Source organism: Streptomyces sp. NPDC041784, from assembly GCF_055591025.1.
The window spans coordinates 29,034-78,446 of sequence record NZ_JBVJAB010000033.1 but is presented as its reverse complement, the minus strand read 5'-3'; the positions used below and the strand labels follow the sequence as shown (position 1 = coordinate 78,446).

At 69.9% G+C, this 49,413-nt stretch carries 35 protein-coding genes and 8 pseudogenes; 22 read left to right on the top strand and 21 right to left on the bottom strand.

Going from position 1 to position 49,413, the window contains the following annotated elements:
• A pseudogene (locus ACZ6D7_RS40285) lies at positions 1 to 161 on the bottom strand (DNA-directed RNA polymerase subunit alpha); the annotation flags it as partial.
• A gap of 928 nt (positions 162 to 1,089) precedes the next feature.
• On the opposite strand from ACZ6D7_RS40285, the gene ACZ6D7_RS40280 reads away from it, so the two are divergent.
• Positions 1,090 to 1,413 carry a hypothetical protein gene (locus ACZ6D7_RS40280; protein ID WP_469501861.1) on the top strand — a complete coding sequence of 108 codons (324 nt, stop codon included), beginning with the start codon at positions 1,090 to 1,092 and terminating at the stop codon, positions 1,411 to 1,413.
• A gap of 26 nt (positions 1,414 to 1,439) precedes the next feature.
• Here ACZ6D7_RS40280 and ACZ6D7_RS40275 read toward each other — a convergent pair whose 3' ends face one another.
• The 3 genes and pseudogenes from ACZ6D7_RS40275 to ACZ6D7_RS40265 all read right to left on the bottom strand — a co-directional run bounded on the left by ACZ6D7_RS40275 (position 1,440) and on the right by ACZ6D7_RS40265 (position 2,230).
• Positions 1,440 to 1,562 (bottom strand): 50S ribosomal protein L36, encoded by a 123-nt coding sequence (locus ACZ6D7_RS40275; protein WP_469501858.1) that lies wholly within the window; start codon positions 1,560 to 1,562, stop codon positions 1,440 to 1,442.
• Positions 1,563 to 1,698: 136 nt separating this feature from the next.
• A pseudogene (locus tag ACZ6D7_RS40270) lies at positions 1,699 to 2,013 on the bottom strand (aldo/keto reductase); the annotation flags it as partial.
• A gap of 7 nt (positions 2,014 to 2,020) precedes the next feature.
• The gene (locus ACZ6D7_RS40265; RefSeq protein ID WP_469501856.1) at positions 2,021 to 2,230 is read right to left on the bottom strand and encodes a hypothetical protein; all 210 of its coding nucleotides are present in this window, start codon (positions 2,228 to 2,230) and stop codon (positions 2,021 to 2,023) included.
• A 500-nt stretch (positions 2,231 to 2,730) separates the two neighbouring features.
• On the opposite strand from ACZ6D7_RS40265, the gene ACZ6D7_RS40260 reads away from it, so the two are divergent.
• Entirely contained in the window at positions 2,731 to 3,780 is a 1,050-nt protein-coding gene (locus ACZ6D7_RS40260; RefSeq protein ID WP_469501854.1) for a lytic polysaccharide monooxygenase auxiliary activity family 9 protein, read from the top strand.
• A gap of 307 nt (positions 3,781 to 4,087) precedes the next feature.
• Here the strand turns inward: ACZ6D7_RS40260 and ACZ6D7_RS40255 are convergent.
• From ACZ6D7_RS40255 to ACZ6D7_RS40235, 5 genes and pseudogenes are all read right to left on the bottom strand, one after another.
• A pseudogene (locus tag ACZ6D7_RS40255) lies at positions 4,088 to 4,526 on the bottom strand (VOC family protein); the annotation flags it as partial.
• Between the two features lie 330 nt (positions 4,527 to 4,856).
• Entirely contained in the window at positions 4,857 to 5,405 is a 549-nt protein-coding gene (locus tag ACZ6D7_RS40250; RefSeq protein WP_469501850.1) for a hypothetical protein, read from the bottom strand.
• A gap of 803 nt (positions 5,406 to 6,208) precedes the next feature.
• The gene (locus ACZ6D7_RS40245; protein ID WP_469501874.1) at positions 6,209 to 7,267 is read right to left on the bottom strand and encodes a type III polyketide synthase; all 1,059 of its coding nucleotides are present in this window, start codon (positions 7,265 to 7,267) and stop codon (positions 6,209 to 6,211) included.
• Positions 7,268 to 8,018: 751 nt separating this feature from the next.
• Positions 8,019 to 9,224 (bottom strand): cytochrome P450, encoded by a 1,206-nt coding sequence (locus tag ACZ6D7_RS40240; RefSeq protein WP_469501847.1) that lies wholly within the window; start codon positions 9,222 to 9,224, stop codon positions 8,019 to 8,021.
• A gap of 579 nt (positions 9,225 to 9,803) precedes the next feature.
• On the bottom strand, positions 9,804 to 10,709 hold the full coding sequence (locus ACZ6D7_RS40235; RefSeq protein WP_469501845.1) for a LysR family transcriptional regulator: 906 nt from the start codon (positions 10,707 to 10,709) through the stop codon (positions 9,804 to 9,806).
• 137 nt (positions 10,710 to 10,846) lie between these two features.
• Here ACZ6D7_RS40235 and ACZ6D7_RS40230 point away from each other — a divergent pair, with 137 nt between their 5' ends.
• The 3 genes from ACZ6D7_RS40230 to ACZ6D7_RS40220 all read left to right on the top strand — a co-directional run bounded on the left by ACZ6D7_RS40230 (position 10,847) and on the right by ACZ6D7_RS40220 (position 12,896).
• Positions 10,847 to 11,665: a 3'(2'),5'-bisphosphate nucleotidase CysQ gene (locus ACZ6D7_RS40230; RefSeq protein WP_469501841.1), complete on the top strand. Its 819-nt coding sequence runs from the start codon at positions 10,847 to 10,849 to the stop codon at positions 11,663 to 11,665.
• A 41-nt stretch (positions 11,666 to 11,706) separates the two neighbouring features.
• Complete coding sequence (locus ACZ6D7_RS40225; protein ID WP_469501840.1) at positions 11,707 to 12,303, top strand: NADPH-dependent F420 reductase; 597 nt, start codon at positions 11,707 to 11,709, stop codon at positions 12,301 to 12,303.
• A 113-nt stretch (positions 12,304 to 12,416) separates the two neighbouring features.
• Positions 12,417 to 12,896 (top strand): MmyB family transcriptional regulator, encoded by a 480-nt coding sequence (locus ACZ6D7_RS40220; protein ID WP_469501872.1) that lies wholly within the window; start codon positions 12,417 to 12,419, stop codon positions 12,894 to 12,896.
• 651 nt (positions 12,897 to 13,547) lie between these two features.
• On the opposite strand, the gene ACZ6D7_RS40215 is transcribed toward ACZ6D7_RS40220, so the two are convergent.
• Both ACZ6D7_RS40215 and ACZ6D7_RS40210 read right to left on the bottom strand, forming a co-directional pair.
• Complete coding sequence (locus ACZ6D7_RS40215) at positions 13,548 to 16,001, bottom strand: SpoIIE family protein phosphatase (RefSeq protein ID WP_469501838.1); 2,454 nt, start codon at positions 15,999 to 16,001, stop codon at positions 13,548 to 13,550.
• A 307-nt stretch (positions 16,002 to 16,308) separates the two neighbouring features.
• A pseudogene (locus tag ACZ6D7_RS40210) lies at positions 16,309 to 16,537 on the bottom strand (hypothetical protein); the annotation flags it as partial.
• A 341-nt stretch (positions 16,538 to 16,878) separates the two neighbouring features.
• On the opposite strand from ACZ6D7_RS40210, the pseudogene ACZ6D7_RS40205 reads away from it, so the two are divergent.
• Positions 16,879 to 17,400, top strand: a pseudogene (locus tag ACZ6D7_RS40205) (twin-arginine translocation signal domain-containing protein); the annotation flags it as partial.
• A pseudogene (locus ACZ6D7_RS40200) lies at positions 17,397 to 17,802 on the top strand (carbohydrate ABC transporter permease); the annotation flags it as partial. The pseudogenes ACZ6D7_RS40205 and ACZ6D7_RS40200, both read left to right, overlap by 4 nt.
• 127 nt (positions 17,803 to 17,929) lie before the next feature.
• Here the strand turns inward: ACZ6D7_RS40200 and ACZ6D7_RS40195 are convergent.
• From ACZ6D7_RS40195 to ACZ6D7_RS40180, 4 genes and pseudogenes are all read right to left on the bottom strand, one after another.
• Positions 17,930 to 19,084 (bottom strand): glycoside hydrolase family 12 protein, encoded by a 1,155-nt coding sequence (locus ACZ6D7_RS40195; protein WP_469501836.1) that lies wholly within the window; start codon positions 19,082 to 19,084, stop codon positions 17,930 to 17,932.
• A gap of 293 nt (positions 19,085 to 19,377) precedes the next feature.
• Positions 19,378 to 19,623: pseudogene (locus ACZ6D7_RS40190) on the bottom strand (cellulase family glycosylhydrolase); the annotation flags it as partial.
• Between the two features lie 102 nt (positions 19,624 to 19,725).
• Positions 19,726 to 22,260 (bottom strand): family 43 glycosylhydrolase, encoded by a 2,535-nt coding sequence (locus tag ACZ6D7_RS40185; protein WP_469501834.1) that lies wholly within the window; start codon positions 22,258 to 22,260, stop codon positions 19,726 to 19,728.
• A 117-nt stretch (positions 22,261 to 22,377) separates the two neighbouring features.
• Positions 22,378 to 22,686: a LacI family DNA-binding transcriptional regulator gene (locus tag ACZ6D7_RS40180; RefSeq protein ID WP_469501832.1), complete on the bottom strand. Its 309-nt coding sequence runs from the start codon at positions 22,684 to 22,686 to the stop codon at positions 22,378 to 22,380.
• A 1,150-nt stretch (positions 22,687 to 23,836) separates the two neighbouring features.
• On the opposite strand from ACZ6D7_RS40180, the gene ACZ6D7_RS40175 reads away from it, so the two are divergent.
• Both ACZ6D7_RS40175 and ACZ6D7_RS40170 read left to right on the top strand, forming a co-directional pair.
• On the top strand, positions 23,837 to 25,360 hold the full coding sequence (locus ACZ6D7_RS40175; RefSeq protein ID WP_469501829.1) for an ABC transporter substrate-binding protein: 1,524 nt from the start codon (positions 23,837 to 23,839) through the stop codon (positions 25,358 to 25,360).
• Between the two features lie 7 nt (positions 25,361 to 25,367).
• The gene (locus tag ACZ6D7_RS40170) at positions 25,368 to 27,209 is read left to right on the top strand and encodes an ABC transporter permease subunit (protein ID WP_469501827.1); all 1,842 of its coding nucleotides are present in this window, start codon (positions 25,368 to 25,370) and stop codon (positions 27,207 to 27,209) included.
• Between the two features lie 225 nt (positions 27,210 to 27,434).
• On the opposite strand, the gene ACZ6D7_RS40165 is transcribed toward ACZ6D7_RS40170, so the two are convergent.
• Complete coding sequence (locus ACZ6D7_RS40165) at positions 27,435 to 29,252, bottom strand: RICIN domain-containing protein (protein ID WP_469501826.1); 1,818 nt, start codon at positions 29,250 to 29,252, stop codon at positions 27,435 to 27,437.
• A 344-nt stretch (positions 29,253 to 29,596) separates the two neighbouring features.
• A complete protein-coding gene (locus tag ACZ6D7_RS40160) occupies positions 29,597 to 31,828 on the bottom strand; it encodes an alpha-L-fucosidase (protein ID WP_469501824.1) in 2,232 nt (743 codons plus the stop codon).
• 463 nt (positions 31,829 to 32,291) lie between these two features.
• Here ACZ6D7_RS40160 and ACZ6D7_RS40155 point away from each other — a divergent pair, with 463 nt between their 5' ends.
• The 12 genes from ACZ6D7_RS40155 to ACZ6D7_RS40100 all read left to right on the top strand — a co-directional run bounded on the left by ACZ6D7_RS40155 (position 32,292) and on the right by ACZ6D7_RS40100 (position 44,008).
• Entirely contained in the window at positions 32,292 to 33,356 is a 1,065-nt protein-coding gene (locus ACZ6D7_RS40155; protein WP_469501823.1) for a sugar ABC transporter substrate-binding protein, read from the top strand.
• A gap of 63 nt (positions 33,357 to 33,419) precedes the next feature.
• Positions 33,420 to 34,982 (top strand): sugar ABC transporter ATP-binding protein, encoded by a 1,563-nt coding sequence (locus ACZ6D7_RS40150; protein WP_469501822.1) that lies wholly within the window; start codon positions 33,420 to 33,422, stop codon positions 34,980 to 34,982.
• Positions 34,983 to 34,986: 4 nt separating this feature from the next.
• A complete protein-coding gene (locus ACZ6D7_RS40145; protein ID WP_469501867.1) occupies positions 34,987 to 36,030 on the top strand; it encodes an ABC transporter permease in 1,044 nt (347 codons plus the stop codon).
• 97 nt (positions 36,031 to 36,127) lie between these two features.
• Positions 36,128 to 37,462, top strand: a complete 1,335-nt coding sequence (locus tag ACZ6D7_RS40140; protein ID WP_469501820.1) for an L-fuconate dehydratase — start codon at positions 36,128 to 36,130, stop codon at positions 37,460 to 37,462.
• The gene (locus tag ACZ6D7_RS40135; RefSeq protein WP_469501817.1) at positions 37,455 to 38,357 is read left to right on the top strand and encodes an amidohydrolase family protein; all 903 of its coding nucleotides are present in this window, start codon (positions 37,455 to 37,457) and stop codon (positions 38,355 to 38,357) included. Before ACZ6D7_RS40140 ends, ACZ6D7_RS40135 begins: the two co-directional genes overlap by 8 nt.
• Positions 38,348 to 38,785, top strand: a complete 438-nt coding sequence (locus ACZ6D7_RS40130; protein WP_469501816.1) for an RbsD/FucU domain-containing protein — start codon at positions 38,348 to 38,350, stop codon at positions 38,783 to 38,785. Before ACZ6D7_RS40135 ends, ACZ6D7_RS40130 begins: the two co-directional genes overlap by 10 nt.
• On the top strand, positions 38,782 to 39,825 hold the full coding sequence (locus tag ACZ6D7_RS40125) for a zinc-dependent alcohol dehydrogenase (RefSeq protein ID WP_469501813.1): 1,044 nt from the start codon (positions 38,782 to 38,784) through the stop codon (positions 39,823 to 39,825). Before ACZ6D7_RS40130 ends, ACZ6D7_RS40125 begins: the two co-directional genes overlap by 4 nt.
• Complete coding sequence (locus ACZ6D7_RS40120; protein WP_469501811.1) at positions 39,822 to 40,583, top strand: SDR family oxidoreductase; 762 nt, start codon at positions 39,822 to 39,824, stop codon at positions 40,581 to 40,583. The genes ACZ6D7_RS40125 and ACZ6D7_RS40120 overlap by 4 nt, the downstream gene beginning before the upstream one ends.
• The gene (locus ACZ6D7_RS40115) at positions 40,580 to 41,212 is read left to right on the top strand and encodes a bifunctional 4-hydroxy-2-oxoglutarate aldolase/2-dehydro-3-deoxy-phosphogluconate aldolase (RefSeq protein WP_469501808.1); all 633 of its coding nucleotides are present in this window, start codon (positions 40,580 to 40,582) and stop codon (positions 41,210 to 41,212) included. The genes ACZ6D7_RS40120 and ACZ6D7_RS40115 overlap by 4 nt, the downstream gene beginning before the upstream one ends.
• A complete protein-coding gene (locus ACZ6D7_RS40110; RefSeq protein WP_469501805.1) occupies positions 41,209 to 42,246 on the top strand; it encodes a PfkB family carbohydrate kinase in 1,038 nt (345 codons plus the stop codon). The genes ACZ6D7_RS40115 and ACZ6D7_RS40110 overlap by 4 nt, the downstream gene beginning before the upstream one ends.
• A gap of 35 nt (positions 42,247 to 42,281) precedes the next feature.
• A complete protein-coding gene (locus tag ACZ6D7_RS40105) occupies positions 42,282 to 43,295 on the top strand; it encodes an aldo/keto reductase (RefSeq protein WP_469501801.1) in 1,014 nt (337 codons plus the stop codon).
• Positions 43,286 to 44,008, top strand: coding sequence for a FadR/GntR family transcriptional regulator (locus ACZ6D7_RS40100; RefSeq protein WP_469501800.1), 723 nt, complete (start codon positions 43,286 to 43,288; stop codon positions 44,006 to 44,008). Before ACZ6D7_RS40105 ends, ACZ6D7_RS40100 begins: the two co-directional genes overlap by 10 nt.
• Positions 44,009 to 44,069: 61 nt before the next feature.
• On the opposite strand, the gene ACZ6D7_RS40095 is transcribed toward ACZ6D7_RS40100, so the two are convergent.
• Positions 44,070 to 44,468: a DUF6805 domain-containing protein gene (locus ACZ6D7_RS40095; protein WP_469501797.1), complete on the bottom strand. Its 399-nt coding sequence runs from the start codon at positions 44,466 to 44,468 to the stop codon at positions 44,070 to 44,072.
• A gap of 112 nt (positions 44,469 to 44,580) precedes the next feature.
• Positions 44,581 to 44,784: pseudogene (locus ACZ6D7_RS40090) on the bottom strand (glycoside hydrolase family 43 protein); the annotation flags it as partial.
• Positions 44,785 to 44,957: 173 nt separating this feature from the next.
• Here ACZ6D7_RS40090 and ACZ6D7_RS40085 point away from each other — a divergent pair.
• Positions 44,958 to 46,235 (top strand): glycoside hydrolase family 27 protein, encoded by a 1,278-nt coding sequence (locus ACZ6D7_RS40085; RefSeq protein ID WP_469501794.1) that lies wholly within the window; start codon positions 44,958 to 44,960, stop codon positions 46,233 to 46,235.
• A gap of 84 nt (positions 46,236 to 46,319) precedes the next feature.
• On the opposite strand, the gene ACZ6D7_RS40080 is transcribed toward ACZ6D7_RS40085, so the two are convergent.
• The gene (locus ACZ6D7_RS40080; protein ID WP_469501791.1) at positions 46,320 to 47,426 is read right to left on the bottom strand and encodes a ricin-type beta-trefoil lectin domain protein; all 1,107 of its coding nucleotides are present in this window, start codon (positions 47,424 to 47,426) and stop codon (positions 46,320 to 46,322) included.
• A gap of 877 nt (positions 47,427 to 48,303) precedes the next feature.
• Positions 48,304 to 49,269, bottom strand: a complete 966-nt coding sequence (locus ACZ6D7_RS40075) for a glycoside hydrolase family 6 protein (RefSeq protein WP_469501788.1) — start codon at positions 49,267 to 49,269, stop codon at positions 48,304 to 48,306.
• Between the last annotated feature and the right edge of the window lie 144 nt (positions 49,270 to 49,413).

Here is a 49,413-nt window from a genome sequence, read left to right as displayed (position 1 = left end):
ATGGACGTGACCGCCGCACCCGGGATCGAGGAGAGGAGGGTACGGCGGAGGGAGTTGCCGAGGGTGTAGCCGAAGCCCGGCTCCAGCGGCTCGATCACGAACCGGGAGCGGAACTCGTTGACAACCTCTTCGGTCAGGGACGGACGCTGAGCGATCAGCACGTGGTGTTGCCTCCAGTGGTTTGGCGCCCGCTATGGGACGCCGTAGACACCATGAAGGGTACGGGGCGATACGGGCTCATCGGTCTGCGTCCATGACCGGCACCGCGTTGCTGGACCCCGAAGGCCGAACCGGCCGACCAGGTCCTGGCTCCCGCCCCGTCACCGCTGCCTTCCCCACAGGCCCCGCCGCCGATCCCGGCCGAGCTGGAGAGCGACGCGAAGCGCATGCGGTTCCCCTGTCTCCCCAAGGCCGCCCCATCCGTGCCGGCCACCGCCCGCTCTCAGCGCTGGGACCCGGCCGAAGTCGTCCGGATCCTGCTGGAAGAGGAGATCCAAGACCGGGAGGCAGCCACCCTGGGCCTGGGCGTGAGCCCCGCGCGGCTGGCCCAGAACTACCGGCGGCCCTACTCCACGATGGTGAAGTACCTCGACACCCTCGACAACGCCGCCACACCTGTCCCTGCCGACCGCAGGATCCTGGCAGCGCTCGGACCGAAGATGCTGAGCTTCGCCCGCGAACGGGCCGTCGGCGCCCATCCCGCCCCGGTCACCCCGCAATACATCCAGCAAGCCCGAGATGTCCTGGGCGACGGTCCGCTGCTGGCACCCGTGGGCACCGTGGTCCTGGAGAGCGAGCCCGCGAAGGCACACGCGATCGCACGCGGCCACCTCGACCTCTACTTCCAACTGCCCTGCAGCTCATCACCGAACACGAGAGCGAGACCCCGCCGCGCGCCGAGTGGCGCCACCTCGCCGACCTCACCGGCATCACCTCGGTTCGACGACATCAACTTCCATTCCCGCCCGTACGACCCGTGGCTCGCCTACGGGCAGTCGAAGACCGCCAACGTTCTCTTCGCGGTCGCAGCCACCAGCCACTGGGCAGCCGACGGGATCACCGCCAACGCCGTCCACCCCCGGCGTGATCATGAGCACGCATCTGTCTCGCTACATGGACCCGGAGCAAGCCGCGCAGTTGCGCGCAGCGGAGGCGGCCGGGGAGGACGGGTCGATCCTCGGCGCGCCGTTCCGCTTCAAGACGATCCCCCAGGGTGCCGCGACGAGTGTGCTGGTGGCGACCTCCCCGCTGCTGGAGGGCGTCGGCGGTCGCTACTTCGAGGACTGCAACGAGGCGCTGACGCTGACGCCGGAGGCCGTGGGAACCACCTCCGGCGGCGTAGCCCCCTTCGCCCTCGACCCGGACGCCGCCGAGCGCCTCTGGGCGCTGTCGCTCAGCGCGGTGGGAGCGTGAGCGGGTGAGCCGCATGCGGGCGTGGGTCAGCCCTGGCGGGCCTTCATGCGCGGGTCGCGCTTGTTGATCACGACGGTGCGTCCGCGGCGGCGGACGACCTGGGCGCCCGGCTTGGCCTTGAGCGCGCGCAGCGAGTTTCGGACCTTCATAGGGACCCTGCCCTTCTTGGATCGCAGACTGATTGTGGTCACGTCAACAAGGGCAGGGAATGAGCTATTCCGCCGGGGTGCCAGAAGTCGCCGGCGGCGGACGTGGCTGCCTTCGCCGGTGGCGGACGTGGCTGCCTCAGACAGCCCTGGCCAACGCTTCGAACTCCCCGTCCCAGAGCCGCACCGAGGCCGCTGCGACGTTCTCCTCGAGGTGCGCCACCGACGACGTTCCCGGAATGGGCAGGATCACCGGGGACCGGCGCAGGAGCCAGGCGAGTGCGAGCTGGGACGGTGTCGCGCCGTGGCTCTTGCTGATCGTCGCCAACGGGCCCCTGGCTTCGGCGAGCGTGCCGGTCGCGATGGGGAACCAGGGGATGAAGGCGAGGTTCTCGGCTTCGCAGTGGTCGAGGACGTCTTCGGAGGTGCGGTCGGCGAGGTTGCAGAGGTTCTCTCGCGTCCTACGGGCCCGCGGAGTTCCTGGGCGAGATAGGTCTGACCCCCGCGCCGAGGATGAGTACCGACGGCTCCTCGCCGGCCGCCGCGCGTGGTGCGGCGGCGAAGTCCGGCGCGGTGCCTTCGCCGGAGCTCAGCGGGCCGGCGAGGCCGGACATGGCGTGGTAGAGCGACTGTGCGGATTCGGAGGGGGTGGCGGACGTGCGGGTACTCATGGCTCACCTCTCGGGTCGGACGGGACGTGCCGCTCCCGGTTCGTCTGGCTCCTGTGGCTTGTGCGGTGAAGAAGCCCGTGGGACCGGCCGCGGGATGGCCCCGAAGGAGACGAGACCTGGCCATGAAGTGCGCGCGAAGTGCGAGTTCGGCCTGCGCAAGGGGGTCTTCCCGGTCTGTTGAGAGCGGAGGACGACCGTTCGGGTGAGCACACGGAACGGAAGTGGACGCACGTCGGCGTGCGCTCGCGCCCGCCGGCCCCGCGGCGGACAACCTTCAAGAAGCCGTGTGCGGCGGGAGGAAGGTGACTGCGGTGCCGGGCACGGCCAGGAGCAGTTCGGAACCCGGCCTGACGCTTCAGAGAGCCCCTGGATGCCACCTGTGGCTCACCGCACTTGCGGCATATGCCGCCGCCAATAGTCTGATTAGTGGCAATAAGGGTGGTTCGGTGCGTGGTTTCGCGCTGGACCACCCGTTCCGTGCGACTGGAGGAGTTCCCAAGATGCAGCAGCCTCACCCGGCGGACCTGCGCGCGGTGGCGACCTACCGCGATGACGGTGACGTCAAGCTCGAAGGCATCTCACTCATCTGGCGGATCGGCGCAAACGCCCCCGGCCAGGGCACCACGGAGCCGTCCGACTGGAACAACGGACGCCCGGACTACCCGCACCACTACGAGGTGTGGCTGGACGGGCGTCCCGCGCAGACGGTGGACCTGTACTGGGCGACCTGGTATCCGCACTGGCAGTCGGCCAACCGGCACTGGGTGTGCCTCGGAGAGACCCCCGCCCGCGAGTACCGGGTGAAGATCCGGGCCCGGCACGCCGACGGCGCCTGGGGGCCGTTCACGGATGAGGTCACCGTCGACACGTCCACGTCCACGCCCTACAACGTGCACATCCCCATGCGCGCCGAGGACCGGGGGGATGACGGCCGGGAGCGGCACGGGAGTCTGGAGTTCCCGGTCAGCCGGGCGATCCGGGCGATCCGTGACGAGGACAATGCGCCGATCTGCCAGAAGGCGCGCGAGTTGAACACCTCGACCACCTGGCAGGAGGTGGTGCCTCCCGGCACAGCCGCCAACCCGCCGTGGAACGAGGCCCGCGGGTACCTGGAGTACCGCAAGTTCTTCCAGGGCGCCGACGTGGCATCGGCAGCGAATCCCGCCTTCCGGGGCCTGGACCTGGCGGGCGGGGACGGCCTGGGTGACTGGCCGACCAGCACGCTGGAGGCCGTCGACGGCCGGCACACCTTCACCTACAACTACAGGCAGAACCACATGGGCCCGAAGTGGACTCACCAGTGGTTCATCACCACAGAGGACTGGGATCCGGCCCAGGGAATCTCCTGGGACGTGCTGGAGCCGACGCCCTTCATGGTCGAGTACCACGGCGGCGGCACGCACGCCGACCAGGAGCTGCACTATACGACCGAGGCACTGGCATCCCGGCAGGGACGGCACGCCATCGTCAACATCTGGGGCGGCGGCGACGCCGGACACGACTCCAAGGGCGAGTTCTTCGTCAGCGTCTCCGACGTCGAATTCCGCTAGCGGTAGCGATCTTCTTCGTGAATCAACGGCTCTCAAGTCGCCCAACGCCTCCCCGAGGCGAGGCCCGCAGCGGCCCGGTGCTTTGCTGTAGGAGCACCTCGGTAAGTCACCTATCGAAGGGCGATGCGGTCACGACGGCAGTTCGGTCCCGGCCTGCTCACGCGCCATGTACTGGGCGTACCAGTCCGGCCAATTCCGGTCCTCCGCACCGATGCGTGCCTCGTGCTCCCCATGCGCGGCCGCGGCGCGGCGCAGCGCGCTCGCCAGGTCCTCTGCGGAGGCGAACGTCGTGGTCGCGGGATCCGAGGCGTCCCGGGAGTCGGGTGGTGACCTCCTGTAGGAGCCAGCCGTTGCCGTCGGGGTCGCTGAAGGACAGGAACGAGCCGTGGCTCGTGCGCTGTGGATCCGGCCCCGGCACCCGGGTGTCTGTCCCGGCGTGGTCGAAGACGCCGCCGGCGTCGTGGAACACCTCGCTCGGCTCGGCGCCGAGCCGTTTCAGCTCATCGTATGCGGCGTTGATGTCGTTCACGACAAGGTTCAGGTCCTGAGCCGAGCCCGGCTCTGGGACGTGACCGAGGTGCCGAAGATGACCGACGTCGGCGAGCCCGGCGGCGTCACCTGCACCACCCGGAAGTTCTCGTCCGGGGAGATGTCCGCGTCCAGCCTCCAGCCCAATCGCGTGTAAAGCCCTTGGCCCGGTCGACGTCGGACACCGGCACCACCACGACTTCGAGTTTCATATCCATGACTGACACCTCCTGCGCTCGTGCAAGATGTCGACATGACGAGACTCGCATGGCCGGACGCGAGCCGCGCTCGGGATCCGGTGGACGGCGGTCCGACCACGCCGGAGCTAGCTGTCGGGGGGAGTCGGTCGACGGCCAGGATGGCTTGGGCGGCGATTCGGGCCACGCGCTCGGCGGGCTGGCCTGGCCGAACACCTCCTGGGCTCCGCGCCGACAGGCGTGATCGTGGGCTCACGATGCTTGGGCGGCGGTCCAGAAGCAACCGCAACCCATCAGCAGGGACCCGTGGCGCACATGGGCATCGGCCGTGGCCGGCAGGCGGCTTGCGGCTTACGGTCTCTGTCCGAGGGCGCCGATGCCGAGTCGGCTGAGCAGCCAGAAGCTGATTGCGGTGCCGGTGCCGTAGGCGACGTGCGCACCGAAATCCCAGGCCACGATCCTGGTGTCGTACTGCCAGATCGGCTTGTAGAGCCCTGCGATCGGCAAGGTGACGTAGTCACCGGCGAACACTGCGGCACCGAAAGGCACGCCGTACACGGGGGAGGGCCTGGGCAATGATCCGGCCACGATGCCGTAGACCGCGCCCGCCGCTGATCCGTAGGCCCAGTGAGCGACGGTGCTCGTGAACCAGGCGGAACCATCAGGAAGCCGACGCTGGGTGAAGCCCTCGATCACCCGCTTCGCCACCTGCCCCGGATCAGGGGCCTTCTCCCAGCTCTCGACCGGCGCGAATTCCCAGGCGAGCGGACTGTCCGTCCCGCCCGCGCGACGGTACTTCAGGTAATGGACGGCATCCAGGCATACCGTTCCCACCGCCCCGGCCAGCAGGCCGGCCGCCACCGCCGCGAGTGGAGTCAGCGGGTTCCTTCGGGAGTGCATGACGCAATCTCCTTATCGGTCAGGGCCGGGAAGGTTGATGTTCTTCAGCGCCCGGACTGCGGTTGGGAGGCATCGGGCCCCGCATCGAGTATTCGGCGGCCACATCATGCGCGCACGAGGAGAACGTCCCCGGGCGCAGGTGAGGAGGAACCTGCGGCGGGCGGTCCTGACTTGAGCGGTACCGCGGAAGCACCCAACCGCGGGGGGCGCCCATTTGCCGAACCGCATGTCCACCGAGACAACCCACTCGGCGTCGCACATGTCCGAGCCGTACCGGAGCCGGCGATCCGGCCAGACGGCCGCGTTACCGAACCTGTGAGCGAGGCAGTCACACCCAGTCACACCCACGAGTGGACGAACCGGACCCTGCAACCACGACCACGCGACACTGCGACAACAGGGCCTTTCGATTCTCGCTGGACTCGACAACCGCGAGCTGCCAAGAGGCCCTTCCTCCAGGCCCGTGCACCGGCCAACTCACGCGAACCAGGACGCCGTTCGAAGCCCACCGACCACGTGAGCGGATGGAGAACAGCCAGTCAGACAGCGATCCGGTCCTGCCGGACGTGGCTGCCACCGATCCGCAGCTGGTGGGGTGCACGGTCTGGAGATCACCCTCGCGGTCAGCCTGGCTGACGAAGTACGGCGTGAGCCGGTCGGCCAACGCGTCACCGCGGTGATCGCGTTGGCCGACGACTTGGGGCGGAGACATTGCCGGCCGTACTGCCCGGTAGCCTCCCGGCCGCCCGAAGATTCCCGGATCCTGGCTGGTCGCCCCTTGGTTGAGACGGCACGGCGACGCGTCAGGATTCGAACTCCGAAGTCCAGGTGCCCAGGGAGATCTCGGCCGTGATGCCGGGCCCGAAGCCGGCCATCAGGCCGCGGTGGCCCTCAAGGGCTGATGCTTCGGCGAACATGCGGGCCAAGGCGTCGAGTACCACCGCGCTGGCTATGTTTCCGTACTCGGTGAGCGTGGCGCGGCTGAAGCGGAACGCCTCGCGTGGCACGTCGAGGAAGAGGCTCAGGTCGTCCAGGATGCGTGGACCGCCCGCGTGGATGATGTAGAAGTCCATCTTGCTGGCGTTCCATTGGTGCTGTTCCGCGACGGCCTGCAGCGCCGGGGCGAGTGGCTCCATGGTCCCGGGCACGCGCTTGTCGAGCTGGAAGTGGAAGCCTGTGGACCGGACCGCGTAGGAGATCCACTCCTCGGTGTTCGGGATGATGTACGAGCCGTTGCGTTCCAGGCGGACTCCGGTGCCACCGTTGCCCCGGATCACGGCCGCGGCGATTCCGTCGCCGAACAGGCCGTTGGACAGCAGCGACCCCACGCCCAGATCGGTGGGCTGATAACACAGCGAGCAGAACTCGCAGGCGATGACGAGCGCGTTGGCGTCGGGGTACGCCGTGCAGAAGTCGTGTGCCCGGTTGATGGCCGCGCCGCCTGCTGCGCAGCCGAGTTGGGCGATCGGCAGCTGTCGTGTCTCCGGCCGGAAGCCCATCTCGCCAATGAGCCACGCGGTCGGTGGGGGCATCATGAAGCCGGTGCAGGAGACGTAGATGATCATGTCGATCTGCTGCGGCTCCAGTTCCGCGTGGTCGAGCGCCCGGCGCACCACGGCCGGAACGCGGGCCTTGGTGTGCTCCTCGTAGGTGGTGCTGCGGGCGTCGAAGCCCGGGTGCTGCAGCACCTTCTCGATCGGCTGGATCAGATGCCGTTTCTGCACCCCGGTGTGCTCGATCAGCCTGAGGATCAGATCGAGCTGCGGATGGTCGCCGTGCAACCGTTGCGCCAGCTCAAGGGTTTCTTCGTTGGTGATGACGTACTCGGGTACCTGGATTGCAGGCCTACAGAGAACCGCCATGGAATGCCTCCCGCGGACGTGGTCCACATAGCCGGGCCCTGGCCGGATGCGGGCTGTTCGTCTTCCGGCGCCGGCCACCCGGATCCGTCCGCGCGGAAACGATGCGAACAGACCTGTGGTGGGCTCCGGCGCCGGTTTCGATACCCCTGGCACGGGCGCGGTCGGGGCAGATGTCGAAGACTCAAGTTCACCCCGTTGGGGCGGAAGGTGATCCGCCACGGCTTGATCAGCCGTCCGAATCACGCTACGACGGGAGGGTGAGCGTCGCATGTCGAGCGAGAAGCACAACGGGACGGCCCGGATCATTGCAGGCCGGTGGCGCCAGGTACGTCCTGATCGTCCTGCGATCCGGTCCCGGGGACGAGGCCGGTTCGCTCTGCGAGCGGCTCGCGGACCAGTGGACGTAGATCTCGGTGATGTCGACCGCGACGGAAGCTCTCCTCATCCGGGCAGACCGGCGGCCTGCCGACCCGGGCTGAGGGCCGGTCACCGCGAGCTCCGCGATGACCAGGTCCCTCGATCCAGAACTCCGCCCTACCCATCACCGATCAGGAGAATTCGGGATGAGGAACTACGTGACCCTTGAACCACCCTTGATTGCCGACAGGCGGGCGATTCACACCCGGAGCCGAGCACTGCGCCCCGCCGCTGGGCCCGGCGGCGGGGCGCAGTGCTGCGGGCGGCAGCCATCCAAAGGCCTACGAGGGGACCTCGGACACATGGACTCGGCGCGTTGCCGGGGGCGCTGCGGTCACCAGAGGACGGGCAGCGCGAGCGGATAGCGCCAGATCGACGTCTTGTTCCAGCGCACTTCTTCGGCCGGCTTCGCGAGCTGCAGGTCGGGGAAGCGCTCCAGAACGGTTCCGATTGCGACTTGCAGTTCTGTGGTGGCGAGCGGAGCGCCGAGACAGTGATGCCCACCCCAGCCGAAGGTCATGTGAGACGGGCCAGTGCGTTCCAGATCCAGCTCATCAGGACGGTCGAACTTCCGGCCGTCACGGTTGGCCGTCAGATAGGAGACGTGCACGATGTCCCCGGCGTGGATCGTCACCCCGCTCAGTTCCACGTCCTCGGTGGCGACGCGGGGGATACCGACGCCTTTACGGAAGGGGATGAAGCGCAGCAGTTCCTCGATGGCCTGCGGGAGCATCCCAGGATCGGAGCGCAGCATGGCGAGCTCTTTGGGACGGGTGAGCAAGGCGTAGGCGATGTTCCCGATCTGGTAGGTGGTGGTGTCCTGGCCGGTGATGAGCAGGACCATGGCCATGACTGCCAGTTCCTGGTCGTTGAGAATCTCATCTCCGTCACGAGCCGCGGCCAGAGTGCTGATCAGGTCCTCGCCGGGGTTCTCACGCCGGTGTGCCGTCAACCTCTCGAAGTAGGCACGCAGATCGGCCTTGGCATGTACGGCGTTGTCCCGGTTGTCGATGCCGGTGTCCATCATGGTCCGGGCGTGGGACCGCAGTTGGGCGCGATCGGCCTCGGGGATGTCGAGGACCTCGCAGATGGTGGCCAGGGGCAGGGGGTCCGCCAGGTGCTCGGTGAGGTCTGCGGGAGAACCATGCTCCTCCATCCGGTCCAGCAGCTCGTCCACGACATGCTGGGTGCGGACCCGCATGCGTTCCATGTGGTGGGGCGCGAAGCCTTTGGAGATCAGGCTGCGCAGGCGGGTACTGCCCGGTGGGTCCATCACGTTGATCGCCTCGTCCTGAACGATGGGTTCAGGGGTCATGCGCGGAAAATTCCGGCCGATGACGGCGCTTCGGCTGAAACGCCGATCGGTAGTCACCGTGCGCACATCGTCGTAGCCCGTGACAAGCCAGGCTTCGCCGTCGCCGTGGGGCAGCCGGATGCGGGAGACGGGCTCTTCGGTCATCAAGTGCTTGAGCACAGGGTCGAACTCGAGCGCCTCGGCATAGTCGAACGGACAGTTTCTCGAGACAGCGGCTGGTTCCATGCGAGGCTCCCAACGGGGGTCTGATGAGTAGCTCGAAGATGCCCGGGGCCGGACAGGACATGGGTGCCCGATCACCTGCAAAGGCACTCACCCCTCCGGCCAAACGGCCTAAGGGGTCGTTCCCATTCCGAACCTGACGTGCGCTTTCCGCTGGGCCGGCATGAGACGGCGGCTGGCACGGAAGCCTCGGTCCGTTGCTGACCGAGATGTCGTGGGGATGGCGGATGCCGTCGATGCGGGCGGTGCTGCAAGCACGGCAGAAGGCCGCGGCGGTGCGGGGGGAGGATCTCGAAACCGAGCTGGAGCGGGTGCGGGCGGCTCTGGCGGATGCGGAAGATGCGCTCAGGCGCCGGGTGATCGGCCTGGAGCACGATCGTCTACGACCGGAGCAAGACGGTCGTGCGCCGTCATGTCGCCCCGGATGGGGCGGTTCCCCTGCATCCGGAAGTGGTTGCGTTCGCCGGGCCCTACCACTTCGACATCGACGTCCTGGCCGCCTATCGGCCACGGGGCAAGGGGCGGGTCAAGGTGGGCGTGTGGGCGTGCGGGCGTGTGGGTGAAGGGGCCGGACGGCGCCGGCTACGACGCTCCGCAATTGGCCAGTGCGGTTCGGGCCAGTCCGCGCAGCCAGGCGTGGGCGTGGTCGGTGTCGTAGCGCTGATGCCACGACAGGTATATCGGTGCCGACGGCAGTTCGAGCGGGAGGGGGAGCACGACCAGGCCGAGGTCGGCGACCGCTGACCGCGTGGTGGCTTCGGGGACGCTGATCAGGAGATCGGAGCCGCGCGCGAACTCCAGGGCGGCCGCTTCCGTGGGCACGGTCGCCACCACGCGGCGGGTGAGGCCGAGCTGTGCGAGGGCGTCGTCGAGGGCATTGCTGAGGTTTCCCCGTCGCGAGACGGTGATGTGCTCAGCGGCGGCGTACTGCTGTGCGGTGACGGTGCTGACGCGGGTGAGGGGGTGTCCCTGCCTCGCGACGATGACGAGGCGGGTCTCGCCCACGTTCTCGGCACGGATGTCCGGTGCGCTCGGGCGGTTGGCGTTCGCCTCCAGGTCGACCTCGCCGCGCCGCAACTCGGGAGTGTCGATGCTCGATTCCGCGACGAAGCGCAGTCGCACGCCCGGCGCCTGTCCGCGCACGGCCGCGAGCAGTGCGGGGCCGCTCAAAGCGACCAGGGAATCGTGCCAGCGGAGTGTGAAAGTGCGCTCCAGCGTTGCCAGATCGAGTTCACTGCTGGGTGCCAGCACCCCCTGGACCTGGTGCAGCAGCTCGTGCACCTGTGCCCGGACGGCGATCGCATACGGCGTCGGGGTCATCGTGCGGCCGGTGCGCACCAGGATCTGATCCCCGGTCGTGCGCCGGATTCGGCCCAGACTCCGGCTCATCGCGGGGGCGGTGACATGCAGGCGCGCGGCCGCCCCGGCCACGCTTCCCTCCTCCAGCAGCGCGTCGAGCGCAGTGAGCAGGTTCAAATCCAATTGCATGCGAGTAATCCTAGCCGTGCTTGACATGCATTTGAAGTTAATCAAGGGGCTGTATAGCTTCGGGACGAGAGCGCAAGACGGAACGCACAGCGTGGCCCGAGCGGCCTCATCACCCCTCCTCACACGGGAGTACCACCATGTCCGAAACGCTTCAGACCACTGACGTCGCCGCCTCCGACGCCGACCTGCTCGGCCAGAGCGCGATCGCCGTGCGCGCGGCCGGTTCGGCGCTGCGCGAGCGCTTCGGCGAGGTGGTCCGCTACCAGACCCGCGAAGAGCTGATGCGCGCGCTCGCCGCCAACGACGACACGGCCCTCGACATCCTGCGCCCCCGCCTCACGCGCCTGCGCCCGGACGCCGGCTGGGTGGAGGACGAACTGGACGGCGGGGCGCTGCCGCCCGGCGAATGGTGGGTCGTGGATCCGGCCGAAGGCAACGTCAACCACCTGCACGCCCTGCCGGAGTGGGCGGTGACCGCCACCCTCGTGCGGGAGAACCGGCCGGTGCTGACCGCGGTCCACCTGCCGTTGACCGGCGAGACCTACACCGCGCTCACCGGCGCGGGCGCCTACCTCGACGGCCGGCCGCTGCACGCCTCCCGGACCGCGGACCTCGGCCTGAGCATCGTGGCCACCAGCCAGGCCCGGCCGGACGAGGACGAGAAGGTCGTGCGGCGCGTCGGCTCCTCGATCACCGCGATGCTCTTCGACGCGCTCGTCGTCCGCACCGCCGTGCCCGCGACCCTGCACCTGCTGGACGTGGCCGCCGGCCGGATCGACGCCTTCTGGCAGTTCGCCGGCGCCCGCGCGGACCTGCTGCCCGGGGCGCTGCTCGTCACCGAGGCCGGCGGACAGATCTCCGACGCCGAGGGCCGCCCCTGGACCCCGCAGAGCGAGAGTTTCCTGGCCGCCGCGCCCGGCGTCCACGCCGAGGCCGTCGCCACGCTCTCACGCTGACCGCGCACCACAACCTGCACGCACGGAAGGAGCAGATCGTCATGACCACGATCGCAGTTCTCGGAAACGGCCGCGTCGGCGGCAACCTGGCCACAGCCCTCACCCGGGCCGGGCATGAGGTGACCGTGGCGGACCGCGCGCCGGGCGCCGCCGCCGACGCTGCCCGGACAGCCCAGATCGTCATCAACGCCACCCCGGGCGCCGGCTCACTGGACCGGCTCGTCGCCCTGCGCGAGGAGCTGCGCGACAAGATCCTCGTCGACGTCTCCAACGCCACCGTCGACGGACCGGACGGACTGCCCGCCGACCTGATCTACCCCGGCTCAAGCCTCGCCGAGCAACTCCAGGAAGCGCTCCCCGAAACGCGCGTCGTCAAGACACTCAACACCATGCTCTTCCCGGTGATGACCGCGCCGACCACGCTCACCCAGGCGCCCGACGCCTTCCTCTCCGGCGAGGAGCCGCAGGCCAAGCAGACCGTCCGTGAACTGCTCATCAGCCTCGGCTGGCGCAAGGAGTGGATCACTGATCTCGGTGGGATCCAGACCGCCCGCGCCACGGAGGCCGCGATACTGTTCGTACCGCACGTGATGCGGTCCAGCGGATTCGTGCCCTTCGCGATCTCGATCGCCCGCTGATCCGCCCACCGTGCACCGCCCCCGGCGGGCCCCCATGACCTGGTGCTGACTACGCAACGTTGAACTCCGGCCTTTGGGGCTCATCGGGCGATGCTTCGTAGGCCGACCGTTCTATCCGCAACCTCGTCGAACCGAGCCCAACCTGGGGCCTCTATGTCAGCGACCTCCGCTGGGACATTCTCGCCTACAACTCCAAGACCCTCGAAATCTTCCCGTGGATGATGTATGGGCTCAACGCCATGGAATGGGCACTTACCTGGCCCGAAGCCTGTACCCAGCTCATCGACTGGCAGGATGAATGGGCGCTGCCCATGATGGCCCAGTTGCGTGTGCATGCTGAGCAGTACCGCAACGACGAGCGCCTGCAAGAGGTCATCGGCACCGTCCGCCGCGATGCCGTCGCCCGTAAGCGATGGGGCTCTCCTGGCATGCCCAGCATGTCCCACCCGGCTTCGCACCGGCCACGCCGTCTATATCTGGCACGGCAGGGCGGTACAGAATTTGCCATGCAACTACTTGCCTTCACTCCCATGGAACTGTCGTCCTGTCGCCTGATGGCCATTATGTCGGCGGAAAGCGGACCAGGTGCCTGAGGTGATTGATTGTTTCGTGATGGCAGGGTTGACGGTTTGAGAGCGGGTGTTTGGGGCGTCCTTGCTCAAGTCTGGAGGGTGGCGAGCCGCCAGATCCGGGCGAGATCCCTTATAGGGGAGTGAAAGTGACGGATAATCAGTTCCTTGCTTTGAGAGTTGGGATTTGCTGGGGTTTTCAACTTCCGTCTGCAGACTGACAGATATGGTGCTGTGGTCTGCCCCGGATAGGTTTGTCGGACATCCGTAGTCACACGGTTGATCATCGCCGGTCTGCCGACAGGCTGGTGACGGCACCGACCGACCAGGAGCATCACGGATCCGACCAGGGAGATCCGACTCCTGAAACGGTGCGGCTCACCCCGACGGTGGAGCAGGCCGACCCCTGCCACCGGGCTCGGGTCGAGACGCAGAACGGGTGGAGGTCGGATGGGGCCTGTCTGGGCGGAGGCGGGCCCCCTGCTCGTGCCCGCGAGCAGCGGGATGATGGCGACAACGGCTGCCAGGGGGCAAGCGCGGGGCGCCGTACCACGCAGCGACCAGGCCTCGTCGGCCGGATGTGGTGCCGACCTCGCGAGGCGGCGGGCTCCCTTACCGACGTCGTGCCCTTGCCGTGCCCTGCGGGCGGCCGGCGGCGGTCCGCGGGCTCGGACCTCAGTGCGGCTCAGGCTCGGGGAGGGTCTGCGCGCACCAGATCGTCTTGCCGTTGGTGGTGTGCCGGGTGCCCCACCCCTGGGTGAGCTGGGCGACGAGCAACAAACCCCGGCCGCCCTCGTCGAAGGCGCGGGCCCGGCGGAGGTGCGGGGCGGTGTTGCTGGCGTCGGAGACCTCGCAGATCAGGGAGGTGTCGCGAATCAGCCGCAGCCTGATCGGCGGCTCGCCGTATCGGATGGCGTTGGTGACCAGCTCGCTGACCACGAGTTCGGTGACGAAGGCCGCCTCCTCCAAACCCCAGGCGTCCACCTGGTCGACGGCGAACTTCCTGGCGCGCGGCACCTGCGCGTGGTCGGGCTCGACGTCCCAGTCGGCGATGTGGTGGCGCGCCAGCGCGTGAGTGCGAGCGAGCAGCAGGGCGGCGTCGTCGGTGCGGCGATCGGGGAGCATGGCGTCCATCACCGTGTCGCACAGGGCCTCCAGTGAGGTGGCCGAGTGGTTCAGAGTTCGCTGCAGTTCGGTGATCCGCTGGTCGACGTCGCGCTCGCGGCTTTCCACCAGTCCGTCGGTGTACAGGGCGAGCAGGCTGCCCTCGGGCAGTTCGAGCTCGGTGGCCTCGAAGGGCAGCCCACCGATGCCGAGCGGCGGTCCCGGATGGGCGGGTACCGGGGTCCTCGTGCCGTCCGGGGAGATGATCAGCGGCAGGGGGTGGCCGGCGCTCGCCAGCGTGAAGCGCCGGGAGACAGGGTCGTAGACGGTGTAGAGGCAGGTGGCGCCGGACTCGCCGGTCGGCTGGAAGTGGCTGTCGGGCTGGAGGTCGCTGGCGAGGTGGAGGACCAGGTCGTCCAGGTGGGTCAGCAGTTCGTCCGGCGGCAGGTCGACGTCGGCGAGGGTGCGGACCGCCGTGCGCAGCCGGCCCATGCTGGCCGAGGCGTGCAGGCCGTGGCCGACGACATCGCCGACGACCAGGGCGACCCGGGCGCCGGACAGCGGAATGACGTCGAACCAGTCACCGCCCACTTCCGCGCCGGTTCCACCGGGCAGGTAGCGGGATGCCACCTCGACCGCCTCCTGGTTGGGCATCGCCTGCGGCAGGAGGCTGCGTTGCAGGGTCAGCGCGGTCGTGCGCTCGCGCGAGTACCGGCGGGCGTTGTCGATGGCGACGGCTGCCTTGGCGGTCAGCTCTTCGGCGAGGATCAGGTCGTCGGCGGTGAAGGCCTCGGGCCGGTCGAGGCGGGAGAAGGTGACGACCCCGAGCAGCGCGCCGCGGGCCCGGAGCGGCACGGTGATCCGGCCGGTCAGCCCGTCGGTGGCGATGGACCCGTCGATCGACGGGTTGCCCGGTGGCCAGTGGGCCGGGTCGGCGGCGAGCCCGGGCCCGAAGGCCCATTCGCCGCCCTCGCCGGGCTCGGCCGCGAGCTGGACCGTGGACCTGCCGGTGGCCATGCAGCGGGCGGCGACGGAACCGGGAGTGTGGCTGACCGGCGTCGTGGGCCCGGGAGCCCGGTCGGTGTCCTCCTTCGCGCTGTGCTGGGCGGCACGAGTGAGCACGATGGTCTCGCCGGGGGTGAACCCGGACACGGAGGGCGGCTCCTCTCCGCGCAGCACCTCGTCGAAGAGATCCACGGTGACGAGGTCGGTGAATGACGGCACCGGGGTCGTGGCCAGTTCCTGGGCGGTGCCGATCACGTCGAGTGTCCGGCCGATGCCGGCGCTGGCCTTGTTGAGGATGAGCAGGCGCTGCCGGGCCCAGTACTCGGCGCTCATGTCGAATCCCCAGTTGGCGACCGCGCGGACCCTGCCCTCGGCATCTCGGACGGGCCATATGCTGGTGGCCCAGGCGTTGGCGTAGTTACTGCCGAGCGGGCGGAAGACGGTGATGAGACGCGCGGGCTTGCCCGTCCTCGCCACTTCGGAGAGCTGGTCGGTGTAGGGCTTGTCGTCCCTTTCGGGAAACAGTTCGCGGTCGAACTCGGGAAACAGGTCGCGGTACTTCTTACCGAGCACTTGCTCCTCGGAGTGCGCTATCACCCGGCCCGAGGAGGCGTTGATCCACAGGAACCGCAGCTCAGGGTCGTAGACGCCCAGAGCGAAGGGACACTGCTCGAAGGCCCGGTCGGCGATCACCGGGCGGCGTCCCCAACGCTGGACGGTCACCACGTGACCCAGTGCCCGCCCGTCGGGGCCGAACAGCGGGTGAGCCGCCACCACGGCGTCCACCGTGGAGCCGTCCCGGTGGCGCAAGGGGATGAACCCCGTGGGATCGGGGCCGGCGCCGTAGCCCTCGGGGAAGCCGGGTGGCGGGGGCTCGACCAGCAGGTCGGTCACGGGGCGGCCGACGGTGTCCTCCGCCGTCCAGCCCAGCAGCAGCCGGCCTCCCTCGCTCCAGCCGCTCACCATGCCGTCCGGGTCCACCACGGCGACGGCAGTGGGCGCGTCCTGCTTGCCGGCCATCTCCACGCGCCACGCCTCCGTCCGGACAGCCGTGCTCGTCAGGGCTGGTTTCCAGCGGCTGCTTCCAGCCTAGATCGGCTCCTGCTCCACGGCGCTCCGGCCGGAGCGTCCAGGGGTGCCAGAGGTGCCGCAGCGACTGTGACTCAGGCCTCCGCGCCCCCGCTCGAGCCGCAGCGCGTCCACCGAAGTGGGCCCGGCTCCGTGCCGTGCTTCACGGGGCACCGGCCGGGGTCGGCGCGTGTCGAAGGGCGGGCCCGGCCGGACCTCCGCGAGCGGGTGGCGCGCCGCTCGACGAGGTCCAGCCTGCCCGGCCGCCGTCAGGACGGCGGCCGGGCCGCAGTGTCGTCGCCCAGACGTTCAGTCCCACGCGGTCGTCGCGGGCGCGCATCGCGCGGGTCTCCTTGGAGACGGCCTCGCCGAGCGTCGCTGGTGCAGGAATCCGATCTTCTCGCCGAGGGTGAGCCGCGACAGAAGTGGTCGATGTGCTTCGCGAAAGGCAGCTGCGGATCGCGGAAAGGTGGTGGTGTGTGGCGGATACATGGGATCCACCTGAGGTGGCGTGGTCAGTGCTTTCGAAGCGCTTCGATGCTTGGATGCCGGTCAGGCATCGGAGCGAGTGTCAAGAGATCAACACCGTTGCATCAAGCAGGGCATACGGAGAGTCCACTCCAATACCTCGGAGGAACCTTGGAAGCGACCCTTGTGCGCCCATGGGCGTTCACTTAACCTCCCAGCAACATCGAAGCGCTTCGACTATGAAGCGCGTCGCAATGATTGGATGTTCGCTTCAGCTCAGCCAGTTCCAGTCACGACACCGCAGCCGACGGCCTGCCGCCGGGTTTCCAGGTGCGCCACGAAGGGTTGACGCAATGACGCAATGACGCCGAATGCCGTCTCCTCCGGACCGAGCCGGAGAAGCTTCCTCGCCTCCACGGCGGTCGCCACCGCAGCGGTGGCCGGGGGAATGCCGCTGCTCACCGCCTGCGGCGGTTCGGACAGCGAGTCGCGAGAGGGCGCCACCTCGGGCAAGGCCGCCGACAAGCTGCTGCCGACCTACGTCGCCAGCACGGTCGCCGAGCCGGATCTTCCGTCGAAGAACGGTTCGTCGGGCGGCTACACCGGCAAAGTCGACCTCGCGGCCCTCGTCACCTCGGTCCCGGACAAGCTCGGTACCGGCGCTCCCTTGAGGATCATGTCCCCGCTCTGGGGCACCCCGCCGAAGCCCGGGTGCGTGTACTACAAGGCGGTCGACGCGGCGGCGGGCACCAAGGTCACCTGGCAGAACCAGGACGGCACCACCTATGGTCAGAAGCTCGGCGCCGTCCTCGCCTCCAGCTCCCTACCCGACATGGTGGTCGTGCCCAACTGGGAACTGGTCGGCAACAAGATCCCGAACGCGCCTTCTTCATGGGGATCTCCCCCGAACTCACCGAGTCCGCCCGCATCGACGGGGCCAGTGACCTGCGCATCCTGCTGACCATCGTCATGCCGCTGTCGCGTGCGGTGCTGGCCGTCATCTCCCTGTTCTACGCGGTCGGGTACTGGAGCGCCTGGTTCAACGCGTCCATCTACCTCACCGACCAGCAGATGATGCCGTTGCAGAGCGTGCTCATCCAGCTGGTCCAGAAGAACACCGAGGCGCCGACCGGGCCTCCAGCAGGCGGTCCGCACCGGTCAACTCTCGTCGCTGGGACTGCAGATGGCCGTCATGGTCCTCGCGTTGATCCCCGTCGCGGTTGCCTCGCCCTTCGTCCAGCGGCACTTCAAGAAGGGCATGCTCACCGGAGCCATCAAGGGCTGAGACCCCTGCTTCCGAGTCCAGCCGAAGGTCTTGCCGTCTGTCTCTTTGGTGCCATCCGCGGCGAGGCCGTCGCCGCGGATGGCTGTCATGGCGCCGGACGGCATGGAAGCGTCCGGCGCCGGTCACGTCACGTCCTGGTGCAGGCGGTCCCGTTCAGGCCGAAACCGCCCGGCGCGGCGAAGGTGCCGCTGTAGGTGCCCTGGAACCCGAACGTCTGACTGCCGCCGGGGGCGATGCCCGCGTTGTGCGTCAGGCCGCTCGCCGTGACGGATCCCGAGGACGGGGAGACGGAGGCGTTCCAGGCGCTGGTGATGTGCTGGCCGGAGGGCAGGGTGAACGTGAGGCGCCAGCCGTCGACGGGCGCCGAACCGGTGTTGGAGACGGTGACGTTCGCGGTGAAGCCCCCCTGCCACACGTTCGTGGCGTACGACACCTCGCAGGTCGTGGCGCCGCCCGGGCCGCCCGGTCCACCGCCCGCGTCGATGGTCGACGAAAACGAGTTCACGGTCAGCCCCGTGCCGTTCTGCCAGGGTTCGAAGCCGGCTTGAACGCTGGTCAGGTACCAGTTGTTCTGCGCCAGCCCGCGGGCTACGGCCTGCCGTACGAAGTCCATGACGTCGAAGCTCCAGCTGTCGATCGCCGACGGGGCGACGAAGGACAGAACGTCGTTGGAGCCGTTGCTGCCAGACCACACCTGCCAGGTGCGTCCGCCGACCGTGGCCGTGCCGACCTGGGAGCCGATGGGCTGGATCGGGCCCACCCTGTTGAACCAGATCATGATCTCGGTCCGGTTCACGCCGTCGGTGCGGGGCGTCGGGTCCAGCCAGATGTCGTACGAGGCGTTGTACACGGCGTCGCCGACGTAGCCGTACGAGATGCTGCTCGGCGCGCTGGAGATGCCGGCGAGCTGCGCGGGGAGGCTGGTCCCCGGCGAGCAGTTGGTGTAGTGGCAGCCGTTGAAGAGGGACGGGTACGACTTCGGCGCGCCGTTGGTGGGCACGGAACCGTCGGCCCGGGTGAGTCGGAAGCCGGTGTCGGTGGCGGTGACGCACTGGGGCTCGTCGGTGCCCCAGCGGTTGTTCTGGACGACGTATCGCCCCTGGATGACGGTCGAGCCGAACTGTTCACAGACCGTGGTGTCGGCCTGGGCCTGCGGCGCGGCCTGGGCCTGCGGCGTGGCGGCGAAGAGCGCCGCGACGGTGGCGAGCGCGGTGACGATCGCGGTGACGAGCGCGCCCCACGTGCCGCGCGCGGTACGGGGAAGGTGCTGTGACGGTCGCATGCGGGACCTCTTTCGGAGGTACGGCCGGGCGGGGTGTGAGGCGCTCCCGCCCCAGGTATGGGAGCGCTCCCATATGCTGTCTCCGGCGGACTGTAGGGAACCCGCATGGCCCTGACAAGTCTGCGGTCGGAGGCTGTGCCCCGTGCACCGCGTGGCTCCCTCTGCCGGCTGCGAGAATGGTGGCGGCAGCAGGCGAGGGGAGGGGGAAAGGCGACCGTGCCGGACAACCGAGCGGGAAGACCTTCGACGGAGGACCACGGCGAACGCGGCGGGGGACCCGCGTCGGTGACGATCGACGTCTCGTCCGGAATCGCGTCCAGGGTGTTGCCCAGGTTCCAGCTGGGCTGCATCGCGGCGACGGCGTCCATGGCGCGGGCCGGAACCCTGACCGTGGAGCCTGTCTGCCGTGCGGTGCCGCCCGGGGCGGCGAGCGCGGTGCTGCCGACCAGTCCCAGGATGACGAGCAGCGCCATCAGCAGGCCGGCCAGGCGTCCGGGGCCGCGGCTGCGGTGGCGCGCGGGTTGCCGTATGTCCTTCACGTGTCATGGCTTTCGGTCGGTCGTGCCTTGCGGCCGACGGTTCGGGTTGGTTCCATCAGCGGTCGGAGAGGTCCCCGGTTCAGTGGTCAGGAGGAGGCGGGTTCAGTCGTCGAGGGGCTCGTGGTCGAACCAGTCGAAGTGGACGGTGCCTGCCGCGGCGTACATGCCGATGACCCGGCCCGTGAAGCCGCCGGCGACCTCGGTCGACAGGTAGCGGCCGTCGAGGGTCGCGAGCTCGGTGAACGTGCCGTCGGGCTGCTCGATGCCGAGGGAGACGACGTCGGGTCCCGTGCACGGCCCGTGCGGAGACGGCGGTCGCGTGATCGTGACGGCGAGGACCACCGGCCCGGCGGGCACCGACCGTGCGGCCACTACCGTGCGCAGGGAGCCGACGCGCGCGACCACCTTCACCCGCGTGCCGGAAACCTCGATCGCGTAGTGGTGCCGTTCGTCGAGCCGGACGGCGAGGCCGCCGCTTCCCTCCGCGGCATCGACCAGAGTGCGCGCCCGGCATGACAGATGTTGCTGACGCCGGCCGGTGAACACCACGTCGGGCTCGTCCAGGGAGCCGCCCCGCGCGCGGAGCGTCAGCCATCCGGGGCGCTCCTTGGTGGTGCAGTGTTCGGCGGGCCGGTCGCGCAGGGAGATCCAGGACGGTCGCAGTTCGGCGAGCTCGAAGTCGTCCCGTTGCTCCTCGGCAGGGCTGGGGGAGAGCGGCCACGGGAGCTCGGGCAGGTCCAGGGCGACCTCGCCGACGACCGGCCAGCCGTCCACCCAGGACACGGGGGCCAGGAAGGTCTCCCGGCCGAGCACGTGCCAGCCCGGCGTGCCGCCGCCCGGCCGGACGCCGAGCAGCACCATCCACCAGGAACCGTCGGGGCCTTGGACCAGGTCGGCGTGCCCGGTGTTCTGGACGGGGTGGTCGGTGCCCCGGTGGGTGAGGATCGGGTTGGCCGGGCACGGCTCGAACGGGCCGGCGGGCGTACGGCCGCGGGCGATCGAGACACCGTGGCCGCGCTCGGTGCCGCCCTCGGCGATGAGCAGGTACCAGTAGTCGCCGATCCGGTACAGGTGCGGCGCCTCCGGGGCTTTGGCACCGGGCCCGCCGGACCAGAGCCTGTGCGGTGTTCCGTACGTCTGCCCGGTGGACGGGTCGAGACGGACCTGCGACACCCCGGCGACCGTGCACCAGCAGGTGCCGTCTTCGTCCCAGACCAGGTCGGGATCGATGCCGGGGACACCCGGCGCCCAGATGGGGTCCGACCAGGGTCCGGCGGGGTCGGTGGCCGTGACGATCAGGTTGCCGCCGCCCTCGCTGCAGTTGGTGACGATCAGCCAGAAGCGGCCGTCGTGGTGGCGCAGGGTGGGGGCGTAGATGCCGCCCGAGGACGGCATGGAGCTCGGCAGACGCAACTGCTCCGGCCGGTCCAGGACGTTGCCGATCTGCCGCCAGTGCACCAGGTCACGGCTGTGGAAGAGGGGCACCCCGGGGAAGTACTCGAAGCTGGAGCAGGCGAGGTAGTAGTCGTCGCCGACCCGGCAGACGCTGGGGTCGGGGTGGAAGCCGGGGATCACGGGGTTGGTGAAGCGTCCGTCCGGCTGGCGCAGAGGGGGCATCCGATAGGTCCTCTCGTCGGTGCGTGATGCGGGCGTGGGGTGGTTCAGGGAGCGCCGGGGGCCGTGGGGGTGATGCGGAGCAGGACGGCGGACGGCGCGGTGGGCAGGGCCAGGCTCAGCTCGGCCGTGTCGGGCATCCAGGCGGCAACGGCCCGGCTGACCGAGGGGTCGAGCGAGTCGACACGGGCGGCGGTGTCCCGCAGGTGGGGGGGGGTGAAGCGTCGCCGTGGCGTCGGTTCCGGGGCGGCGCCAGGCGGTGAGGCAGGTGGTGGCGGGAGTGCGCAGGGCCAGGGCGATCCAGGGGTCGTCCCAGGCAGGAAGGCCCAGTGGCCAGGACGGCACGGCTTGCGACAGGTCGGCGCGGATGGCCTTGTACGCCGCTACCGCCTCGTGGACGAGGGCGCGGGCCTCCGGCTCGAGTTCGGGAATGCGGCCGGAGAGATGGATCCGGCCGAGGAGCGCGTTGGCCATGGTGAAGGCCACCTCGTCGAGGGAGTCCTCCGGCTGGGGGTAGGCCCAGACGGCACCCTGCTCGGGGGTGACGGCGGTGGGCGCGGAAGCCGCGATGGGCGCGTAGAGGTGGAGGTTCTGCTGATCGCTCGTGGACGGCGGCTGCATCCGGGACAACAGGGCGTGGTCCCAGCGCATGCCGCCCGAGGCGCAGTTCTCCACCACCAGGTGCGAATGACGGTCCAGGATGCCGTCGAGCCAGTCCAGGTGCGCCCGGTTGTGGCCGAGCAGGCCGGCGCCCGGACTCTCGCCGGAGTGGGCGCTGGTGCCGGAGCCGGGGTCGATGTTGTGGTCGAGTTTGAGGTAGCCGACACCCCACTCGCCGACCAGGTGGTCCACGACCCGGTCCAGGTGGGCGCGGGCGGCCGGGTGGCGCAGGTCCAGGTGGTGCCGGCCGGACTCCGTGACGCGGACGCCGTCGCGGCGGAAGAACGCCTCGGCGGGCAGGGACGCGGCCACGGGGCTGCGTACGCCGATCACCTCCGGCTCCAGCCACAGGCCGGGCACCATGCCGCGCTCCCGGATGTGGTCCAGCGCCTCGTGGATCCCGCGCTCCCCGGGGAACCGGGAGGTTGTAGTCGCCGCCGAAGGCGAGGCCGCCCAGGCGGTCGGTGATGCTGCGTGCCGTCATGACGGTTCCTCGGGTGTGGAGAGTCGTCGTCGACTTATCTGACAGAGCGTCAGTGCCCGTGCGGGAAGCGCCTGTTCGTCCGGATGCTCGCCGATCGCCAGGGCGCGAAGCCGACCGTCCAGCCCGACGTCCATGAGGATCACGCCGTCGGCCGGCGTGCCGGCGGCGACACGTCGCCCTCCCTCGGGGCCCCTCGTCGTCGCGATGGAGGTCGATTCCGCCACGGAACGCATGCTGCCGAGAACGTGGCTGACCGTGCTGGGCGAGACCCCCGCGTGCCTCGCCGCGTCGGCGATGGTCAACATGGTCGTGCGGCAACGTCCAGCTGCGCCGCCGTGCCTACGAAGCTTTGGCGGTTCACCTCGTGCGTCATGGGGATGGCCCCTTCCCGCGGGTGAGTGTCGAAGCGCTTCACTTCGTGGAGAAGTTAACGGACTCGTTTCGTGCGAAACAAGGGGCTCTGCACGAAGAAAGTTTCTCTTTCCTGGTCTATTGACAGCTTGTCAGCGGCAATGGCAGCGTCGATGCGCTTCGACAACTCGTCTCAACCCGACATCCGCCCCCGCTTGCCGAGGGATCTGTTTCGTGGCTTCTCCGTCCCGTCCGCCGCCCTTCGCGCCCCGCGCTCCCGATGAGCAAGCGCGTCGAAGCCCTGCCGACCGGCTCGCACGCGACGAGCGGCTGGCCCTGCTGCCGGCGACCGTCCGGAACCGGCTTCTGGAGCCACGACATCGGCGGCTTCGAGAGCACCCCGACGCCGAGCGTCTTCAAGCGCCGGGTGCCTTCTGGAGTACCCCGACGACCCACCGCCGCCCTGTTGGACCGGCAGTAACATGCTCGGTCGAACCGAGGGTGCACGCCTTCGCGGACGGCGCCCGACGCACGGTCGTGATCCCGCGCACGGACAGCCCCGGTGAGACCGCCCGCTTCGACGTGCGCCGCGAGGGAGACCACCCCGCGTGAGGACCGAAAGCCCGCACCCCTGGCGACTGCGGATCGGCGGCCCCGACGGCACCGTGCACACCAACGCCGCGGGGCGGGCGACGACCGAGTTGCGCTACGAGGACTGAGTGTCCCTGCCATCAGCCGCACCGGGATTCCGCGTCGGTCGGCTCGCAACACATCGAGGGCCGTGAGAGCCACGTGGAGCTCGGTGCGCTGGTCGCCCGATTCGAGGTCGCGGGCAACGAGTCGACACCGGTCGGCTTCCGTGTCTCCTCCGCGCGGCGGGTGCGGCGCTCGTCCTGCAAGCCCGTTACCCAAGCGCTGAGCCCGGTCACGCCATGGTGGAGCGATCCGGTCGCGGCCGGCGTGACCCCGTACTCCGATCTCGGTAGTTGAGAATTCACTTACCGAGGTAGATCAAGTTAGGCTTGCCTTATATGCTGACCGAGCCCTTCGCCCCCTCTGGCGTGCTGGGGTTCAGACCACCCTCTCGCACGACAGGACCCCCCCATGCGCACGACCTCCCGCGGTCTCCTCTGGACGCTTGCTCTCACCCCGCTGCTGGCCGGATGTTTCGTGGCGGGCGAACCGGGCTCCGGTTCGGATGCGAACGGCGGGTCGGCCGGGCGGCTGAGGGTCGCGCTCGCGGTGCCGCCCGTGCAGGCGCTGTCGCCCTACAGCAATGACGCCACCGTGCTGAGCAAGCTCTCCGTGGCCGAAGGACTCACCGCCCTGGACGAGAACGGCGCCGCCGCGCCCGCGCTGGCGAAGGCCTGGAAACAGGTCAACCCCACCACCTGGACCTTCGAGATGCGCAAGGCCACCTTCCAGGACGGTACGACGGTCACCGCCGAGTCCGTGGTCAACGCCCTCGACCACGCGGATGCCGCCGAGCCCAAGCCCCGCGTCCTCAGCGACGTCACCCTCACCGCGAAGGCCGACGACGCCGACACGGTCACGATCAGCACCAAGGCCGCTGACCCGGTGCTGCCACTGCGGCTGGCCAGCCCCGCACTGGCCATCCTCTCCTCGAAGGCGTACGCGAAGGACGGCACCGTCAGCCCGGTCGGCACCGGGACGGGCCCCTTCAAGATGACGAAGCTCACCGCCAAGTCCAAGGCCACGCTCGACCGTTACGACGGCTACTGGGGCGGCAAGGCCAAGGCTTCCGGCATCGACGTCACCTGGATAGCCGACGGCACGGCCCGCGCCAACGCTCTCCGCAGCGGCGACGTCGACATCGCCGAGTGGATCCCGACCGCCCAGGCGGAGCTGCTGGACGACAAGACCCGTCACGAGGTGCCGTCCGTACGGACCGACAGCCTCGTCCTCAACACCGGCAGCGGCGTCTTCACCGACCCGTCGCTGCGTGCGGCGGCCCGCGAGGCCGTGGACGGCTCCGCGCTCGTCGACTCCGTCTTCGGCGGGTACGCCGACTCCGCGCAGGGCCTGTTCGGGCCGGCCGTGCCCTGGGCGGCCGACAAGCGCGTCGAGGTCACCGGCCGCGCCAAGGCAGCGACCACCGCACAGGTCAAGGCCGAAACGAAGGGCAAGACCCTGCGCCTGGCCACCTACACCAACCGTGCCGAACTCCCCGAGGCCGCCACCGTCCTGCAGCAGCATCTGGAGAAGGCCGGGTTCACCGTGAAGCAGGACGTACGCGAGTACACGCAGATGGAGGCCGACCTCCTCGCCGGCAAGTACGACGCCCTCGTCTTCTCCCGGGTGACCCTCCTCGACACCGGGGACGCGGTCGCCTACCTGGCGAGCGACTACACGAGCGACGGTGTGTACAACATCGCCGGTCTGAAGGACTCCAAGGCGGACCGGGCCATCAAGTCCGCGGCCGAGGAGGGCGACACGACGAAGCGCCGGCAGAAGATCATGGCGGCCGAGGCGGAGATCCTGCGCACCGACGCCGTCGTGCCGCTGGTCCACGAGAAGGCCGTCCAGGGCATCGCCACCGATGTCGAGGGTGTGCTCCTCGACCCTCGTGAGCGCTCCCTGATCGACGTCGACACCCACCTGAAGTAGCCGGCCGATGAGTGTCGCGTCGGTCGGTATGGAGGCCGGTCCGTCCCGGTGGCGCGCGGGCCTCGGCCGCCTCGCCGCCGGGACCGCCCTGCTGACGGCCGTGGCGATGCTGCCCTGGCTGTCCGGCAACGACCCCGCGCTGACCGTTCTGCGGGCCCGTTCCGCCGACCAGGATCCGACTCCGGAGCAGCTGGCCGCCGTTCGGGAACAACTGGGGCTGGACGAGGGGCCGTTCGCGCATCTCGCGCACTGGCTGGGCGGGCTGCCGCGGGGTGACGCGGGCACCTCCTGGGTGTCGGGTGAGGCGGTGCTGCCCCAGGTGACAGGTGCCTTCGCGGTCTCCTTCACACTGATGCTCGGGGCGCTCGTGGTCACGGTCGCGGTCGCCGCACTGGTCAGCGGCCGCACCCTGTACCTCGGCTCCCGGCGACGGCTGCACCGGGGGAGAGGGGCCATCGGGGTCGCCGTCCTCGCAGCGCTGCCCAAGTTCCTGCTCGCCTCGCTCCTCGCCACCGTCTGTGGCGTGTGGCTGGGCTGGTTCCCGTCCAGCGGGTGGGCGGGACCGGCGTCGATGGTGCTGCCCGCGCTCGCCCTTGGTGTCCCGTCCGGGGCGATGATCGGCGGTCTGCTCGACCAGTCGCTGCCCGCCGCCTTCAACGAGCCGTGGGCCCGGACCTGGCACGCCTACGGCTTCGCGCCCGGGCACGTCGGCCGGCATGCTCTGCGGCGCGCACTGGCCGGGGTGCTTCCGCAACTCCTGCCGACCGTCGTGGCCCTGGTCGGTGGCGCCGTCGCGGTGGAGAAGATCTTCAACATTCCCGGGCTCGGCCGCCTCGCCCTGGACGCCGCCATCGCCCAGGACCTGCCACCCCTGCAAACCGCGACCCTGGCCCTCATTCTGCTCGGCGTGGTCGCCGGCCTCCTCATCCGGGCCCTGCGTCGCGCGCTGCTCGGCCCGGCCCTGCGGGACGGGGCCCTGCCCGCGCTGCACGCACCGGCCGCTTCCCGAGGGCGCTTCACCCGCTGTGCCGCCGTGGCCTGTGCCCTCGCCCTGCTCGCGCTGGTCACCGCCGGACTGCTCCGCGATCCGCTCCATGTGGACACGGCGGCCCGACTGCTCCCGCCCTCAGCCGCACACCCGTTGGGTACGGACGCGCTCGGCCGCGATCTGCTGGCCCGGCTGGGCCACGGGGCGCTGCGCACGGTGGGCGTGGCCCTCGCCGTGACCGCGGTGAGCACGCTCACCGGGCTGTTGATCGGCATGGCGGCACAGGTCGGCGCGGGGCTCACGGAAGTGGCGTCGACGATGCCGGCGGTCCTCGCCGGACTGCTGACCACCGCGGTGACCGGCCCGTCGGCCTGGGGTGCCGCCCTCGCGGTCTGCCTGGTCGGCTGGACCCCTTACGCCGCCCAGGCCGCGGCGTTGCTGGAACAGGAGCGGGCCAGTGGCCACATGCTCGCGTCCCTCTCCTTCGGCGCCGGCCCGGGCTATCTCCTCCGCTACCACCTGCTGCCCGCCGTGCTGCCCCCCGTCCTGCGCAACGCCCTCCTGCGCCTGCCCACCACCGTCCTCGTACTGGCCTCTCTCGGCTTCCTCGGTCTGGGCGAGCAGCCGCCCACCGCGGAGTGGGGACGCCTGCTGTCGGAGAACCAGCCGTACGTGGAACTGGCGCCCTGGACCGTATTCGGCCCGGCGTGCGCACTGGTCCTCCTCTCCGTTCTCGCCGTATCCGGCACGGACGCCGTGGCTGTGCGCAGCTCGGCGTCCGTCCGGACGTCCCGTCGGTCCCGTGGGAGAGGCGCGCAGGCGGAGCTGCCGCACCCACTGCCGTCGGCGGAGACGAAGTAGTTGTGCCGCCCCGGACAGAGGCTGGTCCACCTCACCACCCAGTCCGTCGCCGCCCGAAGCGCCGGAGGCTACGTCAACCAGAGCACCGACGACACCGTCACCTTCCGATCGCCGGGACGTCAGCGTGTTCCCGGCCATCCGGTGCGTGGGTCCCGGCGGTGGATTGTCCCTGCGCCCCAGCTGACACGTGATCACGACCTGACGGTTGAAGTGGCGCGGCGACGGTCACAGAGCGACCAGTCGCCACTGCTGGTCGGTTCCGTCACCGATGGGCCACTGGATGACCGGGGCGCCGTCGTCCGACGATCCGCCCTGCACGTGCGCGCACAAGCCGTTGCGGACGTTGACGAGCCGGACGTATCCACTGCCCGCGTCGACGAGCCTCCAGTGCTGGTTGTCGGTGCTGTTGTCCCGCCACTGGATGAGCTGGGCACCTTGGCCGGAGCCCCCGGGGCTGTCGATGACCTTGCCGCTGTGGCGGGCGACGAGGCGGAAGGAGCCGTCGGCGTCGGGCTGGAGCCGCCACTGCTGGTTCTGGCTGCCGGACCAGCCCCACTGGATGATTTCGGCGCCGTCGGCGGTACTGCCGTTGGTGACGTGGAGGACCTTGCCGCTGCGCCGGTTGACGAGCCGGAAGAAGCCGCTGAGCAGGGAGACGGTGATGTCCGTGCGCCGCCCGGCGGCCAGCGAGACCTTCTTGGCGTGGGTGCCCAGGGAGGAGGGCGTGACGGTTGCCGTGGTGGTCACGGAGGCCATGCCACGGCGGCTGATCAGGGTGACGTCCTGGTCGACGGCGGAGGTGACGGACAGCGTGGCGGTACGCGCCTTCAGGTCCCAGGCGAAGCTGTGGATCCTGATCCGGCCGCGGGCACGGACCCCGGTGATCGTGCCCTTCGGCAGCTGGTCGGGCAGCGCGGGGAGGATTTCCAGCACTCCGGGCCGGCTGTAGATCAGGGCCTCGGCCAGCACACCGGGGATGGCGTTCGCGGCGTCGGCGTTGTAGATGTCGAGGCTCGGGTTGTGGGAGGTCATCAGCGACTTGAAGACCATGTTGTTGCCGAGGATCTTCCGCAGGTTGCCGTAGACCTGTCCACCGTCCTTCAACCGGGCCCCGGCCAGGGCGCGGTGCAGGCTGCCGTGGGCGGAGACGTTCTGGTCACCGCGCAGCTCGAGGGCCCGCCGCGCCGGGCGGACCAGGGCGTGGGGGAGATCAGTTCGCTGACGGAGAGCTGCCGGTCGGCGGCCGGTACGTTCAGGTCGAGGCGGGAGCGGTCGTGGAGACCGGTGTGCACGGCGGTGTGCCGCGAGCGCAGCGCGGCGTAGTCGGTGCCGAGAGCGGCGAGTTGGGCGTGCAGCACGCTCCGAGTCCCAGCCGGTGGATGACTCGTAGCGGCCCAGCTTCGTCAGCAGCAGCACCCTGGCCGCCTTGGCCACCACGATCGTAGAGCCGTCGACGGTGACCGTGGCGCCGGTGCCCGAGGCGACGACACGGGTGACGCCCTCATAGCCGAAGGCGCCCTGCCTTGCGGGGTAGGTGCCGCGCGGGTTCAGGTAGCCGGAGCCGCCCGTGACGGTGGCACGCGTGGTGAAGCTCAGGCTGCCGGGCAGCCCGTCGAGCGCGGTGTGGACGCTCAGTGTGGTGTCGACGGTACGGCCGGAAGCGGGTATCAGCTCATGGACGATTACCTTGTCGGCCCGGGAGACGAACGCCCGCCGGGTCCAGGTGCCGAACTGGTCGGTCCAGCTCGAACTCACCTCGCCGGTACGGAAGTCGGTGACCCGCCCGTAGTTGTCGACCGTGGTCGTGCCCGGGGTGTCGATCCGTAGTTCGTACGCGGGGTGGTAGGCCTGCGTCCAGCGCAGCGACCAGCCCGCGGCGAAGTCCCGGTTGGCCCCCGCGTAGTCACCCGCGAGCGCTTTGTCGCGTGCGCCTTCCAGACGGCCGGAGATCACCGGCGGGGTCACGTCACGGGTGCCGTTCGGCAGCACCAGTCGGTGGTAGTTGAACACCACCTTCTCGAGGGCGGGAGCGCCGTACAGCACGGCCCCGTATTCGTCGTTGCCGGTGAGGAAGCCGTCGGTCCAGGAGGAGGCCGGGGACGTGTCGTGGATGCCGCGCTCGGGGAGCGTGATCTGCGGGGGACGGCCGCTTCCGCCCGGCCCGCGAGCAGGCCGCCGGGCAGGGCGGCGGCTCCTGCGGTCAGTGCGGCCGCGGTGAGGAACCGTCTGCGGTCGATGGAGCTGCCCGTCACGGAGACTCCTTGGTGCGGTCGGCGCCGCGTGGTCGTGGGGGAGTGAAGTGGTGACCCACCGTCGTGGTGACCCACCGCCGCCCGGTCGGCGTGGAACGGAATCCGGGCGGCGGCGGGAGGCTGGGGAAAAAGGGATCAGATGGCGGTGAAGCTCCACAACAGGTTGGTGCTGCTGCCGTACGTCCACTGCTTGGTGACGGAGCCCGAGGCGACGTTGCCACCGCCGTCGAGGACCAGGCCGGTGGTGCGGTTGGCGATCGAGTAGCGGTCGCCGCCCCGGTGGACGATCTTCCACTGCTGGTTGGTGCCGCCGTTCCAGGAGGCCTGTCGGGCCGGAGAGCCGTTGTCGGTGGCGCCCCAGCCGTCGGCGACCATGCCGTTCGTGCGGTTGACCAGCCGGTAGTAGCCGCCGCCGACCGCCTCCGCCTGCCATTGCAGGTTGGAGCTGCCGTCCCAGGTCCACTGCTTGAGGTTCGACCCGGAGGCCACGCCGCCGCCGCTGTCCAGGGCGAGTCCGTTGGTGGCGTTGGTGACCCGGAAGTGGGTCGCCGGGTTGAACTGGACCCTCAGCGAGGCGATCTGGTCGTTGTTGCCGGTGACCCGCAGGTCGGGGTTCTCGGCGCTGAACGTCCAGGAGGTGCCGCTGAAGTTGTCCCCGGAGTAGCCGATCACCTGGTAGCCGGGGGCCGGCCGGAGGGAGGAGATACTGCCCGCGCCCAGCCCGGCCGAGGTGAGGTGGGCCGTGGTGTAGTCACCGACGGTGAGTACGGCCGAGTTGCCGCTGTAGTTGACGTCCCCGAAGGCGACGGCTCCGGCGAGCGGCCGCAGCCCCGGGATCGTGCCGGAGAAAGCCAGCTTCAGGACGTAGGCGTTCGCACTGTACGGCGCCGAGGACGGCAGGGTGACCGTGAGGCCCGAGGAGTTCTGGGTCGGCCTGGGCAGGTCGATGTAGGTACCGGCGGTGGAGCCGAGGAGCTTGACCGAGGTCAGCGACGACAGGTTGATCCGGTCCGAGCTGAGGGTCTTGATCGTCAGGGAGCTCCCGGGCCAGCCCAGGACGGTGGCGTACAGGACGTTGCCGGCCTTGTCGCGGGTGAAGCGGATGTCCTGCGGCGTGCCGGCATGCGGAGTGGTGAACGAGCCGCCGCCCATTTTCGTCGGGCCTTCGCCGTACTCCGTCCAGGCGCGGGTCGAGTACACCGACTCGCCGAAGCGCTTCAGGTGGTCTCCGATACCGAGCAGGATGTCCTTCTGCGCCTGGGGGATGGTGCCGTCGGCCACGGGCGCGATGTTCAGCAGCACGTTGCCGTTCTTGCTGACCCGGTCGATGAACGAGTGCAGCATCTGCTGGATGGTGTAGTAGCCGATGCCCTGGGTGTAGCACCAGCTGCTGCTGGAGATGCTGTCGTCGGTCAGCCAGTACGGAGTGGTGATGTCGGCCGGGCCGCCGCGCTCGTAGTCGAAGACCTCGCCCTTGCCGTTCATGCCGTCCTTGTAGGTGGCGACGACCTCACGACCCCAGCTGTTGGCCTGGTTGTAGTAGTAGGCCAGGAAGTTCAGACGCTGTTGCTCGTCGACGGCGTCCATCCTGAAGTCCTGCCACAGGATGTCGGGCTGGGCGCGGTCGATGACCTCCTTGAGCTTGTCGAACCAGAGCTGGTTCTCGGCGGCCGGGCCCAGCTGCCCGTAGAGCTTCTTGAGGCTGGGGTCCGTCTGAGCGGGGACGTGTTCGTAGAAGCCGTTGTAGTTGTACGCGTGGTGCATGGCCACGAGCAGCTTGAGGTTCCTGGCGCGGATGGCCGTGGAGAAGAGCCGCAGCAGGTCCAGCTCCGGGCCCATGTCCACCGAGTTCCACTCGTTGACCTGGCTGTCCCACATGGAGAAGCCGTCATGGTGCTCGGCGACCGGGCCGGCGAACCTGGCGCCGGCGTCGACGAACAGCTGCACCCACTCGTCGGGGTCGAACTTCCCGCCGGCCGACTTCAGCTTCGGCGCGAACTTCACGAAGTTGCCCGCCAGGTCCTGGGCGCCGTTGATGAAGTTGTGGTACGGCCATGCCGAGGGCTGGCCGTAGGTCGCGATGTGGTGCTGGTTGGCGTTGCCACCCGCCTGGTACATGCTCCGCGGGTACCACTCGTTCTCGTAGGCGGGGACGCTGAAAACGCCCCAGTGGAAGTAGATCCCGAACTTCGCGTCCTGGAACCACTCCGGGGCCGGCGGGTGCTGGTCGACCGAGTTCCAGTCGGGCGTGTATGTGCTGGGCGCCGCCTGGGCTGTGCCGGAACCGAACACACCTCCGGCAACGGCCGCCGCGGCCACACAGGTGGCGCCGGCCAGGAAGTTGCGTCTGTTGATCGAACTCGACATGGAGACATCCCTGGTACGGAAGAGGAACAGGGGCATGCGGAGGACACAAGTCGGCGTGACTCTCGTGCATGGAGCGCCGCTTGTTACGGATGAAGGTCCGCCATGTGTCCCTGGGATGTCAACCACTGTGCAGGGATGAAAACCGCCCAACCGTCAGGAAATTAGCCCTGCTTGTTCATTTTTGAGGCAGATTGCGACTGTCTAAACATCGTATGTCTGTGAGGGCATCGCGACCGATTGAGGCCATCCAATGGCAAGGATTGATGGGATGGATCTTATCCTCGCGATGCCGCCCCGATCTCCGTGTGGGATGTGACCTGGGATTTCCTCGCATGGATGCGCAAGGGGCTGGACAGGTGACGGGAAGCGGCCCTATAAACATCCCATCTCTACCGCACGGCGATACGCAGATGTCGTCGAGGCGAAACATCTCCCACTACGGGACCGGCGCGAGGAAGCACCGATGAGACTCAGGACCGCCCTCTGTTCCGCCGTATCCGCCCTGTCCGCACTTGCGCTGCTCAGCGCGTGCGGCAGCGGTTCCGCCACGTCGGGGTCGTCGAGTGGCATGCCCCTCGTCGGCGTCGACTACCCCCGCTCCGACACCGACTTCTGGAACTCCTACATCAAGTACACGCCCCAGTACGCCAAGGAGCTGGGGCTGGACCTGAAGACCACCAACTCGCAGAACGACGTCGCCAAGCTGACCGCCAACGCGCAGACGTTCATCAGCCAGGGCGTCAAGGGCCTCGCGATGGCTCCGCAGGACACCGCCGCCATCGCGCCCACCCTCGCCCAGATGGAGGCGAAGAAGATCCCCGTCGTCACCGTCGACACCCGCCCTGACACCGGCAAGGTGTTCATGGTCGTGCGCGCCGACAACCGCGCCTACGGCGAGAAGGCGTGTCAGTACCTGGGCACCAAGCTCGGCGGCAAGGGCAAGGTGGTGATGCTGCAGGGAGGCCTGGACTCCATCAACGGCCGTGACCGCACGGAGGCGTTCAACGACTGCATGAAGAAGAACTACCCGGACATCAAGGTGTTCGGCGAGGCCACCAACTGGGACGGCGCCGTCGCCGCGCAGAAGCTCCAGACCGACCTGACTGCCAACCCGGACATCAAGGGCATCTACATGCAGTCCAGCTTCGCCCTGGCCGGCACGCTCCAAGTCCTGAAGCAGAAGGGTCTGTTGGTGGACCCGAAGGACAAGAAGCACGTGTTCGTCGTGTCCAACGACGGCATCCCCGAGGAGCTCAAGTCCATCGCCGAGGGCAAGATCGACGCCACCGTCTCCCAGCCGGCCGACCTCTACGCCAAGTACGCCCTGTACTACCTCAAGGCCGCGATCGACGGACAGACGTTCAAGCCCGGCAAGACCGACCACGACAGCACCATCATCCAGGTCCGTGACGGCCTGCTCGAGGATCAGCTCTCCGCCCCGCTCGTCACCGCCGACGGCGGCACCTACGGCGGCGTGCCCAGCCTCAAGAGCGACGACAAGTCGCTGTGGGGCAACGACCTCGGCTGATTCCTCTGATCCCTCTGATTTCTCATCGGGAACGCAACGGCGTACGAGAACAAGGCGGTTGAGATGAGCGACGGGGAGCGAGCACTCACCCCCGCCCCCGCCTCGGCGGACGACGGACGGGTCCCCTCGGACCCGCCCGTCGTCGAGGCGACGGGCATAGTCAAACGATTCGGTCCGACGGTGGCCCTGAAGGGCGCCCGGATCACCATCAGGCCCGGCGAGACCCACGCGCTCGTCGGCCGCAACGGAGCCGGCAAGTCGACCCTGGTGTCGGTCCTCACCGGCCTGCAGGCCCCCGACGAGGGAACGGTGACCTTCGGCGGCGAGTCGGCCCCCCGGCTCAGCGACCGCGACGCCTGGCGTCGGCGCGTGGCCTGCGTCTACCAGAAGTCGACGATCATCCCCACGCTGACGGTCACCGAGAACCTCTTCCTGAACCGGCACAACCACGGCCCCAGCCGCCTCATCAGCTGGCAGGCCACCCGTCGCCGCGCACAGGACCTGCTGTCGATCTGGTCGGTGGACGTCGACCCGCAGACCTCGGCCGGTGAACTGAGCGTCGAGCAGAGGCAGTTCGTCGAGATCGCCCGCGCGCTGTCCTTCGGGGCGCGGTTCATCATCCTCGACGAGCCGACCGCCCAGCTCGACGGGGCGGCCATCAACCGCCTCTTCGACCGCATCCGCGACCTGCAACGCCAGGGCGTGACCTTCCTGTTCATCAGCCACCATCTGAAGGAGATCTACGAGATCTGCGACATGGTGACGGTGTTCCGCGACGCCCGGCACATCGTGACCGCGCCGGTCGCGGAGCTCCCTCGCGCCGACCTCGTCGCCGCCATGACCGGCGAGGCGGCGGCCGACCGGCGCGAGGATCGGGCCGGCACCCTCGACCCCGGCGCCACGACCGCACTGAACGTCCGCGTGCTGCGGGGCGACGGGTACGACGACGTCAGTTTCCAGATCGGGGCCGGCGAGATCGTCGGCCTCGCGGGCGCCGCCGGCAGCGGGCGCACCGAGGTCGCCGAGACCGTCGTCGGGCTGCGGGCGGCAACGGCGGGCGACGTGGAGATCGCCGGGACGCGGCCCCGGCCGGGCAGCGTGCCCGCGGCGCTCGCCGCCGGCGCCGGGTTCGTCCCCCAGGACCGGCACCACCAGGGCTTCGTTCCCGACATGTCGATCGCGGACAACGCCACCCTGTCCGTGCCGAAGCGGCTCGGCCGGAACGGGTTCCTCAGCCGCAGCCGCCGAGACGGGCTCGCCGCGGGCATGATCGAGAACCTCGCGATCAAGACGCCCGGTCCCGAACTGCCCGTCTCCGCGCTGTCCGGAGGCAACCAGCAGAAGGTCGTCATGGCCCGCGCCCTCGCCGACGACCCGCGGCTGCTGGTCCTGATCAATCCGACCGCGGGCGTGGACGTGCGCTCCAAGGAGTTCCTCCTCGGCAAGGTCGAGGAGACCGCGCAGACCGGCACCGGAGTGCTCATCGCCTCCGACGAACTTGACGACCTGCGCATGTGCGACCGGGTCCTGGTGATGTTCCAGGGCCGCGTGACCTCAGAGATCGCCCGCGGCTGGCACGACCACGACCTCGTGGCCGCGATGGAAGGAGTGGACCTGCATGCCTGAAGTGATGCCTGAAACCGTCCTCGCGGACACCGCCGCCGCCAAAGCCCCGGAGCGGCAGCCGAAGCGGACCGCGCTGCTCGGTGGCCGGATACCCCTGGCCCGCCTGCGCGACCTGGCGCTCGTCCCGGCCATCCTGGTCATCGCGATCGTCGGACAGATCGTCAACCCGGTCTTCCTGCAGGCCGACAACCTCATCAACGTCCTGCAGACCATGTCCGAAATCGCCCTGCTGGTCCTCGCCCAGACGATGGTCCTGATCGTCAAGAAGATGGACCTGTCGCTGGAGTCCACCATGGGCCTCGCGCCCGGCGTCGCGGCCTGGATGGTGGTGCCGACCGGCGCGGGCCATGGACTCGGGCTGCTCCCCGGCGCGTGGGCCATCCCCGTCACCCTCGCCGTGGGCGCGCTCGTCGGCGTGATCAACGCCCTGCTCATCATCCGCTTCGGTCTCAACGGCTTCATCGTCACCCTCGGCATGCTGATCGTGCTGCGTGGTGTCCTCACGGGCATCTCCGGGGGCCAGACGTTCTTCCAGCTGCCACCGTCGATGCTCTACCTCGGCACCGCACAGTGGTTCGGGATGCCCGCGTCCATCTGGATCTGCCTGGTGCTGTTCGCCGTCGCGATCGTGGTGCTCGGCTGGACCAGCTTCGGCCGGTCGCTCTACGCCATCGGCGGCAACGTCGATGCCGCGAAGGCGGCGGGCATCCGCACCGACCGGGTGCTGTGGATCGTCATCGTCACCGGCAGCGTGCTCGCCGCCCTCGCCGGACTGCTGCTCTCCGGACGCCTGGCCTCCGTCGCCTCCGCGCAGGGCAACGGCTACATCTTCACCGTCTTCGCCGCCGCCGTCATCGGCGGGATCAGCCTCAACGGCGGCAAAGGCACCATGTTCGGGGCTTTCTGCGGCATCCTGCTGCTCTTCATGATCCAGAACGTGCTCACCCTCGGTGGCGTCCCCGCCCAGTGGATCGGCGCCCTCAACGGCCTGATCATCCTGGTCGCCCTCGCCATCTCACGTATCACCGGCGGCAAGGTCCAGGAGTGACCCCGGGCGGGCCGTCCCGGGCCGCCCGACATCCTCCGCCGCCCCACCTCTCGTCGCGCAGGGCCGTATCGCCCCCGCCCTCCCAGGAGTTGCCGCCATGTCATCCGCCCCGTCCGCTTCCCCGACTTCTGCCCGCATCACCGCCCTGGACGTGCTGGACGTGCGTTTCCCGACGTCCGAGCACCTGGACGGGTCGGACGCGATGAACCCCGAACCCGACTACTCCGCCGCCTACGTCATCCTGCGCACCGACGCCGGCGACGGACTCGAGGGCCACGCCCTGGCCTTCACCACCGGCCGCGGCAACGACGTGCAGGCCGCCGCCATCGAGGCCCTCGCCCCGCACGTGGTGGGCCTCTCGGTCGACGAAGTCTGCGCCGACCTCGGGGCGTTCTCCCGCACCCTCGTCCACGACCCCCAACTGCGCTGGCTCGGCCCGGAGAAGGGCGCCATCCACATGGCCACGGGTGCCGTCGTCAACGCCGCCTGGGACCTGGCCGCCAAGCGCGCGGGCAAGCCCGTGTGGCGTTTCCTCGGTGAGATGTCACCCGAGGACCTGGTCGCCCAGGTCGACTTCCGCTGGCTCAGTGACGCCCTCACCCCCGAGGAGGCCCTGGAGATCCTGCGTCGCGCCGAGCCGGGCCGCGCACAGCGCATCGGCCACCTGCTCGACCAGGGCTACCCCGCCTACACCACCACCCCCGGCTGGCTCGGCTACTCCGACGAGAAGCTGGCCCGCCTGGCCCGTGAGGCCGTCGCCGACGGCTTCACCCAGATCAAGCTGAAGGTCGGCGCCGACCTGGAGGACGACGTACGGCGCATGCGCACCGCCCGCGAGACGGTCGGCGACGGCATCCGCATCGCGGTGGACGCCAACCAGAGATGGGACGTCCAGGCCGCGATCGACTGGATGGGCGCCCTGGCCCCCTACCAGCCTTACTGGATCGAGGAGCCCACCTCACCCGACGACATCCTCGGCCACGCCGCCGTGCGCAAGGCCGTCAGCCCCATCAAGGTCGCCACCGGCGAGCACATCGCCAACCGGGTCGTCTTCAAGCAGCTCCTCCAGGCCGGCGCGGTGGACATCGTGCAGATCGACTCCGCGCGGGTCGGCGGCGTCAACGAGAACATCGCGATCCTGCTGCTCGCCGCGAAGTTCGGTGTGCCGGTCTGCCCGCACGCGGGTGGCGTCGGTCTGTGCGAGATGGTGCAGCATCTGTCGATGTTCGACTACGTCGCCGTCTCCGGCACCACCGAGGACCGTGTCATCGAGTACGTCGACCACCTGCACGAACACTTCGTCGACCCGGTGCGCATCGTCGACGGCCACTACCTGGCGCCGACGCTGCCCGGACTGAGCGCGCAGATGCACGCCGAGTCCCTCAAGGAGTACATCTACCCGGACGGCCCCGTCTGGACCGCTCGTGTCTGACGTCCAGGCCCTCGTCGACGCCCACTACCACGTCTGGGACCTGGACGTCCGGCCGCAGCCCTGGCTCGACGAGATCGGGCACGAGCCGATCCGCCGCACCTTCAGCTCGCACGACCTGCGATCGGCCGCGACCCGGCCGCTCGCCGGACGGCGACTGACGAGCATGGTGGTCGTCCAGTGCGTCGCGTCCGTGCCCGAGACACGCGACCTGCTCGCCCTGGCCGACAGCGACCCGCTGATCGGCGCCGTCGTCGGCTGGGCGGACCTGACGTCCCAGGCGATCGGCGACGTACTCGACGACCTGCGGACCGGGCTCGGGGGCCGGTACCTGCGGGCCGTACGGCACGTCGTCCAGGGCGAGTCCGACCCGAACTGGCTCCAACTGCCGGACGTCGAGAGGGGATTGCGAGCGGTCGGGGAGCGCGGGCTCGGATACGACGTGCTGATCCGCAGCCACCAGCTGCCGCAGGCGATCCGTCTCGCGGAACGGCTCCCCGAGCTGCCGCTCGTCCTGGACCATGCCGGGAAGCCGCCGATCGCACGGCAGGAACTGTCCGACTGGACCCGGTGGGTGCGGACACTGGCCAGGCATCCCCAGGTCCACTGCAAGGTGTCGGGTCTGGTCACCGAGGCCGACCACGAGAAGTGGAGCGTCGACGACATCCGCCCCGTGTGGGACGTCCTGCTCTCCGCCTTCGGCCCCGACCGGCTGATGTTCGGCTCCGACTGGCCGGTCTGCGTTCTCGCCGGCGGCTGGAACCGCTGGGCCGCCACGGTCGAGGAACTCCTGGACGGCTGCTCCGGCACCGAGATCCACGCGGTGCTCGCCGGCACCGCGACCGCCTTCTACCGCCTGACCCCCGCCCCCGCGAAGGAGGGGACACCGTGCTCCTGACGGAACTGCTGCACCCCGGCATCCTCGAATCCCTGGCCGGAGCCGGCCACGGCGCCCGTGTGCTGCTCGCCGACGGCCACTACCCCGCGAGCACCGCCACCGGTGAGCGCGCCAGAACCGTCCACCTCAACCTGGCCCCCGGCCTGCTGGACGTCACCACCGTCCTCGACGTTCTGCTGCGCGCGCTGCCCGTCGAGTCGGCCCACGTGATGGTGCCGCCCGAGGGCGATCCAGAACCGCCCGCCATCGCCGGGTACAGCTCGATGCTGGCGCCCGTCCCGGTCGGCACGCTCGGCCGCTTCGAGTTCTACGACGCCGCCCGCTCGCCCGACCTGGCGCTGGCGATCGTCACCGCCGACACCCGGACCTACGCCAACCTGCTGCTGACCATCGGCGTCCGCGCTGAAGGGACCGTGATCACACGATGACGCTCGCTGTCCGTTACACGTCCGCCCGCACGCTGGACACGGCTCCCGCCGCGCTCTCCTCTCCCGGTCCCGGCGAGGTGGAGCTGGCCCCCGCCTTTGTCGGTATCTGCGGCACCGATCTGCACATCTTCCACGGCGACATGGACGCCCGGGTCCAGGCGCCCGCCGTCCTGGGGCATGAGATGTCCGGCCGCGTCGTGCGGGTCGGACCGGGCGTCGAGGGCTGGCAGCCGGGCGACGCGGTGACAGTGATGCCGCTGCGCTGGGACGACACCTGCCCGGCCTGCCGGGCGGGCCACCAGCACATCTGCCAGCACCTGGACTTCATCGGCATCGACTCCCCGGGTGCGATGCAGCAGCGCTGGACCGTGCCTGCCTCGACGCTGATCGGGCTGCCGGAGTCGCTCGCCCTGGACCGGGCCGCGCTCGTCGAGCCGACGGCGGTCGCCGTGCACGACGTGGGACGGGCCGCCGTGCGTGAGGGCGAGAAGGTCGTGGTGGTCGGCGGCGGGCCGGTCGGCGTTCTCATCGCAATGGTCGCGCGGGCCGCGGGCGCCGAGGTCCGGGTGGTGGAGCCGAGCGCCCACCGTCGGCGGCTGGCGGAGGAGTTGGGGCTGACGCCGTGGAATCCGGCTGACGACGACGTGCCGGCGCTCGTGCGGCGGTGGACGGGGGAGGCGGGGGCGGATGTCGCCTTCGAGGTGTCCGGCGCGGCCGGCGGCGTGGACACGGCGGTGGACGTGCTGGGTGTGCGCGGCCGGCTGTGCCTGGTCGCCATTCATCCCCGCCCCCGCGAGGTGAACCTGCACCGATTCTTCTGGCGCGAACTCACCCTCATCGGCGCCCGGTTGTACGACCGCTGCGACTTCGAGAAGGCGGTGACCCTGGTCGCGGACGGCACGATCCCGGCCGAGCGGCTGATCAGCAAGGTCGTCCCGCTCACGCAGGCGCCCGCCGCTTTCGAGGCCCTGGAGGGCGGCGGCGACGTGATGAAGATCCTCGTGGACTGCGCCGACGACGCCCAGGGAGCCGCCGTATGACCCCCTTCGACCTCACCGGGAAGCTCGCCGTCGTCACCGGAGCCCGGCGCGGCATCGGCCGGGCCATGGCCCGCGCGCTCGCCGAAGCCGGCGCGGACGTCATCGGTGTGAGCGCTTCGCTGGAGAAGTCCGGCAGCGCGGTGGAGAAGGACGTTCTCGCCGCGGGCCGCTCCTTCGAGGCGATCCGGACCGACTTCGCCGATCCCGAGGCCGTACGGGCCCTGGGCGCGGACCTTGCCGGGCGCGAGCGGCCGGTGGACATCCTGGTCAACAACGCGGGCACGATCCGTCGTGCCCCGGCCGTCGAACACACGGACGCCGACTGGGAGTTGGTGCTCCAGGTCAACCTCAACGCCCAGTTCGCGCTGACCCGGGCGGTGGGCGCGTCGATGGTGGCGCGCGGCCGGGGGAAGGTCATCTTCACGGCGTCGCTGCTCAGTTTCCAAGGCGGCATCACCGTCCCCGGCTACACCGCCGCCAAGCACGGCATCGCCGGTCTGACCAAGGCGCTGGCCAACGAGTGGGCCTCACATGGGGTGAACGTCAATGCCCTCGCGCCGGGCTACATCGCCACCGACAACACCCAGGCGCTGCAGGACGACCCGGTGCGCAGCAAGGCGATCCTGGACCGTATCCCCGCCGGCCGGTGGGGTGGCGCGGACGACCTGGCGGGTGCCACGGTGTTCCTCGCCTCGGACGCCGCCGCCTACGTCCACGGCGTCGTCCTGCCCGTCGACGGCGGATGGCTCGGCCGGTGAGCGGCACCGACCTGGCCTCCGTACTGGCCGGAGCCCGTCTTCTGCCGGTGCTGACCGTGCCGTCCACCGCGACTGCCGGCCCGCTGGCCGACGCTCTCGCGGCGGGCGGCGCCCGGTGCGCCGAGGTCACCTTCCGCACCTCCGGCGCCGAGCAGGTGCTCAAGACGATGGCCGCTCACGGGGGCCTGGCCGTCGGCGCCGGCACGGTCCTCACGCCCGAGCAGGCGGAGCGGGCCGTGGCGGCCGGGGCTCGCTTCGTGGTCTCGCCCGGCTTCGACGAGGAGGTCGTCCAGAAGTGCCGCGAGCTGGGGGTGCCGGTGGTGCCCGGCATCGCCACCGCCACCGAGCTGATGCGCGCCCTGAAGGCGGGCCTCGACACCGTGAAGCTCTTCCCCGCCGAGCCGCTCGGTGGCCTGCGGACGCTGAGGGCGCTCGCGGCGCCCTTCCCCGGGACGCGGTTCGTACCGACCGGCGGGATCGACGCCTCCCGCATGGCCGCCTACCTCGCCGACCCGGAGGTCCTCGCCGTGGGCGGGAGCTGGATGGCCACCGTCGCCCATCTTCAGAAGGGCGACTACGAGGAGATCCGCCGACTGACGGCCGACGCGGTGGAGAGGAGCACGACGTGACCGACGTGGTGGCCCTCGGCGAAGTGATGCTGCGCTTCGACCCGGGCGAGGGACGGATCCGCACCGCCCGCACCTTCCAGGTCTGGGAGGGCGGCGGCGAGTACAACGTCGTCCGCGGACTGCGCCGCTGCTTCGGCCTGCGCACAGCCGTCGTGACCGCTCTCGCCGACAACGCGGTGGGCCGGCTGGTCGAGGACCTGATCCTCCAGGGCGGCGTCGACACCTCGCTGATCCGCTGGGTGCCCGACGACGGCATCGGCCGCACCGCCCGCAATGGCCTGAACTTCGTCGAACGCGGCTACGGCATCCGCGGCGCGCTGGGCGTCAGCGACCGCGCGCACACCGCCGTCTCCCAGCTGCGGAAGGGTGACGTGGACTGGGACGCCGTGTTCTCGGCCGGGGTGCGCTGGTTCCACACCGGCGGTATCTTCGCCGGCCTGTCCGACACCACGGTGGACGTCGCGGACGAGGCCATGGCCGCCGCTCACCGCCACGGTGTCACCGTCTCCTACGACCCCAATTACCGCCCCAGCCTGTGGGCCGGCCGGGGCGGCGCCGACGCCGCCCGCGAGGTCGACCTGCGCCTCGCCCGGCACGCCGACGTCGTGGTGGGCGCCCTGGGCCTGGCCGGGACGTACCCGGGGCAGGCCCGGGTCGGGGCCGACGAGGTGGCGGACGCGCTCGCCGAGGTGGCCGACCGGCTGCCCGAGGCGAAAGTGCTGGCGACGACCCTGCGCGACGTGCCCTCGGCCGGGGTCAACGACTGGTCCTCGGCCGCCTGGTCCGCCGAAACCGGCTTCGTCACCGGCCCGCGGATGCCCGGCCTGCAGGTTCTGGACCGCATCGGCTCCGGCGACGGATTCGCCGCCGGCCTGATCCACGGACTGCTCAGCGACGTCGGCCTGGAGCGCGCCCTGGCCTACGGCACCGCCCACGGCGCGCTCACCATGACCACGCCCGGAGACGTCTCCATGGCCTCGCTCGCCGAGGTCGAGGCGCTCATCGAGGGCGGGTCGGCCCACGTCAGACGCTGACCGGCGCCCCACCACCCGTACCCCAGGAGCACGTCTTGCACCAGCGGAAGATCCAGAACACGTCCGTCTCCCTCACGGAGCTCGGCTTCGGGGCGTCCGTGATCGGCAACCTCTACCGCGTCACCCCGGTCGACGACGCGACAGCCGCCGTCGACGCGGCCTGGGAGGCCGGCCTGCGGTATTTCGACACCGCACCGCACTACGGCCTCGGCCTCTCCGAGCGCCGCCTGGGCGCCGCCCTGCGAGGCCGCCCGCGTGCCGAGTACGTCATCTCCTCCAAGGTGGGCAGGCTGCTGGTGCCCAACGAGGAGCCACGCGGCGTCGACACCGAGGGCTTCGTCGTGCGCGACGACCTGCGCCGGCAGTGGGACTTCAGCCGGGACGGCGTGCTCCGCTCCATCGAGGACACGCTGGAGCGCACCGGCCTGGACCGCCTCGACATCGTCTACCTGCACGATCCGGACGACCACTGGCGGCAGGCGGCCGAGGAGGCCCTGCCCACCCTCGCCGAACTGCGCGACCAGGGCGTGATCGGCGCGATCGGCGCCGGAATGAACCGGTCGGCGATGCTCGCCCGTTTCCTGCGTGAGACGGCCGCCGACGTGGTGATGCTGGCCGGGCGCTACACACTTCTGGACCAGTCGGCGCTGGACGACGTCCTGCCCGCCGCGCGGGAACTCGGAAAGGGTGTGGTGGCGGTGGGCGTGTTCAACTCGGGGCTGCTCTCCCGCGACCGGCCCACCGAGGGCATGAAGTACGACTACCAGGACGCCCCGCCGGCTCTGGTCGCCCGTGCCCGGGCGATCGCCGAGGTCTGCGCGGCGCACGGGACCACCCTGCCCGCCGCCGCGATCGCCTTCCCGTACACGCATCCCAGTATCATCAACGTCACCCTCGGCATGCGGACTCCGGAACAGGTCGGACGAAACGTGGAACTCCATGATCAGCGCGTCCCGGACGGCCTCTGGGACCATCTGCGCGTGCAGGGGCTGATCAGGTCGGACGTGCTCGCGGAGCACGGTGGGGGGAGGGATGTGCGGTGTCTCTGACGGACAAAGCAATCGAACAGATCCGTGAGCTGATCCGGACCGGTGCCCTGCCTCCGGGCTCGAAGCTCCCACCGGAGCCGGACCTGGCCGCGCAGCTGGGTCTCTCCCGCAACCTCGCCCGCGAAGCGGTCAAGGCACTGGCCGTGGCGCGGGTCCTGGAGGTCAGGCGCGGCGACGGCACGTATGTGACCAGCCTGCAGCCGAGTCTGCTCCTGGAAGGGCTCGGTGGTGCGGTGGAGCTGCTGCAGGGCGACTCGGTCGCGCTGCAGGACCTCATGGAGGTGAGGCGGCTCCTCGAACCGATGGCCACAGCACTTGCCGCCACGCGGATCTCTGATGAACAGCTGGATGAGGTGAAGCGGCACCTGGACGCCATGCGTGAGGCCCGCGACGACGTCGAACGGCTCAACGCCCACGACGCCGCCTTCCACCGTGCCGTCGTCTCGGCCACGGGCAACGAGACCCTCCTCACCCTCCTGGAAGGGATCTCCGGCCGCACCCTGCGCGCCCGCATCTGGCGCGGTCTGGTCGACGACAAGGCCGCGGCCCGCACCCTCGCCGAGCACGAGGCGATCTACAACGCCCTGTGCACCCGTGACGCCACCCTCAGCCAGGCCGCGGCACTGCTGCACGTGAACAACACCGAACAGTGGCTGAGGGAGCACCTGCGCTCGGGCGAACCCCTCCCCTACGGGACGCCAGTGGGCGAGTGACTGGCGGGCCCCGCCTTCCCGTGCCGGCCCCATGGTGGCCGTGTGCGCAGCATGGGGCGCGTCAGCGCAACAGGCGCACTTCGCGCAGCCGGACGGTGGCCGCCGGGCCGACCGCTTCGAACCGAACCTCGACGGGCACGGCAGGACGGTCCGCGTCGAACCGCAGCACCTGGGAGACGTCCTCCCCCTTGGGATCCGGTGAGGGCATGAGCGTGCACAGCGTCTGCCCGTCGATCAGTACGCGGGTCGGTCCGGCACCTCGGCCGGAGAGTGGGATCACCTGGAGGCCGGTGGCGGCACCGTCCCGGTCTGTCAGGTGACAGGACCACCATCCGGTGGCGGCTCGCCACCTCAGCCCGTCGGTGACGCCCGACCATGTGTCCTGTCCCCCGAACCGGTGGTCGCTCTCGGGCTGTTGCTCGCCGGCGGAAGCGGCATCGACGGTCCGGTCGTGCAGCACGAGTGCCGCCTCGTCGGCCGCGCGTAGCTCCGCCCGCCGCTCCTGCAGCCGTTCCGGTTCCGCGAGGGGGAAGTAAAGGTGGTAACGGGAGTCGTGGATGCCGGCGAACCTCGCCGATGCGGTCGGCCACGAAGTCGTACGACGTGGAGGTCAGTTCGCGGGATTTCTCGGCGATGATGAACTTCGCGCCTGGCAAGGACGGTGTCTGGTCCCGCTCGTCCTTCGTGTAGCGGTAGTACACCCCGTTGTGCTTGATCACGGCCGAGTCGATCACCGCGTGCCCCGGATCGTGCCAGATCGTGGGCTCGCTGAACGTGCCCCGGCCTCCCCGGTCGAGGACCATGTGACCGGCCCGGTCCACGACCTCCCGCCCTGCTCCTTCACCGTTCTGCGCACCCGCACGGAAAGCGTCGTGCGCACCCGCACCGAAAGCGATCAGTGATGACCCGACAGCCACGCCCGATCCCCCCGCACCACGCGCGTCCGCCGATGGGGTGGAACAGCTGGGACTGCTACGGCACCACCGTCACCGAAGACGAGGTGCTCGCCAACGCGGAGTTCATGCGGGACCACATGCTCGCCCACGGCTGGGACACCGTCGTGGTGGACATCCAGTGGTACGAGCCGACGGCCCGCGCCCACGGCTACAACCCGGATGCGCCCCTGGCTCTGGACGCGTACGGCCGCCAGCTCCCGGCCCCGAACCGGTTCCCGTCCGCCGCCCAGGGAGCGGGCTTCGCGCCGCTGGCCGGGCGGGTGCATGACCTCGGTCTGCGCTTCGGCCTGCACATCATGCGGGGCATCCCGCGCCGCGCCGTCGCCGCCCGGCTGCCCGTCGCGGGAACAGGCTTCACGGCCGACGAAGTCGCCGACACCGGCTCGGTCTGCCCCTGGAACTCCGACAACTACGGCCTCGACCACGACCACCCGGGCGCCCAGGAGTACTACGACGCCCAGGTCGCCCAGTTCGCCGAGTGGGGCGTCGACTTCGTCAAGGCCGACGACATGCTCTTCCCGTACCACGAGCGGGAGATCGCCGCGTACGCCCGGGCCATCGAGCGCTGCGGGCGGCCGATCGAACTGAGCCTCTCACCCGGCACCGACGTCTCGCTGGCCCGTCTCGACCATCTGCGGGAGCACGCCACCATGTGGCGGGTCTGCGACGACCTGTGGGACCGGTGGGAGGACGTCGAAGCCCAGTTCGCCCGCATGGCCCGCTGGGCTCCCTGGCAGAGCGCAGCATCGACAGGCGGCTCCGCCGCGGGCGGCTGGGCGGACGCCGACATGCTGCCGCTCGGGCACATCGGCATCCGTGCCGAACGCGGCGAGGACCGGCTGTGCTCCCTCACCCCCGCCGAGCAGACCAGCCTGCTCACTCTGTGGCTGATCTCGCGTTCCCCGCTGATGATGGGCGGCGACCTGCCCACCAGCCCGAGGGAGACCATTGACCTTCTCACCAACGACGAGGCGCTGGACGTGCTGTGGCACAGCAGGGACAACCGGGAAGTCCTGCGGGAGCGGGACCTCGTCCTGTGGACGGCCGGGGACGTGGACGGCCGCACCCGTTACGCCGCGGTGTTCTCCCTGGCCGACGCCCCGAGCCAGGTGGCCATACCCCTCGGGTCCATCGGCGCGGGCCCCGGCGACCACGTGCGGGAGGTGTGGTCGCGCAGGGACATCCCGCACGACGGACGTGACCTGCTTCTCGAACTGCCCGCTCACGGGGCGGTTCTGTTGCGTCTGACCCTGCCCGGCGCACCCGCCTGAGTCACGCGCCGCACCCGCCGGTGCCCGCTACCGATTTCCGCCCGGGTCTGAGCCCGGAATGGACTCAGACCCCGGGAGTGGGGGTCATCCGGCGGTCAGAGCGGTCCACTTCTGGTTGGAGCCACCGGTGCAGTCCCACAGGTGGAGCTGCGTGCCGTCGGCCGTGGAGAAGCCCGGAACGTCGAGGCAGCGGCCGGAGGCGGGGTTGCGGTAGCCGCCGTTGTAGGGCTGCCAGACCTGGTTGGCGCCGCCGTGGCAGGCCCAGGTCTGCACCTTGGTGCCGTTGGCGGTGCCCCCTCCGGCGGCGTCGAGGCACTTGCCCATGGAGCGCAGGGTGCCGTCGGTGTAGGCGGACCAGAACTGGTTGGAACCGTTGCCGCAGCTCCACGTCTGGACGGCGGTCCCGTCGGCGGTGCCGGCGCCGCTGACGTCCAGGCACTTGCCGGCGATGCCGGACTGCACGCGTTCGGGGGCGGGGGCGGGGTTCCTCAGCCACCCCGCGCTGTCCGCGGCCTGGACGCCGCGGTGGAAGGCGTCGGCCATCTTGCGGTAGCCCGAGTCGTTGGGATGCAGGGTGTCGGCCAGGTCGGCCGTGGTCAGGCTGCTCATGTCCACGTAGGCGACGCGCTTGCCCGCGGCCTGCGCCTCGTTCACGATCTGGGGGATGGCCTGGTTGTACGCGGCCCGGTACTGCTCCTCCGAGCCGCTGGTGGACACGACCAGGGAGGCCACGAGGACCGTCGCGTCGGGGACGCCGGCGGTGATCTGGTCGACCAGCGACTTCAGCCGGGCGGTGGCCGTGGAGACTTGGTAAGACTCGTTGAGGTCGTTGGTCCCGATCATCAGCGTCACGACGTTGGGCCGGTAGCGGGTCAGCGGAGGGCCGGCGAGTGCGGCGATCTGGTGGATCTTGTATCCGGAGTGACCTTCGTTGTCGGGGTCGGACATCGAACCGCCCCGCACCGTGCCGACGAAGTCCAGCGGATGGCCGTCAGCCGCAAGCTTGTCCCACAACGGGCCCCGGTAGCCGTTGCCCGTACTGCTTCCCACGCCCCACGTTATCGAGTCGCCCAACGGCATGACCCGCAAGGGCGTGTTGGGGCCGGCGGAGGCAGGGGCCACACCTGCGGCCGTAGCCCCGAGCACGGCAGCGACAAGGGTGATCAGGGGGAGAACCCAAGACCTTCTCATGCAGCGTCCTCTTCTGTGAGTGATTGGGTGAATCAGCGCGGCTGATCGCCGTCCGTGTCGGCAGCTCGGCCGCAGCGCCGTCCCGTCGACGTCGGCGGCCCTCCTGTGCCGAGCGGGTAGGCCCGTACCTTGCCTCACAAGCGCACCCGTATGGATACCACGATCCCGGCTGAAACATCCCATGAATGCCCAGAGATCAAGGATCGGCGGCAGGGGGGTGGGCCTTGCGCTGTTTGGTCCCAAGGGTGCTGTTTGGTCGCATCGGCGCTGTTCCTGCGGTCGGTTTGCCGATGTATCCCTCTCTGGTATCGCCCCGTTGACATCCCATGTCTAGTTGCTGGAACCGGCCGCACTGTCCCCGCCGTACAGCACCGCGAGCCTTTCCCTCGGCCTGACGGTCAGCCAGTAGGCCCTGACGTGGCGGTCGGTGGCCGCGCTGAAGTCGATCCGTGCGCCAGACCCGACGGCGCGCGTCCGATCAGGTGCGGGTACTCGTCGTCGTGAAGCGGCTGGGAGGGCCCGATCCGCCGGATGCCGACCCTCCGCGAGGTGGTCGAGCAGGAGGTGCAGCCCCGCTTCGTGGTCGGTTTCCACCCACGGAGGCGGGCAGGCCCAGGATCGGTCCGATACATGCCGGAAAGACGAGGCCCACCGGCGGAGTGGGTGCCCCATGGACAACGAGCCCTCCACGACCACAGGAACAGGTCCGCCTACCTGCTCGCCGCGAGGCTTCCGGCCGGAGACCGTGTCTGGCTGCAGCTGCGGGGCACACCCCGTGGCCGTCCACGACCTGCTGAGCGCCCGAATCTCGATCATCCACGCACCCCACCGGGCAACTCACCCGGCGGGGTGACGGCGCTGCTTGCCGTGGCCCGGATCAGTAGCCGTAGATCATCTTGTAGGCGACCTCGGGGAGGAACTGTCCGGCCGAGGAGCCGGTTCCTACGCCGCAGTTGCCGTCGGACTCACCCGGGACCTTGATCCACAGGAGCATCTCGGCGCCTCCGCCCAGTCGGCTGGGGGTGCCGATCCGGCGGCCTGCGGGGTTGCACCACTGGCCGTTGGAGCCGTTGCCGTTGCGGCTGGTGTCCACGACGAACGGCTTGGTGTAGCCGTACCGGGCGCCCAGTTCACTGTTGACGGCGTTGCCGTACGCGGTGTTCTCGGCCGTGGTCAGGTAGTTGGAGACGTTGAGCGAGAACCCGTGGGCCTGTCGGAGGCCGGCTTCGTGGAGGCGCCGGGCCATGGTCGCCGCGCTCGCCCAGGCCGGGTTGCCGGCGTCGAGATAGACCCAGGTGTTGGGGGCCTGGCGGTTGAACTCGGAGAGCGCGCCGGTGAGCATGCCCTCGCGTTCGTCGATCTGGGCCTGGGTCATGCAGCCGTAGTCTCCGAGGGAGTCGGGTTCGAGGACGACGACGGCCGGGCGGCCCGCGATCCCGCCCGCGAACTGGGCGATCCAGTTCGTGTAGGCGGACGGCGAGGAGGCTCCGCCCGCGGAGTGCCCGCCGCAGTAGTCGCGGTTGTAGATGTTGTAGGCGACAAGGATGGGCAGCTTGTCCCGGGCGTCCGCGGCACCGACGTACGCGCCGGTGGCGGTGCCGATGGTGCCGCTCCAGGAGCCGAACCAGCGGGCCGCCGGGGTGTTGGCGATGGAGGCGTTGATGGCGGGCGCCCGGCCGTCGCCGGGGTTGGCGGCGACCCACCGCTTCGCGCTGGAGTCGGGGTCCACGTAGAACCCGTTGGTCATGGTCGTCGGGTCGGCCGCGTGGGCGGACGGTGCGGCGGCGAGCGCCAGCGGCAGCGAGGAGAGCGCTGCCGCCAGGGCGAGGAGTCTGCGGCGCATGACGGGTACCTCGGCATTCTGACAGGGGTGCGTCCGATGGTCGGCGGTGGGGGTGGGGGGGGGGGGGGGGGGGGGGGGGGGGGGGAGAGGGGGGGGGGGGAGGGGGGGGGGGGGGGTGGGGGGGGGGGGGGGGGGGGGGGGGGG

What these genes read in the sequence shown, in the direction of transcription:
- ACZ6D7_RS40280 (WP_469501861.1), top strand. Translation starts at nt 1,090, where the DNA reads ATGAGCACGCATCTGTCTCGCTACATGGACCCGGAGCAAGCCGCGCAG.
- ACZ6D7_RS40275 (WP_469501858.1), bottom strand. Translation starts at nt 1,562, where the DNA reads ATGAAGGTCCGAAACTCGCTGCGCGCGCTCAAGGCCAAGCCGGGCGCC.
- ACZ6D7_RS40265 (WP_469501856.1), bottom strand. Translation starts at nt 2,230, where the DNA reads ATGAGTACCCGCACGTCCGCCACCCCCTCCGAATCCGCACAGTCGCTC.
- ACZ6D7_RS40260 (WP_469501854.1), top strand. Translation starts at nt 2,731, where the DNA reads ATGCAGCAGCCTCACCCGGCGGACCTGCGCGCGGTGGCGACCTACCGC.
- ACZ6D7_RS40250 (WP_469501850.1), bottom strand. Translation starts at nt 5,405, where the DNA reads ATGCACTCCCGAAGGAACCCGCTGACTCCACTCGCGGCGGTGGCGGCC.
- ACZ6D7_RS40245 (WP_469501874.1), bottom strand. Translation starts at nt 7,267, where the DNA reads ATGGCGGTTCTCTGTAGGCCTGCAATCCAGGTACCCGAGTACGTCATC.
- ACZ6D7_RS40240 (WP_469501847.1), bottom strand. Translation starts at nt 9,224, where the DNA reads ATGGAACCAGCCGCTGTCTCGAGAAACTGTCCGTTCGACTATGCCGAG.
- ACZ6D7_RS40235 (WP_469501845.1), bottom strand. Translation starts at nt 10,709, where the DNA reads ATGCAATTGGATTTGAACCTGCTCACTGCGCTCGACGCGCTGCTGGAG.
- ACZ6D7_RS40230 (WP_469501841.1), top strand. Translation starts at nt 10,847, where the DNA reads ATGTCCGAAACGCTTCAGACCACTGACGTCGCCGCCTCCGACGCCGAC.
- ACZ6D7_RS40225 (WP_469501840.1), top strand. Translation starts at nt 11,707, where the DNA reads ATGACCACGATCGCAGTTCTCGGAAACGGCCGCGTCGGCGGCAACCTG.
- ACZ6D7_RS40215 (WP_469501838.1), bottom strand. Translation starts at nt 16,001, where the DNA reads ATGGCCGGCAAGCAGGACGCGCCCACTGCCGTCGCCGTGGTGGACCCG.
- ACZ6D7_RS40195 (WP_469501836.1), bottom strand. Translation starts at nt 19,084, where the DNA reads ATGCGACCGTCACAGCACCTTCCCCGTACCGCGCGCGGCACGTGGGGC.
- ACZ6D7_RS40185 (WP_469501834.1), bottom strand. Translation starts at nt 22,260, where the DNA reads ATGGTGCCCGGCCTGTGGCTGGAGCCGGAGGTGATCGGCGTACGCAGC.
- ACZ6D7_RS40180 (WP_469501832.1), bottom strand. Translation starts at nt 22,686, where the DNA reads ATGTTGACCATCGCCGACGCGGCGAGGCACGCGGGGGTCTCGCCCAGC.
- ACZ6D7_RS40175 (WP_469501829.1), top strand. Translation starts at nt 23,837, where the DNA reads ATGCGCACGACCTCCCGCGGTCTCCTCTGGACGCTTGCTCTCACCCCG.
- ACZ6D7_RS40170 (WP_469501827.1), top strand. Translation starts at nt 25,368, where the DNA reads ATGAGTGTCGCGTCGGTCGGTATGGAGGCCGGTCCGTCCCGGTGGCGC.
- ACZ6D7_RS40160 (WP_469501824.1), bottom strand. Translation starts at nt 31,828, where the DNA reads ATGTCGAGTTCGATCAACAGACGCAACTTCCTGGCCGGCGCCACCTGT.
- ACZ6D7_RS40155 (WP_469501823.1), top strand. Translation starts at nt 32,292, where the DNA reads ATGAGACTCAGGACCGCCCTCTGTTCCGCCGTATCCGCCCTGTCCGCA.
- ACZ6D7_RS40150 (WP_469501822.1), top strand. Translation starts at nt 33,420, where the DNA reads ATGAGCGACGGGGAGCGAGCACTCACCCCCGCCCCCGCCTCGGCGGAC.
- ACZ6D7_RS40145 (WP_469501867.1), top strand. Translation starts at nt 34,987, where the DNA reads ATGCCTGAAACCGTCCTCGCGGACACCGCCGCCGCCAAAGCCCCGGAG.
- ACZ6D7_RS40140 (WP_469501820.1), top strand. Translation starts at nt 36,128, where the DNA reads ATGTCATCCGCCCCGTCCGCTTCCCCGACTTCTGCCCGCATCACCGCC.
- ACZ6D7_RS40125 (WP_469501813.1), top strand. Translation starts at nt 38,782, where the DNA reads ATGACGCTCGCTGTCCGTTACACGTCCGCCCGCACGCTGGACACGGCT.
- ACZ6D7_RS40120 (WP_469501811.1), top strand. Translation starts at nt 39,822, where the DNA reads ATGACCCCCTTCGACCTCACCGGGAAGCTCGCCGTCGTCACCGGAGCC.
- ACZ6D7_RS40085 (WP_469501794.1), top strand. Translation starts at nt 44,958, where the DNA reads ATGGGGTGGAACAGCTGGGACTGCTACGGCACCACCGTCACCGAAGAC.
- ACZ6D7_RS40080 (WP_469501791.1), bottom strand. Translation starts at nt 47,426, where the DNA reads ATGAGAAGGTCTTGGGTTCTCCCCCTGATCACCCTTGTCGCTGCCGTG.
- ACZ6D7_RS40075 (WP_469501788.1), bottom strand. Translation starts at nt 49,269, where the DNA reads ATGCGCCGCAGACTCCTCGCCCTGGCGGCAGCGCTCTCCTCGCTGCCG.